45 protein-coding genes and 1 pseudogene (2 of these 46 cut by a window edge) are annotated in these 57,671 nt (G+C 71.1%); 28 read left to right on the top strand and 18 right to left on the bottom strand.

The window, feature by feature from the left end:
• On the top strand, positions 1-264 hold the final stretch of the coding sequence (locus ABZ078_RS00535) for a universal stress protein (RefSeq protein ID WP_356570236.1). 624 nt of this gene lie to the left of the window's left edge; the window shows 264 of its 888 coding nt (coding positions 625-888); its start codon lies off the left edge, out of view; its stop codon occupies positions 262-264.
• A 27-nt stretch (positions 265-291) separates the two neighbouring features.
• Here the strand turns inward: ABZ078_RS00535 and ppk2 are convergent, their stop codons facing one another.
• Complete coding sequence (gene ppk2 / locus ABZ078_RS00530) at positions 292-1,095, bottom strand: polyphosphate kinase 2 (RefSeq protein ID WP_356570235.1); 804 nt, start codon at positions 1,093-1,095, stop codon at positions 292-294.
• 62 nt (positions 1,096-1,157) lie between these two features.
• On the opposite strand from ppk2, the gene ABZ078_RS00525 reads away from it, so the two are divergent.
• The 3 genes from ABZ078_RS00525 to ABZ078_RS00515 all read left to right on the top strand — a co-directional run bounded on the left by ABZ078_RS00525 (position 1,158) and on the right by ABZ078_RS00515 (position 5,739).
• Positions 1,158-3,545: a phosphoketolase family protein gene (locus ABZ078_RS00525; protein ID WP_356570234.1), complete on the top strand. Its 2,388-nt coding sequence runs from the start codon at positions 1,158-1,160 to the stop codon at positions 3,543-3,545.
• An 89-nt stretch (positions 3,546-3,634) separates the two neighbouring features.
• Positions 3,635-5,305, top strand: coding sequence for a cytochrome c oxidase subunit I (ctaD, locus tag ABZ078_RS00520; RefSeq protein ID WP_356570233.1), 1,671 nt, complete (start codon positions 3,635-3,637; stop codon positions 5,303-5,305).
• Positions 5,302-5,739 carry a cytochrome c oxidase subunit 4 gene (locus tag ABZ078_RS00515; protein WP_356570232.1) on the top strand — a complete coding sequence of 146 codons (438 nt, stop codon included), beginning with the start codon at positions 5,302-5,304 and terminating at the stop codon, positions 5,737-5,739. Before ctaD ends, ABZ078_RS00515 begins: the two co-directional genes overlap by 4 nt.
• Here ABZ078_RS00515 and ABZ078_RS00510 read toward each other — a convergent pair.
• The 4 genes from ABZ078_RS00510 to ABZ078_RS00495 all read right to left on the bottom strand — a co-directional run bounded on the left by ABZ078_RS00510 (position 5,688) and on the right by ABZ078_RS00495 (position 8,493).
• The gene (locus tag ABZ078_RS00510) at positions 5,688-7,196 is read right to left on the bottom strand and encodes a ubiquinol-cytochrome c reductase cytochrome b subunit (RefSeq protein ID WP_356570231.1); all 1,509 of its coding nucleotides are present in this window, start codon (positions 7,194-7,196) and stop codon (positions 5,688-5,690) included. The genes ABZ078_RS00515 and ABZ078_RS00510 overlap by 52 nt on opposite strands.
• 41 nt (positions 7,197-7,237) lie before the next feature.
• Complete coding sequence (locus tag ABZ078_RS00505) at positions 7,238-7,588, bottom strand: hypothetical protein (protein ID WP_356570230.1); 351 nt, start codon at positions 7,586-7,588, stop codon at positions 7,238-7,240.
• 105 nt (positions 7,589-7,693) lie between these two features.
• On the bottom strand, positions 7,694-8,050 hold the full coding sequence (locus ABZ078_RS00500) for a DUF6479 family protein (protein ID WP_356570229.1): 357 nt from the start codon (positions 8,048-8,050) through the stop codon (positions 7,694-7,696).
• Between the two features lie 38 nt (positions 8,051-8,088).
• A complete protein-coding gene (locus ABZ078_RS00495) occupies positions 8,089-8,493 on the bottom strand; it encodes a ChaB family protein (RefSeq protein ID WP_356570228.1) in 405 nt (134 codons plus the stop codon).
• A 124-nt stretch (positions 8,494-8,617) separates the two neighbouring features.
• Here ABZ078_RS00495 and ABZ078_RS00490 point away from each other — a divergent pair, with 124 nt between their 5' ends.
• The 10 genes and pseudogenes from ABZ078_RS00490 (at position 8,618) to ABZ078_RS00445 (ending at position 20,028) form a co-directional block, all read left to right on the top strand.
• A complete protein-coding gene (locus ABZ078_RS00490; RefSeq protein WP_356570227.1) occupies positions 8,618-8,992 on the top strand; it encodes a ferredoxin in 375 nt (124 codons plus the stop codon).
• A 138-nt stretch (positions 8,993-9,130) separates the two neighbouring features.
• Positions 9,131-10,309, top strand: coding sequence for an acyl-CoA dehydrogenase family protein (locus ABZ078_RS00485; protein ID WP_356570226.1), 1,179 nt, complete (start codon positions 9,131-9,133; stop codon positions 10,307-10,309).
• Positions 10,310-10,627: 318 nt separating this feature from the next.
• Positions 10,628-11,899 carry an MFS transporter gene (locus tag ABZ078_RS00480; RefSeq protein ID WP_356570225.1) on the top strand — a complete coding sequence of 424 codons (1,272 nt, stop codon included), beginning with the start codon at positions 10,628-10,630 and terminating at the stop codon, positions 11,897-11,899.
• Positions 11,900-11,902: 3 nt separating this feature from the next.
• Positions 11,903-12,447 (top strand): annotated as a pseudogene (locus ABZ078_RS00475) (oxygenase MpaB family protein).
• 64 nt (positions 12,448-12,511) lie between these two features.
• Positions 12,512-14,752: a serine/threonine-protein kinase gene (locus tag ABZ078_RS00470; RefSeq protein WP_356570224.1), complete on the top strand. Its 2,241-nt coding sequence runs from the start codon at positions 12,512-12,514 to the stop codon at positions 14,750-14,752.
• 128 nt (positions 14,753-14,880) lie between these two features.
• Positions 14,881-16,458, top strand: a complete 1,578-nt coding sequence (locus ABZ078_RS00465) for an NAD(P)/FAD-dependent oxidoreductase (protein WP_356570223.1) — start codon at positions 14,881-14,883, stop codon at positions 16,456-16,458.
• A 70-nt stretch (positions 16,459-16,528) separates the two neighbouring features.
• A complete protein-coding gene (locus ABZ078_RS00460; RefSeq protein WP_356570222.1) occupies positions 16,529-16,720 on the top strand; it encodes a DUF2795 domain-containing protein in 192 nt (63 codons plus the stop codon).
• 221 nt (positions 16,721-16,941) lie between these two features.
• The gene (locus ABZ078_RS00455) at positions 16,942-17,298 is read left to right on the top strand and encodes a hypothetical protein (protein WP_356570221.1); all 357 of its coding nucleotides are present in this window, start codon (positions 16,942-16,944) and stop codon (positions 17,296-17,298) included.
• A gap of 70 nt (positions 17,299-17,368) precedes the next feature.
• Positions 17,369-18,478 carry a nitronate monooxygenase gene (locus ABZ078_RS00450; protein ID WP_356570220.1) on the top strand — a complete coding sequence of 370 codons (1,110 nt, stop codon included), beginning with the start codon at positions 17,369-17,371 and terminating at the stop codon, positions 18,476-18,478.
• Positions 18,475-20,028, top strand: coding sequence for an acyl-CoA synthetase (locus ABZ078_RS00445; protein ID WP_356570219.1), 1,554 nt, complete (start codon positions 18,475-18,477; stop codon positions 20,026-20,028). Before ABZ078_RS00450 ends, ABZ078_RS00445 begins: the two co-directional genes overlap by 4 nt.
• Before the next feature lie 35 nt (positions 20,029-20,063).
• On the opposite strand, the gene ABZ078_RS00440 is transcribed toward ABZ078_RS00445, so the two are convergent.
• From ABZ078_RS00440 to ABZ078_RS00425, 4 genes are all read right to left on the bottom strand, one after another.
• On the bottom strand, positions 20,064-22,973 hold the full coding sequence (locus tag ABZ078_RS00440) for an AAA family ATPase (protein ID WP_356570218.1): 2,910 nt from the start codon (positions 22,971-22,973) through the stop codon (positions 20,064-20,066).
• A 187-nt stretch (positions 22,974-23,160) separates the two neighbouring features.
• A complete protein-coding gene (locus ABZ078_RS00435; RefSeq protein ID WP_356570217.1) occupies positions 23,161-24,168 on the bottom strand; it encodes a (-)-alpha-amorphene synthase in 1,008 nt (335 codons plus the stop codon).
• Entirely contained in the window at positions 24,152-25,591 is a 1,440-nt protein-coding gene (locus ABZ078_RS00430; RefSeq protein WP_356570216.1) for a cytochrome P450, read from the bottom strand. Before ABZ078_RS00430 ends, ABZ078_RS00435 begins: the two co-directional genes overlap by 17 nt.
• Positions 25,592-25,912: 321 nt before the next feature.
• A complete protein-coding gene (locus ABZ078_RS00425; RefSeq protein WP_356570215.1) occupies positions 25,913-28,366 on the bottom strand; it encodes a penicillin acylase family protein in 2,454 nt (817 codons plus the stop codon).
• A 119-nt stretch (positions 28,367-28,485) separates the two neighbouring features.
• Between ABZ078_RS00425 and ABZ078_RS00420 the strand changes: the two genes are divergently transcribed.
• Positions 28,486-29,985, top strand: coding sequence for an acyl-CoA synthetase (locus ABZ078_RS00420; RefSeq protein WP_356570214.1), 1,500 nt, complete (start codon positions 28,486-28,488; stop codon positions 29,983-29,985).
• A 23-nt stretch (positions 29,986-30,008) separates the two neighbouring features.
• Here ABZ078_RS00420 and paaK read toward each other — a convergent pair whose 3' ends face one another.
• On the bottom strand, positions 30,009-31,304 hold the full coding sequence (gene paaK / locus ABZ078_RS00415; RefSeq protein WP_356570213.1) for a phenylacetate--CoA ligase PaaK: 1,296 nt from the start codon (positions 31,302-31,304) through the stop codon (positions 30,009-30,011).
• A 187-nt stretch (positions 31,305-31,491) separates the two neighbouring features.
• Here paaK and ABZ078_RS00410 point away from each other — a divergent pair, with 187 nt between their 5' ends.
• The 3 genes from ABZ078_RS00410 (at position 31,492) to ABZ078_RS00400 (ending at position 34,231) form a co-directional block, all read left to right on the top strand.
• A complete protein-coding gene (locus tag ABZ078_RS00410) occupies positions 31,492-32,355 on the top strand; it encodes an alpha/beta hydrolase (RefSeq protein ID WP_356570462.1) in 864 nt (287 codons plus the stop codon).
• A 109-nt stretch (positions 32,356-32,464) separates the two neighbouring features.
• Entirely contained in the window at positions 32,465-32,950 is a 486-nt protein-coding gene (locus ABZ078_RS00405; RefSeq protein WP_356570212.1) for a TrkA C-terminal domain-containing protein, read from the top strand.
• Positions 32,951-32,956: 6 nt separating this feature from the next.
• Entirely contained in the window at positions 32,957-34,231 is a 1,275-nt protein-coding gene (locus ABZ078_RS00400; RefSeq protein WP_356570211.1) for a cation:proton antiporter, read from the top strand.
• A gap of 63 nt (positions 34,232-34,294) precedes the next feature.
• Here the strand turns inward: ABZ078_RS00400 and ABZ078_RS00395 are convergent, their stop codons facing one another.
• Together ABZ078_RS00395 and ABZ078_RS00390 are read right to left on the bottom strand one after the other, a co-directional pair.
• Entirely contained in the window at positions 34,295-36,157 is a 1,863-nt protein-coding gene (locus ABZ078_RS00395) for a sulfatase (protein WP_356570210.1), read from the bottom strand.
• 116 nt (positions 36,158-36,273) lie between these two features.
• A complete protein-coding gene (locus ABZ078_RS00390) occupies positions 36,274-37,902 on the bottom strand; it encodes an acyl-CoA synthetase (RefSeq protein WP_356570209.1) in 1,629 nt (542 codons plus the stop codon).
• Between the two features lie 178 nt (positions 37,903-38,080).
• Here ABZ078_RS00390 and ABZ078_RS00385 point away from each other — a divergent pair, with 178 nt between their 5' ends.
• From ABZ078_RS00385 to ABZ078_RS00360, 6 genes are all read left to right on the top strand, one after another.
• Positions 38,081-38,881 (top strand): crotonase/enoyl-CoA hydratase family protein, encoded by an 801-nt coding sequence (locus tag ABZ078_RS00385; protein ID WP_356570208.1) that lies wholly within the window; start codon positions 38,081-38,083, stop codon positions 38,879-38,881.
• 143 nt (positions 38,882-39,024) lie between these two features.
• Entirely contained in the window at positions 39,025-39,996 is a 972-nt protein-coding gene (locus tag ABZ078_RS00380) for an OB-fold domain-containing protein (protein WP_356570207.1), read from the top strand.
• Complete coding sequence (locus ABZ078_RS00375) at positions 39,993-41,042, top strand: thiolase domain-containing protein (RefSeq protein ID WP_356570206.1); 1,050 nt, start codon at positions 39,993-39,995, stop codon at positions 41,040-41,042. Before ABZ078_RS00380 ends, ABZ078_RS00375 begins: the two co-directional genes overlap by 4 nt.
• Positions 41,039-42,205, top strand: coding sequence for a thiolase domain-containing protein (locus ABZ078_RS00370; protein WP_356570205.1), 1,167 nt, complete (start codon positions 41,039-41,041; stop codon positions 42,203-42,205). The genes ABZ078_RS00375 and ABZ078_RS00370 overlap by 4 nt, the downstream gene beginning before the upstream one ends.
• Before the next feature lie 117 nt (positions 42,206-42,322).
• Positions 42,323-42,565, top strand: a complete 243-nt coding sequence (locus ABZ078_RS00365; protein WP_150946472.1) for a DUF397 domain-containing protein — start codon at positions 42,323-42,325, stop codon at positions 42,563-42,565.
• 177 nt (positions 42,566-42,742) lie between these two features.
• Positions 42,743-43,648, top strand: a complete 906-nt coding sequence (locus ABZ078_RS00360; RefSeq protein ID WP_356570204.1) for a universal stress protein — start codon at positions 42,743-42,745, stop codon at positions 43,646-43,648.
• A 16-nt stretch (positions 43,649-43,664) separates the two neighbouring features.
• Here the strand turns inward: ABZ078_RS00360 and ABZ078_RS00355 are convergent, their stop codons facing one another.
• Positions 43,665-44,483: an aminoglycoside phosphotransferase family protein gene (locus ABZ078_RS00355; protein ID WP_356570203.1), complete on the bottom strand. Its 819-nt coding sequence runs from the start codon at positions 44,481-44,483 to the stop codon at positions 43,665-43,667.
• Between the two features lie 122 nt (positions 44,484-44,605).
• On the opposite strand from ABZ078_RS00355, the gene ABZ078_RS00350 reads away from it, so the two are divergent.
• On the top strand, positions 44,606-45,103 hold the full coding sequence (locus tag ABZ078_RS00350; RefSeq protein ID WP_250084667.1) for a hypothetical protein: 498 nt from the start codon (positions 44,606-44,608) through the stop codon (positions 45,101-45,103).
• 93 nt (positions 45,104-45,196) lie between these two features.
• Positions 45,197-47,575: a glycoside hydrolase family 95 protein gene (locus ABZ078_RS00345; protein ID WP_356570202.1), complete on the top strand. Its 2,379-nt coding sequence runs from the start codon at positions 45,197-45,199 to the stop codon at positions 47,573-47,575.
• A gap of 19 nt (positions 47,576-47,594) precedes the next feature.
• On the opposite strand, the gene ABZ078_RS00340 is transcribed toward ABZ078_RS00345, so the two are convergent.
• Both ABZ078_RS00340 and ABZ078_RS00335 read right to left on the bottom strand, forming a co-directional pair.
• Positions 47,595-49,562 carry an N-acetylmuramoyl-L-alanine amidase gene (locus ABZ078_RS00340; RefSeq protein ID WP_356570201.1) on the bottom strand — a complete coding sequence of 656 codons (1,968 nt, stop codon included), beginning with the start codon at positions 49,560-49,562 and terminating at the stop codon, positions 47,595-47,597.
• A gap of 259 nt (positions 49,563-49,821) precedes the next feature.
• Complete coding sequence (locus ABZ078_RS00335) at positions 49,822-50,964, bottom strand: aminoglycoside phosphotransferase family protein (protein ID WP_356570200.1); 1,143 nt, start codon at positions 50,962-50,964, stop codon at positions 49,822-49,824.
• A gap of 245 nt (positions 50,965-51,209) precedes the next feature.
• On the opposite strand from ABZ078_RS00335, the gene ABZ078_RS00330 reads away from it, so the two are divergent.
• Positions 51,210-52,706 (top strand): hypothetical protein, encoded by a 1,497-nt coding sequence (locus ABZ078_RS00330; protein ID WP_356570199.1) that lies wholly within the window; start codon positions 51,210-51,212, stop codon positions 52,704-52,706.
• Positions 52,707-52,756: 50 nt separating this feature from the next.
• Here the strand turns inward: ABZ078_RS00330 and ABZ078_RS00325 are convergent, their stop codons facing one another.
• Positions 52,757-54,178: a SpoIIE family protein phosphatase gene (locus tag ABZ078_RS00325; RefSeq protein WP_356570198.1), complete on the bottom strand. Its 1,422-nt coding sequence runs from the start codon at positions 54,176-54,178 to the stop codon at positions 52,757-52,759.
• 437 nt (positions 54,179-54,615) lie between these two features.
• Here ABZ078_RS00325 and ABZ078_RS00320 point away from each other — a divergent pair, with 437 nt between their 5' ends.
• Positions 54,616-55,029 carry an SsgA family sporulation/cell division regulator gene (locus ABZ078_RS00320; RefSeq protein ID WP_356570197.1) on the top strand — a complete coding sequence of 138 codons (414 nt, stop codon included), beginning with the start codon at positions 54,616-54,618 and terminating at the stop codon, positions 55,027-55,029.
• A gap of 62 nt (positions 55,030-55,091) precedes the next feature.
• On the opposite strand, the gene ABZ078_RS00315 is transcribed toward ABZ078_RS00320, so the two are convergent.
• Positions 55,092-56,189, bottom strand: coding sequence for a chemotaxis protein (locus tag ABZ078_RS00315; protein WP_356570196.1), 1,098 nt, complete (start codon positions 56,187-56,189; stop codon positions 55,092-55,094).
• Between the two features lie 64 nt (positions 56,190-56,253).
• A protein-coding gene (locus tag ABZ078_RS00310) for an alpha/beta hydrolase (RefSeq protein WP_356570195.1) crosses the window boundary here: on the bottom strand, positions 56,254-57,671 show its 3' portion. 166 nt of this gene lie beyond the right edge of the window; the window shows 1,418 of its 1,584 coding nt (coding positions 167-1,584); the start codon falls outside the window, past its right edge; it ends in the stop codon at positions 56,254-56,256.

The following is a 57,671-nucleotide window of genomic DNA, read 5'->3' as shown; positions in this document are numbered from 1 at the left end:
CGCGACGAGGAGCAGCGGGTGCTCGCCGAAGCGCTGAGCGGGATGGGGGAGAGGTACCCGGACGTCGAGGTGCACCGCAGGCTCGTGCGCGGCCGGATCCGTCACACCCTCATCGAGGCGAGCGCCGACGCCGGCCTCGTCGTGGTCGGCGCGCGCGGCCGGGGCGGTTTCGCCGGGCTGCTGCTGGGCTCGGTCAGCCAGGCGCTGCTGCACCATGCGCAGTGCCCGGTCGCCGTCGTCCGGACGAGGGAGGGGGCGCCGTGACGCGGTCGTTTCCACGGCGGACCCGGCTCACAGGTCGGCCGCGTGGTCCCGGACGAAGGTCTGCAGATCGCGCGGGGGACGCTGATAGCCGGTCGAATCCGGTCGATCGGGCAGTTCCAGCACCGGAGGAAGCACGTCCTTGTACGGCACGGAGTCCAACAGATGGGCGATCATGTTCAGCCGGGCCCGGCGCTTGTCGTCGCTCTCCACGACGAACCACGGCGCTTCGACGATGTCGGTGTGCACCATCATCTCGTCCTTGGCCCGGGAGTACTCCTCCCAACGGGTGATCGACTCCAGGTCCATCGGGGACAGCTTCCAGCGCCGCAGGGGATCCTCCAGCCGGCGCCGGAAGCGCTCCTGCTGCTCCTCGTCGCTCACCGAGAACCAGTACTTGCGCAGCAGGATCCCGTCCTCCACCAGCATCCGCTCGAAAATCGGGCATTGGCGCAGAAAGAGCTGGTACTCCTCCTTGGTGCAGAAGCCCATGACATGCTCGACGCCGGCCCGGTTGTACCAGCTCCGGTCGAACAGCACGATCTCCCCGGCGGCCGGCAGATGCCCGATGTAGCGCTGGAAGTACCACTGCGTGCGCTCGCGCTCGGTCGGCTTCGGCAGGGCCGCGATGCGCGCCACGCGCGGGTTGAGGTGCTCGGTGACCCGTTTGATGGTGCCGCCCTTGCCCGCCGCGTCCCGGCCTTCGAAGACGACGACGAGTCGGGCGCCCTCCGCGCGCACCCACTCCTGCAGCTTCGCCAACTCCGTCTGCAGGCGCAGCAGTTCCTTCTCGTACACCTTGCGCGGCAGCTTCTCAGCCTTGTTGCCGGCCATGCCGTCTCCCACCGCCCGTCGACCCCCGCCGACGACCCACGCGACGCCTTACGGAGTCACCGATGCCCGAGCTCGAACACCAGAACAGCACCGTACTGACCGACGACGAGCTGCGCACCCTGGACGCCCACTGGCGGGCCGCCAACTATCTGGCCGCCGGACAGATCTACCTGCTGGCCAACCCGCTGCTGCGCGAGCCCCTGCGGGCGGAGCACATCAAACCGCGGCTGCTCGGCCACTGGGGCACCTCGCCCGGACTGAACCTCGTGCACACCCACCTCAACCGCGTGATCAAGGCGCGCGGCCTGGACGCCCTGTGCGTGTGGGGCCCGGGCCACGGCGGCCCGTCCGTGCTCGCGGGCTCCTGGCTGGAGGGGTCGTACAGCCAGACGTACCCGGACGTCGGCCGGGACGCGGCCGGCATGGGACGCCTCTTCAGGCAGTTCTCCTTCCCCGGCGGCGTCCCGAGCCACGTGGCCCCGGAGACGCCGGGCTCGATCCACGAGGGCGGTGAGCTCGGGTACGCGCTCTCCCACGCGTACGGCGCCGCCTTCGACAACCCGGACCTGGTGGTCGCCTGTGTGATCGGCGACGGCGAGGCGGAGACCGGACCGCTGGCCGCCTCCTGGCACTCGAACAAGTTCCTCGACCCGGTGCACGACGGCGCCGTCCTGCCGATCCTGCACCTCAATGGCTACAAGATCGCCAACCCGACGGTGCTGTCCCGCCTTCCCGAGTCCGAACTCGACGCCTTGCTGCGCGGCTACGGGCACGAACCGATCCACGTCGCCGGCGACGACCCGGCCACCGTCCACCGCGCCATGGCCCGCGCCCTCGACGCGGCGCTCGACCGCATCGCGACGTTCCAGCGCACGGCCCGCGAGGAGGGCGGCGGGCACGCGCAGCGGCCGCACTGGCCCGTCATCGTCCTGCGCACCCCCAAGGGCTGGACCGGACCCGCCGAGGTCGACGGCGTGCCCGTCGAGGGCACCTGGCGCTCCCACCAGGTCCCGTTGGCCGGCGTCCGCGAGAACCCCGAGCATCTGCGGCAGTTGGAGGCGTGGCTGCGGTCGTACCGCCCCGAGGAACTGTTCGACGCCGACGGCCGGCCCGTCGCCGACGTCCTCGCCTGCGTCCCCGAGGGCGCGCGGCGGCTCGGCGCCACCCCGCACGCCAACGGCGGCCTGCTCGTGCGCGAGCTGCCGCTGCCCTCCCTCGACCGCTTCGCGGTGCCGGTCGACAAGCCCGGCACCACCCTGCACGAGCCGACCCGGGTCCTCGGCGACCTCCTCGAACAGGTCATGAAGGACACCTCCGCCCGCCGCGACTTCCGCGTCGTCGGCCCGGACGAGACCGCCTCCAACCGCCTCCAGGCCGTCCTCGACGCCGGCGGCAAGGCGTGGCAGGCGCGGACCCTCCCGGTCGACGAACACCTCGACCGGCACGGCCGGGTGCTGGAGATCCTCTCCGAGCACACCTGCCAGGGCTGGCTGGAGGGCTACCTCCTCACCGGGCGGCACGGGCTGTTCTCCAGCTACGAGGCGTTCGTGCACATCGTCGACTCGATGGTCAACCAGCACATCAAATGGCTGAAGACGTCCAGGGAGCTGTCCTGGCGCGCCCCCCTCGCCTCCCTCAACTACCTGCTCACCTCGCACGTGTGGCGGCAGGACCACAACGGCTTCTCCCACCAGGACCCCGGTTTCGTCGACCACGTCCTCAACAAGAGCCCCGAGGTGGTCCGGGTCTACCTGCCGCCGGACGCCAACACGCTGCTCTCGGTCGCCGACCACGCGCTGCGCAGCCGGGACCACGTGAACGTGATCGTCGCCGGCAAGCAGCCCTGCTTCGACTGGCTGTCCATGGACCAGGCCGTCACCCACTGCGCGCGCGGCGCCGGCGTCTGGGACTGGGCGGGCTCCGAGAACGGCGGCGAACCGGACGTGGTCCTCGCCTGCGCCGGTGACGTACCCACGCAGGAGACCCTGGCCGCCGCCCAGCTGCTCCGCCGCCACCTGCCCGATCTCGCCGTGCGGGTCGTCAACGTCGTCGACATCGCCCGGCTGATGCCGCGCGAGGAACACCCGCACGGCATGCCCGACTTCGAGTACGACGGCCTGTTCACCGCCGACAAGCCGGTGATCTTCGCCTACCACGGCTACCCGTGGCTGATCCACCGGCTCGCCTACCGGCGCAACGGCCACTCGAACCTGCACGTGCGCGGCTACAAGGAGTCGGGCACCACGACCACGCCGTTCGACATGGTCGTCCGCAACGACCTCGACCGCTACCGCCTGGTCATGGATGTCATCGACCGCGTCCCCGGCCTGGCGGTGCGCGCCGCGGCCGTACGGCAGCAGATGGCCGACGCCCGCACCCGCCACCACGCCTGGATCCGCGAGCACGGCACCGACCTGCCGGAGGTCGCGGAATGGTCCTGGAACGCCTGACACCCCGACCGGGGCCGGAGGTGAGGCGCACGGGTGAATGCCCCGGCGCGCAGGACTGACGCCCTCGCCGCCGGGGTACCCAGCGGCGCATGGCGGTGGACAGCAGGACCGGGCGGGTGCGTGCGACACCGGCCCGGCCGCGAGAAAGACTCGGCCGGGCGTTGGTGCGGTGGGCGACGACCACCGACCACAAGGTGATCGGCAACCTCTACCTGACGACCGCCTTCGGCTTCTTCCTCCTCGGTGGCGTCCTCGCCCTGCTGATGCGGGCCGAACTCGCCCGCCCGGGGCTCCAGTTGTTCGGCAACGACCAGTACAACCAGCTGTTCACCGTGCACGGCACCGTCATGATGCTGCTGTTCGCGACCCCCCTGTTCGCCGGGTTCGCCAACGCGGTCATGCCGCTGCAGATCGGCTCCCCGGACGTGGCGTTCCCGCGGCTGAACGCCCTGTCGTACTGGCTGTACCTGTTCGGCGGCCTGATGGTCGTGGCCGGCTTCGTCGTGCCCGGCGGAGCCGCGAGCTTCGGCTGGTTCGCCTACGCGCCCCTCAACAGCGCGGTCCGCAGCCCCGGCTCGGGCGGCGACCTGTGGACCATGGGCCTGGTGGTGACCGGGGTCTCCACCACCCTCGGCGCGGTCAACTTCATCACCACCATCCTGTGCCTGCGCGCCCCCGGCATGACCATGTTCCGGATGCCGCTGTTCACCTGGAACGTGCTGTTCACCTCGATCCTGGTCCTGCCCGCGTTCCCCGTCCTCACCGCCGCCCTGCTCGCCCTGGAGGCGGACCGCAAGTTCGGGGCGCACATCTACGACGCGGCGAGCGGCGGCGCACTGCTGTGGCAGCACCTGTTCTGGTTCTTCGGGCATCCCGAGGTGTACATCGTCGCGCTGCCGTTCTTCGGGATCATCTCCGAGATCATCCCGGTGTTCAGCCGTAAACCGATCTTCGGCTACCTCAGTCTCATCGGCGCCACCATAGCCATCACCATGCTGTCCGCCGTGGTGTGGGCCCACCACATGTTCGCCACCGGAGCCGTGCTGCTGCCGTTCTTCGCCCTGATGTCGTTCCTCATCGCGGTGCCGACCGGTGTGAAGTTCTTCAACTGGATCGGCACGATGATCAGGGGCTCCCTGTCCTTCGAGACGCCCATGCTGTGGGCCTTCGGCTTTCTGGTGACGTTCCTGCTCGGCGGGATGAGCGGCGTCATCATCGCCTCCCCGCCGCTGGACTTCCACCTCACCGACTCGTACTTCATCGTCGCCCACCTGCACTACGTGCTGTTCGGCACGGTCGTCTTCGCGATGTTCGGCGGCTTCTACTTCTGGTGGCCGAAGCTCACCGGCAAGCTGCTCGACGAACGCCTCGGCAAGATCCACTTCTGGACCCTCTTCGTCGGCTTCCAGACCACGTTCCTGGTCCAGCACTGGCTCGGTGAGCAGGGCATGCCGCGCCGCTACTCCGACTACCTGGCCGCGGACGGCTTCACGCTCCTGAACACCATCAGCTCGATCGGCGCGTTCCTGCTCGGCCTGTCCACCCTGCCGTTCCTCCACAACGTCTGGCGCACCGCCCAGTACGGCAGGCGGGTGGCCGAGAACGACCCCTGGGGATACGGCCGTTCCCTCGAATGGGCCACCTCCTGCCCGCCCCCGCGCCACAACTTCACGGCGCTGCCCCGGATCCGCTCCGAGTCCCCGGCGTTCGATCTGCACCATCCCGACATCAGCCGCCTCGACCAAAGGCATGTGCAGTGAAGACCGAGTCCCGGCTGTTCATCGGCGTGGCGGGGTTCTTCCTCGTCACCGCCGTCGGCTACGGCTGGCGGTCCAAGGAGCCCGCCGGCACCGCCGTCCTGGTCGTAGCCTTCCTGATGGCCGCCCTCGTCGCGTTCTTCCTGCACACGCAGTACCGCAGGCGCGGCCTCAGGGCCCAGGACCGTCCGGACGCCGAAGTCGTCGACGGCGCCGGGCCGCTCGCCTTCTTCCCGCCGAGCAGCCCCTGGCCGATCACCACGGCAGTGGGCTCCGCCCTGGCGGCGCTCGGCGTGGTCTATGGCCTGTGGCTGTTCCTGCTGGGCGTCGGCGTGCTCGGCCACGGAGTGTTCGGCATGGTGTTCCAGTACGCGGCCCGGGGCGCTCAGCGCTCCGACTCCTCCGCCGACAACTCCCGCCCCTCCTCGACGCGGTAGCCGTAGCTCCTCAGCACGTACCGCCGCTCCTCGTCGAGCGGCTCGTGGCTCTCCTCGTACCCGCCCGCGATGGTCTGCCGCACCTCGCCGGTCTCCTCGCCCTCCGTCAGCCGTTCCCGGTCCTTGTCCTGCAGCGCCAGGCAGATCCGCTTGGTGACCATGTACGCGATCGGCGGCAGCAGCACGAAGGCGATGCGGAACACCCAGGTCAGCGCGTTCACGGAGATTTCGAAGGCGTAGGCGATGATGTCGTTGCCGCCCGCCGCGAGCAGGACGCCGTAGCAGCAGACCGCCGCGACACCCAGTCCCGTGCGCACGGGCTTGTCGCGGGGCCGGTCGCACAGGTGGTGCTCCTCCCGGTCACCGGTCACCCACCGCTCCACGAACGGGTACGCGTACAGCACCGCGAAGAGGAGCCCCGGCAGCACGACCGCGGGCAGCAGCACGTTCCACATCACCGTGTGCCCGGCCACCGTCGTCTCCCAGGGCGGCACCAGTCGCAGCGAGCCCTCCAGGAAGCCCACGTACCAGTCCGGCTGCGAACCCGTCGACACGACGTCCGGGCGGTAGGGGCCGTACGCCCAGATCGGGTTGATCTGCGCGACCCCCGAGAGCACCGTCAGCACGCCGAAGACCATGAGGAACAGGCCGCCCGACGTCGCCGTGAAGTGCGGGAACATGGGCTTGCCCACCGCGTTGCGGCGCGTACGGCCGCGGCCCGCCCACTGGGTGTGCTTCAGGTGGAAGACCAGGATCAGGTGCACGGAGACCAGGGCGAGCAGCAGTCCGGGGAGCAGCAGGATGTGCAGCCCGTACAGCCGCGGGACGATGTCCTCGCCCGGGAACTCCCCGCCGAAGGCGAACATGCTCACATACGTGCCCACCACCGGGATCGACAGCATGATGCCCTGGGCGATTCTCAGGCCCGTCCCCGACAGCAGGTCGTCCGGCAGCGAGTAGCCGGCGAAGCCCTCGGCCAGCGCCAGCAGGAACAGGGTCACGCCGATCAGCCAGTTGACCTCGCGGGGCCGGCGGAACGCGCCCGTGAAGAAGATCCGCAGCAGGTGCAGCCCGATCGCGGCGAGGAACACCAGGGCCGCCCAGTGGTGGAGCTGACGGATCAGCAGGCCGCCGCGCACGTCGAAGCTGATGTCCAGCGTGGACTCGTACGCCGCCGACATGCGCACGCCGTCGAGCGGCCGGTACGAGCCGTGGTAGACGACCTCCATCATCGACGGGTGGAAGAACAGCGTCAGCCAGACGCCGCTCAGCAAGAGGACCAGGAAGCTGTAGAGGGCGATCTCCCCCAGCAGGAAGGACCAGTGGTCGGGGAAGGCCTTGCGCAGCAGACGGCCGCCCTCCAGGAGCGGCAGTCTGCTATCGACGTAGTCGGTGGCCCGTTCAGCGGCACGACGGGCCCGCGCCTCGGCGCGGGCCCTTTTCCTCCTCCACGGCACGGATCACGAGTGCCCTCGTGCCCGCGCCGGGAAACGGAGGGTCACGTACGATCACTCTTCGGCTTGCCGCGCTGGTCCGGCGTGCCGTGCGGCGGCGGCCCGAAGGGCTCGGCCGATGTCGAGGGGGACACCGGGGAGCCGCTCCGGCTCGCACTCTGCTCCGGACGCAGGGCGCCGGGGTCGCCGGACGTGGGCTCCGCGCCGGCCTGGAGTTGCTCCAGCCGCGCGGCCAGAAGCTCGGTCACCGGGAGCCGGTCGGCGTGCGACCGCTCGTAGGCCAGCAGCTCCTCCACCTCTTCGGTGGTCAGCGACCGCACGCGGCTCTCCAGTCCGCCGATCGGCAGGTGGTCGTAGTCGGGCAGCGGCAGCGTGTTGCGCGCGGGGTCGGCCATGGTTCTCACTTCCCTGTGTGCGACGGCATCGGACGGGGCCGGACAGGGCCGGACGGTGCGGGGCGGCGACGGCTCACGGCCGGTGCTGCCGGGCGGGCGTCGGGTTCAGCCCGGGCCCCCGCTGCCGAACGATCCGCTGCTGCCCTCGTCCCAGCGGGGCCGTTCCTTCGACGGGCCGGGGCGGGAGGGCATGTTGCCGTGGGCAGGCATCTCGTGCGGGGTCAGTCGGTGGTCGCTTCTGGGCACCTCGTCGGGCTCCCGGTTCTCCCGGATCTCGTGGACCGGGCCCTCCTCGGGCAGACGGGGCTGTTCCTCGGGGCGCGGCGGAGGCGGCTCCCGGCGCCTGACCCTGACGCCCAGTACGAAGGCGCCGATGAGCAGCGCCACGACGACCAGACCGGCGACGAGCAGTCCGATGCCGAGCGCACCTTCCGCGGCGATGTCCGTCCATGCGATGTTCATGGCTGCGCGAGTACCCCTGGCGTCCCACGTGAACCCGATCACCGCGATCGTGCCGCGCGGGTCCTCGAACGGTTCGCCTTGCGGATCGCGTCGAGCAGCTCCGCCTTCGACATCCGGGAGCGCCCGTCGATGTCCAGCCCGCGGGCCAGGTCGTAGAGGTGCTGCTTGGAGGCCTTCTCGTCGACGCCCTCACCGCTGCGGCCGCCGCGACCGCGGGGGCGGGCGGACTGCGGGTCCGAGGGGCCCTTGCGGCCGCCCTCCTTGCGCTGCCAGTGGTCGCCGACCTTCTCGTACTTGTGCTTCAGCGCACCGAACGCGACCCGGTGGGCCCGCTCGCCCTCGCCGTAGCTCTCGACGGCCGAGTCGTGCGCCTTGATCCAGGTCCGCTGCGCGTCCTTGGGGGAGCGCTCCAGGGTCGACGGCAGCTCCTGTCGTCCGGGCATGTCGCCCACCTCCGTCCGTCATCGTCCGACCGCCGCCCGAGTGCCCGGCGCGGGCCGCGAAAAACCGGCCCGAACCCTTGCGAGCACCGGGTTTGGAGCCACCCGGACCGGCTACCCGACCGGTGTGACATCGACAACGTCCCAGCAGCAGCTCGTCCAGTTCCTGGAGGACCGCTTCGCGTGCGCGCAGGCCTGCACCGACTGCGCCCGGGCCTGCGCCTTGCGTGCCAGCCTGGTGGATCCGGACGGGACCCAGGAGCAGGAAGTCGTGCGGCGCAAGGGCATCCTGTGCGCCGAGGTGTGCGACGCGACCTGTCGGGTGCTGGCCGAGCAGAACCAGCTCGACGAGGCGGCCCTGCGCGTCCAGTTGGAGTGGACCCGGGCGGTGTGCCTGGAGTGCGCCCAGGCATTCGACCGGTACCCGGGCGCCGAGGACGCCGCGAAGGCGTGCCGGGACTGCGCACGGGCCTGCACGGACTTCATGTCCACGCTCGACTGACGGTCGGCGTCCGGCCGACGTCCGGCCGCGTCCGCCGCAGCCCGCCCGTACGCCGTCGCGGCGTCGCCATTCCCAATTTCTGAAACACGTTCTACGGTGTGCGCCGTCAGGACCGCCCTTGGGGAGCCTGGAGGCGCCGTGCATCTCGAATACACGCCCGAGCAGCAGCGGCTGCGCAGCGAACTGCGCGACTACTTCGCCGAGCTGGTGCCGGACCTCGCCCGGACCCGCTTCATCGACCCGGCCGCCCAGAAGCGCCACTACCGCAGGACGATCCGCCGGCTCGGCGCGGACGGCTGGCTCGGCGTCGGCTGGCCCGAGGAGTACGGCGGGCGCGGCCTGAGCGCGATGGAGCAGTTCATCTTCTTCGACGAGGCGGCCCAGGCGGGCGTACCGCTGCCCCTGATGGCGCTCAACACCGTCGGCCCGACGATCATGCGGTACGGCACGGACGAGCAGAGGGCGTACTTCCTGCCGAAGATCCTCTCCGGCGAGATCGACTTCGCGATCGGCTACAGCGAACCCGAGGCGGGCACCGACCTCGCGTCCCTGAGGACGCGCGCCGTGCGGGACGGCGACGCCTACGTCGTCAACGGGCAGAAGATCTGGACGACCAACGGCGACACCGCCGACTGGGTGTGGCTGGCCGCGCGCACGGACCCCGAGGCTCCGCCCCACAAGGGCATCACCATGCTCCTCGTCCCGACCACCGAGCCCGGCTACTCCTGCACCCGCATCAACACCCTCGCCTCGCACGACACCACGGCCAGCTACTACGAGAACATCCGCGTCCCCGTCTCCCGCCGTGTCGGCGAGGAGAACCAGGGTTGGCGCCTGATCACCAACCAGCTCAACCACGAGCGCGTCACCCTCGCCGCCCACGGCACCATGGCCATCCGCGCCCTGCACGACGTCCAGCGCTGGGCGAGGGAGACCAAGCTCGCCGACGGCCGCCGGGTGATCGATCTGCCCTGGGTACGCCGCCGCCTCGCCCGGACCCACACCAGGCTCGACGCCCTCAAGCTCCTCAACTGGCGGATGGTCAGCGCCGTCCAGGAGGGCACCCTGACCCCGCAGGACGCCTCCGCCGTCAAGGTCTACGGCTCCGAGGCGCGCCGCGACGCGTACGCCTGGCTGATGGAGATCGTCGCCGCACCAGCGGCGCTGAAGGAGGGCTCGGCGGGGGCGGTGCTGCACGGAGAGCTGGAGCGCGGCTACCGCTCGGCCGTCATCTTCACCTTCGGCGGCGGCAACAACGAGATCCAGCGGGAGATCATCTCGTGGATCGGCCTGGGGATGCCTAGGGTCCGGCGTTAGCCTGCGTGTGACGAGGATCTTCGGTTGGCACAGAAGCGGGATGGTTGGCACCAGCTGAAGTCGCGGCAAGGGGGGAGGCGGGTCTGGCGTGCCGGCTAGGGGTGTTGCGGGGGCTCAGGGACGTGTGTCCGTACCGAGGCGCGCATTCCCGTCCCGCCCATCAATGAGATCGCGGCCCATTGTCGCGCCCACCAGCGTATTGACCGGGCCGAACGAGGCCGCCATCAATATCCTGCGCGAGGTATGGACTGGAGGTTCCGGTCGGCGGCGGAGGCCCAACACCGATGAGCACCGGAGTCACCAGGGGGAGCCCGCAGCATGACCGGCACCACAAAGGCCCATGGCGGGTCGGCCGCAGTCGACGACGCAGCACGAAGCGTCACGCGCCCGTTCTACGTATACGCGGTGCTCGCCAACTCGCTGTTCCAGCGTGGCGTATTCGTCCTCTTCCTGTATGAGCGAGGCTTCTCCGCCGGGCAAGTGGCCCTCCTTCAGACACTGATCTACCTGGTCAGCGGACTTGCGGAGTTGCCGACGGGAGTCATCGCCGACCGAATCGGCAGGCGTGCCGGCATCGTGATCGGCCAGATGCTGATAGCTGGATGTCTGCTCGGTCAGGTGGCGTTCTCCAACTACCGGGTGTTCCTGGCGCTGTTCATCGTGCAGGGCGTGGGCATGGCCTGCGTGTCCGGTTCGGACACCGCCCTGCTGTACGACCTGCTCGTGCGTCGTGGTGCAACGGCCGGCTACGTCAAGATCAAGTCCCGGTTCACCATGCTCGGGACGGTCACCTCGGGAGCCGCCATCGTCCTCGGCGGCCAACTGCAGCGGATCTCCTGGGGAGTCGTCTACGTCGGTTCGGCGGCGTGCCTCGTCCTGGCCGTGGTGGTGCTGATGTCACGGGTGCCCGAGATCCGCGGCGCGGACGCGGTGGACGAGCAGGACGGAGCCGAGGAGAAGCACGGCGACGCCACAGCATGGCGGGCGATGCTTCGGGTCGCCACGCCGGCGCTCGTGACGCTTGTCGTGGTGTCCGGATTGATGCATGCGACTTTGACGCCGTACATCATTTTTACGCAGAAGACCCTCTCCGATCAGGGAGCGGGCACCGCATTGGTCAGCGTGGTCATATCGGCGGGATTCTTCGCCGGCGGGCTCACCCCATTGCTGTCGGACCGCGCGGACCGGCGCATCGGGTATCGGGTCATCGTCCCGGTGTCTCTCCTGACGCTCGCCGTGGCGCTCGGCCTGAGCGGCCTCGGCCTTGTCTGGGTCACCATCGCCGCGTTCCTGGTCCTGGTCGGAATTCCCGAGATCACCGCGGTGCTCGTGGACAACGTGTTCAACGAGGCGGTGCCGTCGCGCCACCGGGCGAGCCTGCTGTCGATGATCACATTCGTGGAGTCGGCGCTCATCGGCATCGGCTATCTCGTCCTCGGCGCGCTCATGGACGGGTTGGGCTCCAGTATGGGCATGGCCACCTACGCCGCGGTCCCCCTGCTGGCATGTCTCCTGTGGCTCCCGGTGATCTTCCGAGGAGCACGGGTGACCACCGAGGCTGAGAGGCCCACCGACCAAAAGGCGTCCTGAAACATCGCGTTCACCAGCAAGAAGAAGGCGCTTCACGTCACGGCCCTGCACCCACGAGCCGTGCGCGGCGTCCTGCGGAACTCCGACTTCCGGCAGGACGCGTGGGTCCGGCTGCTGCGCACCGCGAACTTCGTCGGGACGACGACGTACGGCACCACCGAGCCGCCGGGAAGGCGGGCGCCCGGGTGCGGAAGATCCACGGCAAGCTGCGGGCCACCGACCCGGACACGGGCGGGCCCGAGGCGCGCACGGTGGACGGCTTCCTGCTCCGCCCGCCGACGCACCCCCTTCGCGTCCCGGCGCGCGAGGTGCCGTGGCGGCGCGTGGCGCAACTGGCGTACGCCGCCCTGCCGCCGTACGCCCACGAGCTGTACGGCAGACCGGCACCCGAACCCTCCACCGTCACCCGTCAGTTGCGTGCCACGGGCACCCTGCTGCGCTGCGTTCCCGCACGTCTGCGCCGGCAACTCCCGCCCGAACACATTCTGCGCGCCATGGCCCGACTCGGCCCGGGCTCGCGCCCGGCACCGTACAAACTCGGGCGATAGCTCGCCATACTGGACGGGCCGGGGGAGGGTGGGGCGGACCGTGACGGGGGGGCGATCGCGGGCTATGGGGGACAGCAGGCTGATCCAGGGCCGGTACCGGCTGCTGGATCCGATCGGGCGCGGCGGTATGGGCGAGGTGTGGCGGGCCCGCGACGAGTCGCTGGGCCGGCATGTCGCCGTGAAGTGCCTCAAGCCGCTGGGGCCGCACCACGACCAGTCCTTCACCCGTGTCCTGCGGGAGCGGTTCCGCCGCGAGGCCCGGGTGGCCGCCGCGCTCCAGCACCGCGGGGTGACCGTCGTCCACGACTTCGGCGAGTCCGACGGTGTCCTGTTCCTGGTCATGGAGCTGCTTCAGGGCCGCAACCTCAGCCAGCTCCTGGAGGACAACAAGCACCATCCGCTGCCCGTCCCCGATGTCGTCGACATCGCCGACCAGGTCGCCGCCGCCCTCGCCTACACCCACCAACAGGGCATCGTGCACCGCGACCTGAAGCCCGCGAACATCATGCGGCTCGCCGACGGCACGGTGAAGATCTGCGACTTCGGCATAGCGCGCCTCGGCCACGACATCGGCTTCACCTCCCGGCTGACCGGCACCGGCATCGCGATGGGCACCCCGCACTACATGTCGCCGGAGCAGATCGGCGGGGAGGAGGTGGACCAGCGCAGCGACCTGTACTCGTTGGGCTGTGTGCTGTACGAGATCGCCACCGGCGTGCCGCCGTTCGACCTCGACGACCCCTGGGCGATCCTCGTCGGCCACCGTGACACCCCGCCCCGGCCGCCGCGCAGACACCGCGCCGAGCTGCCCGAGTACTTCGAGCGGATCATCCTCGACCTGCTGGCCAAACGCCCCGAGGAACGCCCGCACGACGGACGCGAGTTGGGCCGGCGGATCGATCTGGGCCGTACCACACCGGCGTACGTGCCGACCGTGGTGACCCCGCAGCCGGACCTCCGGCCCTCGGTGCCCGTGGCCCGCGAGCCCCGCCTGCCGTCCTGGACCCGCGGCATGACCACCGGCCACAAGGCCACCGGCGCCGGACTGCGCACCACACCCCCCGATGCCGGGGTCGGCCTCACCGGCGAGTGGATCCCGCGGCCGGCCACCGGAAGACGCGAGGAGACCGCCGTCCCCGACGAGCCGCCCGCCCCGTCGGCGGCGGCACTCGCCGCGCTGGCCGGACGGCACAACGCCGGGCTCAGCCTCGGCCGGCTGGGCCGCTGGACGGAAGCCGGCGAGGTGCACCGGGCCGTCGCCGCCGAGCGCGAGCACCTGCTCGGTCCCGACCACCCGGACACCCTCGCCAGCCGCTACGAGCTGGCCTTCACCCTCAGTCGCACCGGCCGCGCCGCCGACGCCCTGCGCGAGTACAAGCACGTCGCCCGCGCCCGCAGCCTCGCCTTCGGCCCCGACCACCCCGACACGCTCGCCGCCCGCCAGGAAATGGCGTACGTGCTCGGTCGGTTGGGCCGTCACTTCGACGCACACCAGGTCTACGTGTCCGTACTCACCGCCCGCGAGCGCGCCATGGGCGCCGATCACCCCGACACCCTGCGCTGCCGCCACAACCTCGCCTTCAACCTCAGCCGGCTCGGCCGTCTGGAGGACTCGTACCGCATGGCCGCCGACGTCGCCGCGGCCCGCGCCCGCGTCCTCGGACAGCACCACCCCGACACCCTGGTCACCCGCTACGAAGTGGCCTACGCGCTCGGCCAGCTGGGCCGCTGGGCGGAAGCCCTGCAGACCTACCGCGAGGTCGCCGAGGTCCGCGCGCAGGCCCTCGGCCCCGACCACCCCGACACGCTCGCCGCCCGCTACGAGGTCGGTATCAGCCTGGGCCGCCTCGGCCGCAGCGCCGAGGCCCTCCGGCTCTACCGGGACCTCGTCGACGACCGCACCCGCGTCCACGGCCCCGCCCACCCCGAGACCCTGCGGGCCCGCCACGGACTCGGCGTCAACCTCGGCCGCCTCGGCCGCTGGGAGGAGGCCCTCGCCGAGTCCCGCGACGTCTGCGCGATCCGCGAGCGCGTGCTGGGTCCCGATCACCCGGACACCCTGGTCAGCCGGCGCGAGGTCGCCGTCGGCCTCGGCTGGCTGGCCCGCTGGCCGGAAGCGCTCGCCGAGTACCGCACCGTGGCCGCCGCCCGCGAGCGCGTCCTCGGCCCCGCCCACCCCGACACCCTCGCCAGCCGCAACGACGAGGCGCACTGCCTCCAGCAGCTCGGACGGGACGCGGAGGCGGTCGAGCTGTACCGGAGGGTCGAGGCGCTGCGGCAGCAGGGTGTGTCCGGGGGCCGGTGAGACCCGGTGAGACGGCGAGAGGTCGAGACGGCGAGAGGTCGAGACGGTGAGGCGGTGCCGCGCGCGGCCCGTGACTCCCGCGCGCCCCATCTATGGCCGACCTAGATCATCACGTGTTACGAAGAACCATGCCTGCACACGAGGGACGCCCGGGACACCGTTCGTACGACGCCGTCATCGTCGGCGGAGGCCACAACGGCCTGGTCGCCGCCGCCTACCTGGCCCGGGCCGGACGATCCGTGCTGGTGCTGGAGCGGCTGGACCACACCGGGGGCGCCGCCGTGTCCACGCGGCCGTTCGCCGGTGTCGACGCGCGGCTCTCCCGCTACTCGTACCTGGTCAGCCTGCTGCCCAAGAAGATCGTCCGCGATCTCGGCCTGGACTTCCGGGTCCGCACCCGCAACGTCTCCTCGTACACGCCCGTGGAACGCGACGGACGGCCGACCGGACTGCTCGTGGCCGGCGGCGAGCGACGCAACCGGGAGGCGTTCGCCCGGCTGACCGGCGGCGATCGCGAGTACGCGGCCTGGCGGCGCTTCTACGGCATGACCGGCGAGGTCGCCAAGCGGGTGTTCCCGACGCTCACCGAGCCCCTGCCGAGCCGCGAGGAGCTGCGCCGACGCATCGACGACGAGGACGCCTGGCGGACGCTGTTCGAGGAGCCGATCGGCGTGGCGATCGAGGACCGGTTCAGCGACGACCTGGTCCGGGGCGTGGTCCTCACCGACGCCCTCATCGGGACCTTCGCCGACGCCCACGATCCGTCGCTGAAGCAGAACCGCTGCTTCCTCTACCACGTGATCGGCGGCGGCACCGGCGCCTGGGACGTCCCCGTCGGCGGCATGGGCGCCCTCACCGACGCCCTGGCCGCGGCGGCGCGCGGGGCCGGCGCGGTCATCGCCACCGGGCACGAGGCGGTGCGCATCGACACGGACGGCCGTACGGCGCAGATCACGTATCGGACGGCGGACAGCGAGGGCGTCGCCACCGCCCGGCACGCCCTGGTGAACGCCTCCCCGCAGGAGCTGGCCGCCCTCACCGGCGACCCGCCGCCGCCCCCGGCCGAGGGCGCCCAGCTCAAGGTGAACATGCTGCTCAAGCGCCTGCCCCGGCTGCGTGACAGTTCCGTCGACCCCCGGGAGGCGTTCTCCGGCACCTTCCACATCGCCGAGGGCTACGACCAGCTGGCCACCGCCCATGCCCAGGCCGCCGCGGGCGAGCTGCCCGCCGCGCCGCCTTCCGAGATCTACTGTCACTCGCTGACGGACCCGTCGATCCTCGGCCCCGACCTCGTCGCACAGGGTTACCAGACCCTCACCCTCTTCGGCCTGCACACCCCGGCCCGGCTTTTCGCGCGCGACAACGACGCCGTACGCGAGGAACTGCTGAAGTCGACACTCGCCCAGCTGGACGCCCATCTCGCCGAGCCGCTCGCCGACTGTGTGGCGACCGACGCGGGCGGACGTCCCTGCATCGAGGCGAAGACCCCGCTGGACCTGGAGCGCGACCTGCGCCTGCCCGGCGGCAACATCTTCCACCGCGAGCTGGCCTGGCCGTATGCCCAGCAGGACACCGGCCGCTGGGGTGTGGAGACCCGGCATGCGAACGTGCTGCTGTGCGGGGCGGGCGCGGTGCGTGGGGGAGGGGTGAGCGGGGTCCCGGGGCACAACGCGGCGATGGCTGTCCTGCAAGCGGGTGAGGAATGACGTACATGCCCTCGGCGTGGAGGGGTACTGGACAGAACGGACAAATCGCACATCTCGCGGGGAGGCTCTCATGGCCGATCTCAGCCCCATCGAACTGCAGAAGGCCCTCAGTGGCGCCGACTACCCCACCGACAAGCAGCACCTGGTGGAGCGCGCCCGCAAGAACAAGGCGGACGAGAAGGTCGTCAGCCGCATCGACAGCCTGAAGCAGGACCGCTTCGACGGGCCGAACGAGGTCCAGAAGGCTGTCTTCAACGAGTAGCGAGCGGCGAAGTCGGCTCGGATGAAGCCGGGGCCGCGATCCCGCGCGTCGACGTGAACTCCTCGTCGCTGTGCGGGGTTCGGCCCCGGCGGAAGAACGTCTCTTGAACCTGCCTGAACGGGCAGTAATGCATCACTCATCTTTCTGAGCACGTCATCCGTCGATGAGGTGAAAAGCCGGGCGAGAGGCGCGAGTTGGCGCCCCGGTCCTACCGTGATCAGGTGCGCTTCGCTGCACGTGCTCAGTTGGGTGACCGCCGCCGTCCATCTGCCCCCGCGTACCGCCGCCTGCCAGACATCCAGGCCCTCACCCGCCCTTTGCCGCGCCGCGCGGGCGGCCGGCAGTGTCCTTCCCCGTGCCGCCGTACGGCTCGGGGTCGCATCGAACGCGTCAGCGAGACCGCCGACCCCGCCACCAGCCCGTGCGTCGCCTTCACCCTGCCCGACGGCTCCGGCCGCGAGCGCATCGTCCTGGTCCTGGAGGTCCGCCCGCTGCACCTCGGCGGCCGCACCCCCGCGACCCTCGCCGACCTCATCAGAAGACGCCTCGCCCACGAACTGCGGCTGGCACCGGCTTGAGGGCCAGCCTATCTGACGGTGTATCAGAAAAGGTCTTCCGTCGTCCGGAGGACTGCGGCATCCTGCGCCCATGCAGACGGAGCTGAGCAAGAAACTGGGAGTCGAGCACGCCGTCTTCGGCTTCACGCCGTTCCCCGCCGTCGCCGCGGCCATCAGCCGGGCCGGCGGCTTCGGCGTGCTCGGCGCGGTCCGCTACACCGCCCCCGACGACCTCAAACGCGACCTCGACTGGATCGAGGCCCACGTCGGCGGCAGGCCCTACGGCCTGGACGTGGTCATGCCGGCGAAGAAGGTGGAGGGCGTCACCGAGGCCGACGTCGAGGCGATGATCCCCGAGACGCACCGGCAGTTCGTCAAGGACACCCTCGCCAAGTACGGCGTGCCCGAACTCGCCGAGGGCGAGGCGTCCGGCTGGCGCATCACCGGGTGGATGGAGCAGGTCGCCCGCACCCAGCTCGACGTCGCCTTCGACTACCCGATCAGGCTGCTCGCCAACGCCCTCGGCTCACCGCCCGCGGACGTGGTGGACCGCGCCCATCACCGAGACGTCCTCGTCGCCGCCCTCGCGGGCAGCGCCCGGCACGCCGAGAAACACAAGGCGGCGGGCATCGACGTCGTCGTCGCCCAGGGCTACGAGGCGGGCGGTCACACCGGCGAGATCGCCTCCATGGTGCTGACGCCGGAAGTCGTGGAAGCGGTAGACCCGCTGCCCGTGCTGGCGGCCGGCGGCATCGGAAGCGGCCAACAGGTGGCTGCCGCACTCACCCTCGGCGCCCAGGGTGTGTGGCTGGGATCCATATGGCTGACCACCACAGAGGCCGATCTGCACTCACCCGCGCTGACCCGCAAACTGCTCGCCGCCGGCTCCGGCGACACGGTGCGCTCCCGCGCCCTCACCGGCAAGCCCGCACGCCAGCTGCGCACCGAGTGGACCGACGCCTGGGACGACGCGCACGGTCCCGGCACCCTCCCCATGCCCCTGCAGGGACTGCTCGTCGCCGACGCCGTCTCGCGCATCCAGAAGTACGAGGTCGAGCCCCTGCTGGGCACCCCCGTCGGCCAGATCGTCGGCCGGATGAACAGCGAACGCAGCGTCCAGTGCGTCTTCGACGACCTCACCCGCGGCTTCGAGCGAGCCGTCGATCGCATCAACCGCATAGCCGGAAGGAGCGGCCAGTGACGAGCACACCTCCCGCGGGGTTCTGGGCCCAGGCGGCCGCCGACCCCGACCGCACCGTCCTCGTCGCCCCCGACGGCGAGGAGTGGACCGCGGGCCGGCTGCACGCCGACGCCAACCGCCTTGTCCACGGCCTGCGCGCGGCCGGCATGGAACGCGGCGACGCCTTCGCGGTCGTCCTGCCCAACAGTGCCGAGTTCTTCACCGCCTACCTCGCCGCGAGCCAGGCCGGCTTCTACCTCGTCCCGATCAACCACCACTTCGTCGGCCCCGAGATCGCCTGGATCGTGGCCGACTCCGGCGCCAAGGTGCTCCTCGCCCACGCACGCTTCGCCGCCCCCGCCCGCCACGCCGCCGACGAGGCCGGCCTGCCCGCCACCCACCGGTACGCGGTCGGCGCGGTCGAGGGCTTCCGGCCGTACGCCGAACTCCTCGACGGGCAACCGGAGTCGGCGCCCGGCGACCGCACCCTCGGCTGGGTCATGAACTACACCTCCGGCACCACCGGCCGCCCGCGCGGCATCCGCCGCCCGCTGCCCGGCAAGCCTCCCGAGGAGGCGTACCTCGGCGGCTTCCTCGGCATCTTCGGCATCCGCCCCTTCGACGACAACGTGCACCTTGTCTGCTCGCCGCTCTACCACACGGCCGTCCTCCAGTTCGCGGGCGCGTCCCTGCACATCGGCCACCGTCTGGTCCTCATGGACAAGTGGACGCCGCAGGAGATGCTGCGTCTCATCGACACCCACAAGTGCACCCACACCCATATGGTCCCGACCCAGTTCCACCGGCTGCTGGCGCTTCCGCAGGAGGTCCGGGCCCGCTACGACGTCTCCTCCATGCGGCACGCCATCCACGGCGCCGCGCCCTGCCCCGACCACGTGAAGCGGGCGATGCTCGACTGGTGGGGGCCGTGCGTGGAGGAGTACTACGCGGCCAGCGAGGGCGGCGGCGCGTTCGCCACCGCCGAGGACTGGCTGAAGAAACCCGGCACGGTCGGCAAGGCGTGGCCCATCAGCGAACTCGCCGTCTTCGACGACGACGGCAACCGGCTCCCGCCCGGCGAACTCGGCACCGTCTACCTGAAGATGAACACCGGCGGCTTCGCCTACCACAAGGACGAGGCCAAGACGCGGAAGAACCGCATCGGTGACTTCTTCACCGTCGGCGACCTCGGCCACCTGGACGAGGACGGCTATCTCTTCCTCCGCGACCGCAAGATCGACATGATCATCTCGGGTGGGGTCAACATCTATCCGGCCGAGATCGAGTCGGTCCTGCTGGCCCACCCGGCCGTCGCGGACGCCGCGGTCTTCGGCATCCCGCACGACGACTGGGGCGAGGAGGTCAAGGCCGTCGTCGAACCGGCCCCCGGCCATGAGCCCGGACCCGCACTCGCCGCCTCGATCCTCGACCACTGCGCCGGGCAACTCGCCGGATACAAGCGGCCGAGGAGCGTCGACTTCACCGCCGAGATGCCGCGCGACCCCAACGGCAAGCTGTACAAGCGGCGGCTGCGGGACCCCTACTGGGAGGGACACGCCCGACCCGTGTGACCCCCCGCCCGGTACGGGGTGGTGGACCGGTGGCGTCAAGGACGCGGGCGGGTGAGAGCCTCCAGCGCACCGGCGAGCCCGGCGGCGTCGGTGCCGATCTTGCGGTACACGCTGGACAGCAGCAGCCGTACGCCCTGCTCGGTGAGGCGCAGCTCCTTGGCGATCACCGCCACCGGGTGCCCCTGGACGGTCAGTTCGGCGGTACGGCGCTCCTGGGCGGTCAGCGTGTCCGCCTGGGCGTAGCGCAGGGGCAGCGGGCGCAGCCCGGCCGCCGACAGTTCTTCCCTGGCCCTGGCGGTGAGCGCCTCGGCCCCGCAGTGCACGGCGCCTTCCAGGCCCTGGTAGAGCCGGTCGGCGGCCTCCTGGAGCCGCCCGTTGCGGGACAGCGCGGCACCATGGCCGACCAGGGCGCGGGCGAGCTCGTACGACGAGGGCGACTGCTCGAGCTGGTCGACGGCCTGCGCGTACAGGTCGAGCGCCGCCGGCCCGCCGGTCACCTCGGCGAGGGTGTGCAGGGCCTGGCCGAGGGTGGAGGCGGCGCCGAAGTCCCGGGCGCGTTTGACGGCGTCCTGGGCCTGGCGAACCGCCTCCTTGGGAGCGGTCGGGGCGAGCGCGGACGCGAGCCGCAACTGCCACGGGCACCACGCCGGATTGCGCCAGCCCCGATCGTCCAGCCAGTCACCGACCGAGGACGACAGCACCGCCGCCTCGGCGTGCCGTCCCTCCGCCAGGAGCAGCTCCGCGTACACCGTGCGCGGGTCGGGATAGACGACCGCGCTCGGCTTCGTCTCACCGAAGTGGTGCTCGTCGGCGAGTGCGCGCGCCTCGGTGACCCGCCCACGGGCCAGCAGGGTCTTGATGAGGATGCCGACACCGAACCACTGGGCGGCCACCACCCCCTCCACCTGGTCGGCGATGCGCAGACCTTCCCGTACCAAGTCCTCGGCCTCGGCCAGACAGCCGCGGCGGTAGCGGATGTAGCCGGCGATGGTCTGGCCGAAGGCCAGGTGCGAGCCTCGCCAGCCCTTGGCCACGCATTCGGCCATCCCCTGGTGGAACAACTCCTCGGCCCGCCGCGGCTGGTCGCCGTACATGAACACCAGGGCGACCGACAGCGGTACCTCGAAACCCCGGTTCTCGTCGGTCCAGCTCATGCCACCGCGCAGGGCCTTCTCGGCATAGGCCAGGGCGGTCTCCCGCGGCTCGCCGCGCTTCACGGCGTCCCAGGCGCGCAGCCCCAGGATGTAGCGCTCCTCCAGGCTGCGCCCGGGTAACTGCTCGGCCAGACGCGCCAGCGTCCGGGAGCGGGCGGCCGAGTCGGGGTCCTCGGCGCGGACCATGCTCCAGACGAACTTGTCGGCCTGCATACGCAACTTGACGCGCGGATTCTTGGCCTGCCGTACCTCCTCGGCGGCCACGGCCACGGCCTCGGCCAGCTGATCGGTGTGGGCCAGAGCCGTCGTCAGCCGATAGACGACGCAGGCGCGCAGATCGGGGTCGACGTCGGGCTCGGCCAGCGCCTGACGCAGATACCGCACCGTGGCCGTGGGCTCGATCAGGAACGTCGAGCAGGCGAGTTCGTGCAGGACCGCGGCGCGGTCCTCGGGCAGGGGCGGCTCCTTGAGGGCGCGGGTCAGCAGACGCCGGGCGGCCTCCGTCGCCCCGGCCCGGAGGTACTCGCGGGCGGCCTCACGCAGACACGCGACCGTCTCGGCGCTGCCCTCGCAGGGGACCTCCAGCAGATGCCGGGCCGCGGCGGTGGCGCCGTACCCCGCGTCCAGGAGCGCCACCGCGGCGGCGTTGTGCAGACCGGCCCGGAACGCCGGGCGGACGGAACGGTAGATCGTCGTGGCGATCAGCGGGTGGACGAACTCGAGCTCGCCCCCGGGGCCGTGGCCCTCGGCCAGGATCCGGGCCGCGCGCAACTCCTGGGTCGCCTCCGTGGCGGCCTCGTCGCCGAGCACCGCGATCGTCGCGGCGAGCTGCGGTGAGAAGGGCGAGCCCAGTACGGCCGCGGTGTGCGCGAAGCGGACGGTCGCCGGGCCGAGTCGTTCCAGGCGCTCGATCAGCCCCGGTCCCTTGACCGCCGCCGCGAGCTCACGCATCGCAGGCAGGTCCTCCTCGGTGCCCCTCAGCTTCCGCTCGCCCAGTCCGATGGCGAGTTCCACCGCCTCGAACGGACTCCCGCCCGTGGCCGCCCAGCATTCCTTGCAGAAGCGCTCCTCGGCGTCCTCTCCGATCTCGTCCCTGACGATCTGCGTCACAGCGTCGGAGGAGAGGCGTGCCAGGTCGTGGGGGCGGCTTCCGTGGCGTGCGGCGAGTGCGCCGAGTTCGCCCGCTTCGGACGGCAGCTCGTCGGGCCGGTAGGCGACCACGATCAGCAGCGGGAGGTCGTCGACCCGGGGCGCGAAGGAGACGAGCCAGTTCAAGGACTCGGCGTCGGCCCAGTGCAGGTCGTCCAGGAGCAGGACGACCGGCGCCTTCTTCACCGTCAGGCGTGTCATGACCCAGTCGAGACCGGCACGGACACCGGCCGGGTCCGGGGCCGGAGCGGGGCCGCTCGCCTCCAGACCGAGCACGGCGGCCACGATGTCGTACCAACTGCCCAGTAAGGCGCGGAGTTCCCCCTCGTCCATCCTCGCCAGCGAGGGCTGCGCCAACTGACGCACCACGCGGAACGCCAACCCCTGTTCCTTCTCCCCGCCCCTCCCGGACAACACCGTGAACCCGTGCGCCGCGGCCCGCACACGCGCCTCCGTGATGAGCGCGGTCTTGCCCAGTCCGGCCGACCCCGTGAAGGCGAGCAGCCCCCTGCGCCGCGCCCGCGGCACACCGTCCGCGGTGCGTCGCAGCTCCTTGAACGCGGCGTCGAGGGCCTGGAGTTCCCGACGGCGCTCGATCAACGTCCGCTGCTCGGTGATCGGGTGCCGCGGCTCCATCGCCATGCGCCGTACCGCCTTCCGTCGTTCGGCCTCGGGAGGGCCGAGCGTACGCCCCGTGGACACGCGGCAGGCCGGATTGGGCACCAAAGGGTGAATCATCAACTGCGGATGGGAGAAGGCCCGTCCCTCGGGTATGAGGTCCGGATGGACACCTTCCGGAGGTCCCGTCGCGGAAGGACACCGGGTACCACTACGGCACCACCGCCACGGAGGTCACGTCCGCATACCGAGGCACGGTACGGGACCACTCGTAACACCCGCGGATCCAGCCGATCACGCCGTCCACGTAGCCGACGCCCGCGGGACTCAGCTCCCGTTCGATCTCCGCGTGGAGCTTCAGGACCTCCTTGACCGTGTCGTTGATCTCCTGGATGGCCAGGACCATGGCGCTCTGGAGCGAGCATCGTCGCTCGCGTTGATGGGCGAGGGCCAGGTTGATCATTTCGCCCGCGCGCTGCTCCTTCACCGCGGAGAACAGGTCCGCCGTCCACACCGCCGCGTCCGACGACAGCCGGCTCAGCCGCCGTACGACGGGATGGTGCAGTTCGGCATGGCTCAACTCGCGAGGCTGGGCGGCCTCGTACAGCGGGTGGAAGGGCTCGACTCCCGCGGTCAGCGACCGTATGGAGGTGCAGTCCCCGGTCCGCAACCCCAAGGGATCGGCCTGGGCCACCGCTTCGTACAGCAGGCCGTGCACGTACTCACGGCTTTTCCACGCCCAACGCGCGGCCTGCGCGGGCGTGCACCGCTCCCGGACCTGGCGGTAGAGGTCGGCCAGAGCCGCTCCGAGGGGAGTGCTGGGCGGCTCGCCGTCCCGCAGGATCGAAACGCTCTCGCACAGCATGGGCAGCAACCCACCCGGAGAGTACCGACCGATGTCCTCCGCCCGGTCGTCGAAGACGAACTGATAGGCGATCTGATTGGCGACGATCTGGAGGAGACCGGAGTCCACCGCGGGGCTGGTGCAGGACGCGAGCTCGGCGGGGCGGGTACGGGCGATCATCGCGGCCACCCCCGGTTCGTCGGTCAGCCCCCACGCGCTCAGCCATGCGTCGACGCCGGCCCTGGCTTCCGGTTCGTGACGATTGCGCCGACAAGGGAAGGGCATGTGGAGGTGGGTGTCGATCAGTTCCTTGAGACTGGACACCTGGTTTTCGCCCGGTACACCGGCCGGGATGTCCTCATGCGGTGTCGACACCGTTGCCACCTGCCGTCCGGGAATCCGTTGCGGGAACTGCGGCTGCCGGCATGGACGAACGCGGTTCGCAGCCCATGACCAGGGAACGCGGCCCGAGGGTGATCGCGGGACGCGGTGTGCGCTCGACGTGCCCGGGAAGATGACGCAGCCGCCAGCGGCCGGCGATGGTCGCGAGCGCCAGGGTGGCCTCCACCATGGAGAACTCGTCGCCGAGGCATTTGCGGCTGCCCGCGGAGAACGGCATCATCGCGCGCCGCTGGCCGGCGGTGACCCGGCCCGGCAACCAGCGGTCGGGGAGAAAACGCTCGGGGTCGGGGAACGACGACGGGTCGTGGTGCAGGAGATAGGGGCTGTACAGCACGGTGGCCCCTCGCGGCAGGCGACACCCGGCGAGTTCCGTCTCCTTCGTGGCGACGCGCGTGAAGATCCAGCCGGGCGACGTGTGGCGCAGCGTCTCGGAGACGACGCACCGGGTGTAGACGAGGTGCGGCAGATCCTCGGGGCCGGGCCGTCGGCCGCCGGCGAGAACGGCGTCGAGCTCGGCGTGCAGGCGGCGCTCGGCCTCCGGGTGGCGGGCCAGCAGGCTGAGGGCGTCGGCCAGACACAGCGCCGGGGCCTCGACGCCCGTGAGCAGCAGCGTGATCAGGTGGTCGTGGACGTCCTGGTCGGTGAGGGCCGCTCCCGCCACCTCGCCGCGCGCGGCCGCGAGCAAGGTCTCCAGCACGTCGTCGTGGCAGGAGGCACCCCGGCGCCGCTCCGCGATCGCCGCGTCGATGACGGCGTGCAGGCGGGTGACCGCGCGCCGATAGCGACGGTTCGCCGGTGTGGGGAGGCGGAACGGGGCGTCGACCGGTACGACCGTCCGGACGAACAGGCCCCGGACGATGACGGTGAGACAGTCCCGCACCTCGGCGGACGTCGCGTCGTCGAGCGAGTCGGACAGGAGGACACGGCTGATCACCCGTGTCGTCAGCGCCATCATCGCCTCGCTGACGGGCACCTCCTGCCCGGGCGCCCAGGCGCGGCACACCGACTCGACCTCGTCGGTGATCAGCTCTGTGTAAGCGGCGACGTGGGAGGGACGGAATGCCGGCTGCACCAGCCTGCGCTTGTTCCGGTGCGTCTGGTGCCGGCAGGTGACGAGACCGTCGCCCATCAGCGTCCCGAGCCGGTCGAACAGCGGGCCCCCTTTGTCGAAGGTGCGCGAATCCTTGAGCACCTCGTGGGTCAACTCCGGATGGCAGACCAGCCAGGCACGCTGGGGCCCCAGTCGTAACTCGACCAGATCGCCGTGCGCGGGCAAAGAATTCAGAAACGCCAGCGGTTGACGGAACAGCGCGATACCGTGACCGAGGAATGGGAATATGCCTGGAGCAGTACCTGTCCTCCACACTCGCTCTTGTTCAGGCACAGCACGACTCATGGAAACCTCCTGCCCAACGCGACACGCGAAATGGGTGAACGTGCCAAGGACTTGACGCTTGAAACAGTCCTGCCCAGTTCATGCGGTACTCGGTTTCGCGGATCGCTTCTTCGCAGGGGCGCACAGGAGCACGGTGAAGCGGATTCGGCAGACGGAGGCAGGAAGAAGCATTCGGTGAACAGCCGTAGATGCACCCTGCATTGAGTGCGACAGCCGCTTGTCACTCACACATGGTCCCGCCCTATGTGGTCCCGCCCTATGTGGTCCCGTCCTATGTGGGACGGGAGCATGAGGGACGGGACCACATGTGCTGAGCGTCGCTCAGCGCTCTCCCACGTGCACGATCTTCAGGGTGGGCGAGGCCAGGATGTCCTTCTCACAGAACCGCGAGGTCACCCACTTCTCACCGGAGAACAACCGGCTCTGGTCGCGGAAGTGGGGCGAGTTCGGGTTCGAGGACTGCGAGTACGTCAGCAGCGTACGAGCCACCGGGCAGCGGCTGCCGTCCCAGCCCACCGCCTGGATGTGGCTGGAGCCGGTCGTCACCTCCGTGTAGCCGCCGCGCGCCCGGTCCCACACCGGCTCGATCTTGTTCCACACGCCCAGTCCCTCCGTGCCGCCCGGAACGGGGATGCGCTGACCGTTCCGTACGACGAACTGGTGCTCACCCAGGCGCGAGTCGAGCGCGATGCCCGCTGTCCGGAGCTCGGCGACCGCGTCCGCGAGGGCCGTGGCGAAGCCCGGGGCTTCGGTGTTGAGCGTGTTCGGGGTGCGCACCGGGTCCGAGGCCGAGAAGGGCACCTTCCACCGCTGGGCGGCCGGCACCTTCGCCGACAGCTTCCGCCAGAACCGGTCGAAGATCAGGGCGCCCCGGCTGCCGGTGTCCATGGTGCGGCCCCAGGAGGCGAGCACCGGGCAGGCCTCCGCGACGTCGACTGCCTTGCCGTCACTGCCCGCCGCCGTCCCGCCCGGCAGCGCGGCACACGCCTTCGCCGCGTCGGCCGCGGCCAGGTCGCCCGCGGGCACCCGGTTCGCGAACTGCTGGCGCTCCAGATCCCGGACGGTCAGACCGCCGCGCTCCGCCATCGCCGCCACGTCCTCGATCGCGCCACGGGTGCGCAGCGAGCGCTGTGTGCCGATGGTGCCGAAGACCCGCTCGTAACCGGTCAGCGGGCGGTCGGCGTTCGACAGCCACGCGCTGTCGTTGGAGTTCTCCACATACGGCGCGTCCTTCAACGTCGGCATACGCGCGGGCCCGAAGATCCCGGCCCGGACGGCGTCGGAGTCCGTGCCGAGCGCACAGTCGCCGCGAGAACCGTCGAGGACGGCGAGGCCCGCCGCCGGGTAGGTGGCCCTGCCGAGGTCCGTGGAGCACCGCGCGGCGATGTCGTCGGTGATCCGGGGCAGCACCTGCGCCTGGGTGTAGAGGGAGTGCCCCGAGGAGTCCGCGGCGACGGTGTTCACCCACGGAAGCCCCTGGTGCCGGGCGAGGGACCTCAGGACATCGGCCGTGCCGCGCGCCTTGCCGAAGCCGAGCGAGGTGTCGCCGAACCGCAGGTTGGCCGCGTTGGGGTCGTTGAGCGCGTACGCCGTCGTCGCGGTCCAGGGCAGCGGGAGTTCCCCGTCGCCGGCGACGACCGGGCCGTACCGGGTCCACCACTGGGTGCGGGTCACCGGTGCGCCGTCCTCGACCGCGACGGTCACGGTCCGCTTCGTCATCCGCTCGCGTTCGCCGTCCACGAGGTACACAGTGGGGTCCGCCGGATCCAGCGTCAGGCGGTGCAGGTTGAACGGGACACCGGTCGAGACGGTGTGGCTCCACGCCACATGGGCGTTGTAACCGATGGAGATCGTCGGTGAGCCGAGCAGCGACGCGCCCGCGACATCGAGTTCGCCGGGGATCGTCTGCTGCGCCTGCCAGAAGCGGCGCCCGCCGTGCCACGGATAGTGCGGATTGCCCAGCAGCAGACCGCGGCCGCTCGCCGTCGTGTCCCCCCGGAAGGCGACCGCGTTCGAGCCCATGTCCGCGTCGGCGGTCCGCTCGCGCACGGCCCGTATCAGGCTCTCGGCGTCCGGACTCGTTCCGGTGCCTGTGGCGCCGGCAGCCGACCCGGTGGGCGGCTGGGCCGACGTGATGTCGTCCACGGCGCCGCCCTGGCCGCCCAGGACGGCGACGGCGTAGAAGCGGGCGGCCACGTCCAGGGTGGTCACGGGCCGCACCCAGGCGGCCCCCCTGCACGCGGGGTCGGTGATCCGGTTCTGCCTCAGCCAGGCGTTGTACCCGGCCGCGAAGCCCCGCATGAGGTCCTCGACCTGACGGCTCGGACCGCGCGGTGCCGGTTCGGCGAGGAGCCGCTCCACCGTGCGCGTCTGGCGTACGCCGCGGAAGTACAGGTCGCTGGAGAGGTTCTTGGTGGCCGACGAGAGGGAGAAGTCGGTCGCCGCGTCCGGCCCGAAGAACCTGGAGCGTTCGCCGCGCACGGTCACGAACCCGTCGGCGAGCGTGCACACCTGGTCGGCGGCCTGCGCCCAACCCGTGCCGAAGCCAAGGGACTTGTAGTCCTTGGCGGCGATGTGCGGAATGCCGTACTCGGTGTAGCGGATGACGGCGGACAGACCGCCGTGCGAGAGCTGTCCGTGCCGATCTTGCCGATCTTGCCGAACTTGCCGGTCTTCTCGGTCCTGCCGCTCGGCCGCGGTCGCGGGCAGGCCGGCGGCCGTGGCGGCGAGCAGGGCGACGGCCGCGACGGCGAGCCGTCTGGGGCGGGTGCGCATCGTGCCTCCCAACTTCATCGAGGGAAGGAGCCGTTGGGCGTACCAACGGGTATGTGTCCCGGCGAGGTGTCCTGCGTCGTGCTTGACCTGGCAGTGCGCCGCACCGAGGATCATGTGTCATGACGCCTGGAAACGGCAGCACGGTTGACGGGGTGCTGCGACGCAGTGCCCGGCGCACCCCGGCGCGCGTCGCACTCGAGTACCGCGACCGTTCGTGGACGTACGGGGAACTCGACGAAGCCGTGTCCCGCGCGGCGAGCGTCCTGCTCGAGCAGGGCCTCACCGCCGGCGACCGGGTCGGCGCCTACGGCCACAACTCGGACGCCTATCTGATCGCCTTCCTCGCCTGCGCCCGCGCTGGCCTCGTCCACGTCCCCGTCAACCAGAACCTCACCGGCGACGACCTCACCTACCTCATCGACCAGTCCGGCAGCTCCCTGGTCCTCGCCGACCCCGCCCTGACCGGGCGACTCCCCGACGGGGTCCGTACGTTGCCGCTGCGCGACGCCGACGGCTCGCTGCTGGCGCGGCAGGCCACGGCACCCGCACACGACGGCCCGGAGCCGCGCAGCGAGGACCTGGTGCAACTGCTTTACACCTCCGGTACGACGGCCCTGCCCAAGGGCGCGATGATGACCCACCGGGCTCTGGTGCACGAGTACCTGAGCGCGATCACCGCCCTCGACCTGAGCGCCGGCGACCGCCCCGTCCACGCACTGCCGCTGTACCACTCGGCGCAGACGCACGTGTTCCTGATGCCGTACCTCGCGGTCGGGGCCACGAACATCGTCCTGGACTCGCCCGACGGCGACCAGTTGTTCGACCTGATCGAAGCGGGCCGCGTGGACAGCCTGTTCGCCCCGCCCACGGTGTGGATCGGCCTCGCCAACCGGCCCGACTTCGCCACCCGCGACCTCGACGGGCTGCGCAAGGCGTACTACGGCGCCTCGATCATGCCGGTGCCGGTACTGGAGCGGCTGTGCGAGCGATGGCCGAAGCTGGCCTTCTACAACTGTTTCGGCCAGAGCGAGATCGGCCCGCTCGCCACGGTGCTGGCCCCCGACGAGCACAAGGGCCGGATGGACTCCTGCGGCCGTACCGTCCTCTTCGTCGACGCCCGGGTGGTCGACGAGGACGGCCAGGAGGTGCCCGACGGCACGCCCGGTGAAATCGTCTACCGCTCCCCGCAGTTGTGCGAGGGCTACTGGGACAAGCCCGAGGAGACCGCCGACGCCTTCCGGGACGGCTGGTTCCACTCCGGCGATCTGGCGGTGCGCGACCCGCACGGCTACTTCACCATCGTCGACCGGGTGAAGGACGTCATCAACTCCGGTGGTGTACTGGTCGCCTCCCGTCAGGTCGAGGACGCGCTGTACACGCACGAAGGTGTCGCCGAGGTCGCCGTGATCGCGCTGCCCGACGCGCGCTGGATCGAGGCCGTCACGGCGGTCGTCGTCCCGCGCGGTGAGGTGACCGAGGCCGAACTGATCGACCACGCCCGCGAGAAGCTCGCCCACTTCAAGGCGCCGAAGCGGGTGGTGTTCGTGGAGGAGCTCCCGCGCAACGCGAGCGGGAAGATCCTCAAGAGGGAGCTCAGGGACCGGCTTTCGGGCAGTTAGGTCATCGTGTGCCTGTCGTGTGCCTAGCGCGGCCGCAGGTCCTCGATCCGCCGGATCTTGCCGACGGAGCGTTCCAGCGACTCCGGTTCGACGATCTCCACGCCGACCGACACGCCGATGCCGTCCTTCACCGCCGCCGCGATCGCCTGCGCGGCGGCGTCCCGGGTCTCGGGTGACGCGTCGGGGCGGGCTTCGGCCCGCACGGTGAGGGCGTCGAGCCGGCCCTCCCGGGTCAGGCGCAGCTGGAAGTGGGGCGCCACTCCCGGTGTACGCAGCACGATCTCCTCGATCTGGGTGGGGAAGAGGTTCACGCCACGCAGGATCACCATGTCGTCACTGCGGCCGGTCACCTTCTCCATCCGCCGGAACACCCGCGCCGTGCCCGGCAACAGCCGCGTCAGGTCCCGTGTCCGGTACCGGACGATCGGCATCGCCTCCTTGGTGAGCGAGGTGAAGACCAGCTCCCCCTCCTCGCCCTCCGGCAGCACCTCACCACTGATCGGGTCGACGATCTCGGGAAAGAAGTGGTCCTCCCACACATGGAGTCCGTCCTTGGTCTCCACACACTCCTGCGCCACCCCCGGACCGATCACCTCGGACAGCCCGTACATGTCGACGGCGTCGATCGCGAACCGCTCCTCGATCTCCTGACGCATCCGCTCGGTCCAGGGCTCGGCACCGAAGACACCGACGCGCAGGGAGGTGCTCCGCGGATCGACGCCCTGCCGCTCGAACTCGTCGAGAAGGGTGAGCATGTACGACGGCGTCACCATGATGATCTCGGGCCTGAGGTCCTGGATCAGCTGGACCTGGCGGGCGGTCATGCCGCCGGACGCGGGGATGACCGTACAGCCCAGCCGCTCGGCCCCATAGTGTGCGCCGAGCCCACCGGTGAACAGCCCATAGCCGTACGCCACATGAACCTTGTCGCCGGGCCGCCCGCCGGCCGCCCGGATGGAGCGGGCCACCATGTCCGACCACAGGGAAAGGTCGGCGTCCGTGTAGCCGACGACCGTGGGACGTCCGGTGGTGCCACTGGAGGCATGGATGCGGCGGATGCGGTCCTGGGGCACGGCGAACATCCCGTACGGGTAGTTCTCGCGCAGGTCGGCCTTGGTAGTGAACGGAAAGTGGGCCAGGTCGTCGAGCGAACGGCAGTCGTCGGGCCGTACGCCGGCCTTGTCGAAGGACTCCCGGTAGAACGGCACGTTGTCGTACGCGTGCCGCAGCGACTTGCGCAGCCGCTCCCACTGCAACGCCCGCAGCGCCTCCGGGCCGAGCCGTTCCCCCGGGTCCAGCAGGTCCGTCGCATCCGCCATGGGGACTTCTCCCTCTCCTTCACCGACCATGCCAATCCGGACGACCGATCATTCGGTCCAGGTGTTCGGGATCAGTAATCCAGGCGGCGAATGATCAGGCAAGAGGGCGGCCCGTACTTTCTGCGGGTGTCGTTCCGTGGCACAACTGCGTTGCCGTGCGAGCGCCTCGGGGACCAAGATCGGCGCCATGCCGTTCTTCACCGCCTCCGACGGGACCCGGATCGCCTACCACCTGCGGGGTTCGGGTGAACCGCTCGTCGTGCTGCCCGGCGGGCCGATGCGGGCCTCCGCGTACCTCGGTGAGCTGGGCGGACTCGCCGCGCACCGAGAGCTGGTGCTGCTCGACCTGCGGGGCACCGGGGACTCGGCCGTGCCGGCCGATCCGGCGACCTACCGCTGCGACCACATGGTGGATGACGTGGAGGTGTTGCGGGACCACATGGGTCTGGCCCACATGGATGTGCTCGCGCACTCGGCGGGCGGGAGCCTGGCCATGCTGTACGCCGCCCGGTATCCGCAGCGGGTGTCGCGGCTGGCCCTGGTGACCGCGACGCCCTGGGCACTGGGGATGCCGGCCACCGCCGAGGACCGGCTGGCCGCTGCCCGGTTGCGGGAGGGCGAGCCGTGGTTCGAGGAGGCGTTCGCGGCGTTGGAGGACTGGCTGGAGGGGACGGGGGACTTCGACCCCGCGCTCGCACCCTTCCTCTACGGGCGCTGGAACGACGTGGCCAGGGAGCACGACGCGCGCGGCGACGACGAGTACAACGACGAGGCCTCCGCCGTCTACGGCTCCGACGGCGCCTACGACCCGCCCGCCACCCGCGACGCACTCGCGCGGCTCGCCGCCCCGGTCCTCGTCCTGGCCGGCGAACTCGACGGAGGCCCGAATCCCGAACTCGCCCGCCGCACCGCCGACGTCTTCCCGAACGCCGAGCTCGCCGTGCAACCCGGCGCCGGGCACCATCCCTGGCTGGACGACGCGGAGTGGTTCGTACGGCGTGTCGTCGCGTTCCTGACCGGAGGGGGAGCGCCCCCGGAGTCGGCGCAGTGAACGCCTGGCGGCGTTTTCCGATCTTCGAGGCGCCCGCCTTCGTCGAGGGACCTGGCGGTGGTTAGGGTTCGGTGCAGAACCGGACGCCTGAAGCAGACAGGGGACGACCGTGAGCGCGCCACGCCTGAGCAGTACGCCATTGCCCGGCATCGGAGTCCGCTACGACCTCACCACGCGCGAACAGCGCCGCCTTTCGGTCGTCGCCCACCGGGACGGATCGCGGACACTGAGCGCCTACCGCAAGGACGATCCGGACGCGTGCGCGCTGTCGGTCCGGCTCAGCTCGGGCGAAGCGGCCACCCTCATCGACGCGCTGATGCCGGCGCACCACAGTCCGAACCTGCTGTCCACCACCGAACTGGGCCTCGTCGCCGAGCGGATCGAGCTGTCCGCCACGTCGCACTGGAACGGACGGCTGCTGGGCGAGACCCGGATGCGCACCGAGACCGGCGTGTCCATCGTCGCCGTGCTGCGCCGCGCCGAGGCGATCCCCTCGCCGACGCCCGACTTCCGGCTGGCCGGCGGTGACACCCTGATCGTGATCGGCACGCGCGAGGGCGTGGAGTCGGCCGCCGTGATACTCGGGCGGGAGTGAGCCGCGATGCACTCCTCCGCGGTCTTCCTCATAGAGTTCGGCGCCATCATCCTCGGCCTGGGCCTGCTGGGCCGGTTCGCCGGTCGCTTCCAGTTCTCGCCGATCCCCCTGTACCTGCTGGCCGGGCTCGCCTTCGGCGAGGGAGGGCTGCTTCCCTTGGGCGCCAGCGAGGGGTTCGTCGCCATCGGCGCCGAGATCGGGGTCATCCTGCTGTTGCTGATGCTCGGCCTCGAGTACACGGCCAGCGACCTCGTCTCCAACCTCAAGTCCCAGTACCCGGCCGGACTCGTCGACGCCGCGCTGAACGCGCTGCCGGGTGCCGCCATGGCCCTGCTGCTCGGCTGGGGGCCGGTCGCCGCCGTCGTCCTGGCCGGCGTCACCTGGATCTCGTCCTCCGGCGTCATCGCGAAGGTCCTCGGCGACCTCGGCCGGCTCGGCAATCGCGAGACCCCGGTCGTGCTGAGCATCCTGGTCCTCGAAGACCTCTCCATGGCCGTCTACCTGCCGATCGTCACCGCCCTGCTCGCCGGTGCCGGTCTCGCCGCGGGCAGCCTCACCCTCGCCATCGCGCTCGGCGTCGCCGGACTCGTCCTCCTGCTCGCGGTGCGCTACGGCCGCCACATCTCCCGCTTCGTCTCCAGCGACGACCCGGAGAAGCTGCTCCTGGTCGTGCTCGGCCTGACCCTGGTCGTGGCCGGGCTGGCGCAGCAGCTCCAGGTCTCCGCCGCCGTCGGCGCGTTCCTGGTCGGCATCGCCCTGTCCGGTGAGGTGGCCGAGGGCGCGCACAACCTGCTGGCGCCGCTGCGGGATCTGTTCGCCGCGGTGTTCTTCGTCTTCTTCGGTCTGCACACCGACCCCGCGAGCATCCCGCCGGTGCTGCTGCCCGCGCTCGCCCTGGCCGTCGTCACCGCGCTCACGAAGATCGCCACCGGCTACTGGGCGGCCAAGCGCGCCGGAGTCTCGGTGAAGGGCCGCTGGCGTGCGGGTGGAACGCTGGTCGCGCGCGGCGAGTTCTCCATCGTCATCGCCGGGCTCGCCGTCACCGCCGGCATCGAGCCGTCGCTGGGCCCGCTGGCCACGGCCTACGTACTGATCCTGGTGATCCTCGGCCCGCTCACCGCCCGCTACACCGAGCCCCTCGCGACACGTCTGACACAGCGCCTGCGCGGGCCCGCGCAGGTGGGCGGGGCGGCCGTGGAGGGCGGCGAGGCCGAGGCCGTCCTCTCGGCGGACGCACCGCACGATGCGGTGGAGGGCCAGGACGTGGTCGGCCGGCCCTGAGCGGGCTGCCGACCCCCACCGCATGGAACGATAAGGGGACGTCGGCAGCGCGCCCACCGCCGCTCAGCCCGTCCGCGGTCCGTACGCCGTCATGAACCGGTCGCGGAAGCGGTCCATGCCCCAGGTCGGTGCGTTCTCGGCAGGCTTGAGACCGTCGGTCCAGTGCCAGTCGGCGATCCTGTCCAGGACCTTCTGGTCGCGGGCGACGATGGTGACGGGAACGTCCTTGCCGGTGTCGCCGGCGGTGACGGTCGGGACGGGCTGGTGGTCGCCGAGGAAGACGAGGACCGTGTCGTCGGTGCCGTAGCGCTCGACCCATTCGGTGAGGCTGCGCAGTGAGTACTCGATGGCGCGGCGGTACTCCGTGCGGACACGCTCGGGGTCCTTCCAGACCTCCGCGGGGTCCGTGCCCTCCTTCTTGATCCGGTGGAAGACCGAGCCGTCACCGAGGTCGTCCCAGTCGACCATGCGGGCGATGGGGGACCAGGGGTTGTGGCTGGACGCCAGGATGATCTCCGCCATGATCGGCTCACGGTCCTTCTTGCCGTGCTCCAGCCGCTGGAACGCCTCCAGGCTGAACTGGTCGGGTACGGGCGTCCAGCTGAAGTACGGGCCGTGGTAGCCGAGGTGCCGGGAGTCGTAGATGTGGTCGAGGGCGAAGTACTCGCCCTCCGGCCAGGCCCGCCGCACGCCCGGCACGATGCCCACCGTGCGCCAGGCGCCGGTCTTGCGGAAGTAGCTGTTCAGGGTGGCGCGGTCGCTGGTGGTCAGACTCCGGTAGCGCTGCTGGTTCTTGATCCACAGGCCGGACAGGAAGGTGGAGTGGGCGAGCCAGCTGCCGGCCCCCGTCACCGGCGACTTCAGCCAGGCGCTGCGCGACTGGAATCCGGCCGCCTGAAGGTTGCTCGTCCCCTCCTTGAGCACCGTGTCGATCTGCGGCGCCATCGCCGGGTCGTCGATGGCGACACGGCCGTAGCTCTCGATGAACGTGAACAGCACGTCCTTGCCGCGCAGCCCCGTCAGCAACTGGTCCGGCGGCGTCTTCGCGAAGGCGTCCACGGCCGCCTGCTTCTGGAAGACGCGTCCGTCCCTGAGGCCCGCCCGTACCTGCTCGATACGGTTGTTGACGAGGTCGGCGTTGCCCTTGGTGGCGAGCGGGACGCCGGTGATCTGGATGCTCAGCGTCATGCAGGTGATCCACGCGGTGCCGAGGATCAGCGTCGTGCGGGCGGCGACGGCGCGGTGGCGGACCATGAGGTTCGTCACCCGCACCATCGCGAGTGTCATGAGGGCGAGTACGGCGACGACCAGGACGATCACCCCGACCACCGCGAGCACCTGACCCGTACGTCCGAAGGACTCCCGGACGAACTCCGCCGCGTCGTCGAGCAGGATCCAGTCCAGGACCAGGTCGAAGGGGCGGGCCAGTACCTGGTAGAAGCCCATGTCGACGAACTTCAGGACGGTGAGCAGACCGAGGAGCGCGCCGGAGACCACCGCCATCAGCCGCCGCGACCGCGACGGCAGCACCAGCAGCAGGCCCGCGAGCAGGATCCCCTCGGCCGGGAGGCGGAAGAACGCCTCGGGGCCGAGTCGTTCGAGGCGGTTGGGCACGAGGAGCGCGAACAGCAGGAGTACGCCGGCCACGACCGTCGTCCCCACGGTGACGCCACGGGCGGTACGGGGGTGACGGCGCCGCCAGCCGAACCAGCCGGGCGCGGAGGCGGACGACTCCGGGGGGTCGGACGGCTGCGGGGGGTCGGACGGCTCCGCGGGGTCGGCTGCCTCGGTCTCGTCGCGTGCCTCGACCGGCTCGGCCGTTCGTGCCGCCCCTGTCTCCGCCGGCCCCGTCTTCGCCGCTCGCGCTCCTTGCGTCCCCGTTCCTTCCGTCTCCCGAGTTGCGTCCTTTGTTGCCTCCTGCGACACCCGGAGGTCCTCCCGTGCGGTCTTGCGATGGCATGGCGAACAGCGCCCGATGACCGGGCCTGCCACCACCAGTACGTCCGCACGTCACCTTAGGTTCAAACGGACCTGACCGGAATTCACCGGTCCGCCGACACCGCCACCTCCCGCGCCCACCGGTAGTCCGCCTTGCCGCTGGGCGAGCGCCGGATCGAGTCCGTGATCACCAGCTGGCGTGGGATCTTGTACCCCGCGAGGTGGGAGCGGCAGTGCGACTGGATGTCCTCCAGCGACGGCCGTACCGCGCCCGCCCGCAACTGCACCACGGCCGCCACATGGTGCCCCCACTTGGCGTCCGGCACTCCGGCCACCAACGCGTCGTACACGTCGGGATGGGACTTGAGCGCCTGCTCGACCTCCTCCGGGTACACCTTCTCGCCCCCGGTGTTGATGCACTGCGAGCCGCGGCCCAGCACGGTGACGACGCCCTGCTCGTCGACCGTGGCCATGTCACCGAGCAGCACCCACCGCTCGCCGTCCTTCTCGAAGAAGGTCTCGGCGGTTTTCCGTGGGTCGTTGTAGTAGCCGAGCGGTACGTGACCGCACTGCGCGACCCGGCCCACCTCACCCACCGCGGCCGGTTCGTGCGTGGCCGGGTCGACCACCTGCGTACGGGAGTTGACGCGGATGCGGAAGCCGCGCTCGGGGCCGGAGTCCTCGGTGGCGGTGCCGTTGAAGCCGGACTCCGAGGAGCCGAAGTTGTTCAGCAGCAGCACGTTCGGGACCAGTTCCTGGAACTGCCGGCGCACCGTGTCCGACATGATCGCCCCGGACGACGACACGCTGAACATCGACGAGCAGTCCGTGCCCTTCATGGGCCCGCCCAGCGCGTCGACCAGCGGCCGCAGCATCGCGTCGCCGACCAGTGACACGCTGGTGACCTTCTCCTTCTCGATCGTCCGCAGGACCTCCTCCGGCACGTACTTGCGGTGGATCACCACGCGCTGGCCGAAGTTGAAGCCGATGAAGGCCGTCAGCGTGGACGTTCCGTGCATCAGCGGAGCGGTGGGGAAGAAGGTGATCCCGTCGCCGCCCGCCGCCACCCGCTCGGCGAGTTCCTCCGGCTTCTTCACCGGCTCCCCGGTCGGCGCGCCCCCGCCCAGCCCGGCGAAGAACAGGTCCTCCTGACGCCACATCACACCCTTGGGCATCCCCGTGGTGCCGCCGGTGTAGATGATGAACTGGTCGTCACCCGACCGTGCCGGGAATCCGCGCCCGGGCGACCCGGCGCCCTCGGCGTCCGCGAACGCGACGGCGGGCACGCCCGGTGCGTCCGCCGCACCCGGCGCGGCCGTGCCGACCCGCACCAGATGCCGTAGCCCGTCCGCCCGAGGCAGCGCCGCCGCCACCCGGCCCGTGAACTCCGCGTCGAAGACCAGGGCCACCAGATCGGCGTCCCGGTAGAGATACACCAACTCCTCTTCCACATATCGGTAGTTGACGTTGACCGGAACGATCCGCGCCTTCAGGCAGCCCAACACCGTCTGCAGGTACTCGACTCCGTTGTAGAGGTGGAGCCCGAGGTGCTCGCCGGGGCGTATCCCGCTGTCGATCAGATGGTGGCCGATCCGGTTGGCGGCCGCGTCCAGCTCCGCGTACGTCAGACGGCGCTCCGCGCCGGTGCCCGGGTGGTCGACGTACACGAGCGCCTCACGGTCGGGAACCGCGTCGACGACCGACTCGAACAGGTCGGCAAGGTTGTACTCCACCGCTCCTCCTGACCTCGGCAGGGGCCTGGCTCTGTGACGGTTCGCCGGTCATCAGAGCAAAGGGCGGCAGAACTGTGAAGCCTCCGCGCAAAAGAATCTGACTGTCTGTCAGAAAACCCTTGAAGTGCTCTGCCGCCTACTGCAACCTGTTCTCGTTCTGTCAGAGGGGAGACGGGTCATGGCTGGGACGGAACACCTCACCGTGCGGCGCGAAGGCGCCACACTGGTGCTCACGCTCAACAGGCCTCAGGCGAAGAACGCCCTCTCGCTGCCGATGTTGGTCGGCCTCCACGACGGCTGGATCGAGGCCGACGCCGACGACTCGGTCCGCTCGATCGTGTTCACGGGCGCGGGCGGCTGCTTCTGCGCCGGAATGGACCTCAAGGCCCTCGCCGGCGACGGCATGGAAGGAGAGCACTACCGCGACCGGCTGAAGGCCGATCCCGACCTGCACTGGAAGGCGATGCTGCGCCACCACCGCCCGCGCAAGCCGGTGATCGCCGCCGTCGAGGGGTACTGCGTCGCGGGCGGCACCGAGATGCTCCAGGGCACCGACATCCGCGTCGCCGGCGAGTCCGCCACCTTCGGCCTGTTCGAGGTCAGACGCGGCCTGTTCCCGATCGGCGGCTCCACGGTCCGCCTGCAACGCCAGATCCCGCGCACCCACGCCCTGGAGATGCTGCTCACCGGCCGCCCCTACAGCGCACAGGAGGCCGCCGACATCGGTCTGATCGGCCACGTCGTGCCCGACGGAACGGCACTGGCCAAGGCCCTGGAGATCGCCGAACAGATCAACGCCTGCGGTCCGCTGGCCGTCGAGGCCGTCAAGGCGTCCGTGTACGAGACCGCCGAGATGACCGAGACCGACGGTCTCACCGCCGAACTCAAGCGCGGCTGGCCGATCTTCGAGACCGCCGACGCCAAGGAGGGCGCCCGTGCCTTCGCGGAGAAGCGGCCACCCGTCTACAAGCGTGCGTAGGCGCCGCGCCGGCCAGGCCGGTTCGGAAGCTGCGGGCCGTTCGTGGCTGGTCGCGCCCACGCGGCGGAGCCGCATATGTCACAGCCCCGCGCCCCTTTCGGGGCGCCCCACGCACCCGACCTCCGAAGGAGGCCCGCCCCCCGATGCCCGAAGTCCTCAAGGCCCCGCTGATCGTCGAGTTCCCCTTCACCCGCTCCCTCGGCCCCGTCCAGAGCGCCTTCCTCACCGGCCTGCGTGAACGCGTCGTCCTCGGGGTGCGCACCAGCGACGGCCGCACGCTGGTCCCACCCGTCGAGTACGACCCCGTCACCGCCGAGGAGATCCGCGACCTGGTCGAGGTCGCCCCCGCCGGCACGGTCACCACCTGGGCCTGGAACCACGCCCCCCGCCGCGACCAGCCCCTTGACACCCCCTTCGCCTGGGTCCTGGTCCGCCTCGACGGCGCCGACACCGCCCTCCTGCACGTCCTCGACGCCCCCGGTCCCGACGCCGTGCACACCGGCATGCGCGTCCGCGTCCGCTGGGCGCAGGAACGTACCGGAGCCATCACGGACATCGCCTGCTTCGAGCCGTACGAAGGCGGGCCGTACGAAGGCGGGCCACATGACGGCGATTCGGCCGAACCGACCGGTCACACCGGCGAGTTCGAGAACCCGGTCACCGGCATCGTCGCCCCCGCCCGCCTCGACTACACCTACTCACCCGGCCGCGCCCAGTCCGCCTACATCAACGCCCTGGCCGACCGTCGCAACGTCGGCGAACGCTGCCCGTCCTGCCGCAAGGTGTACGTCCCGCCGAGGGGTGCGTGCCCCACATGTGGGGTGGCCACATCGGAACAGGTCGAAGTAGGTCCCCGCGGCACAGTCACCACCTTCTGCATCGTCAACATCAAGGCGAAGAACCTCGACATCGACGTGCCGTACGTCTACGCCCACATCGCGCTCGACGGCGCCGACCTCGCCCTGCACGGCCGGATCGGCGGCATCCCCTACGACCAGGTGCGCATGGGCCTGCGGGTCGAACCGGTATGGACGCAGGGCGCCCGCTACCCCGACCACTACCGGCCCACGGGCGAGCCCGACGCGGACTACGACACCTACAGGGAGCTGCTGTGAACCGCGAGATCGCCGTCGTCGCCTTCGCACAGACCGACCACCGGCGCACCAGCGCGGAGCTCTCCGAGGTCGAGATGCTCATGCCCGTCCTGCACGACGTGCTCGCGCAGACCGGACTCAAGACCGCCGACATCGGCTTCACCTGCTCCGGCTCCAGCGACTACCTCGCCGGCCGCGCCTTCTCCTTCACCCTCGCCCTCGACGGCGTCGGCGCCTGGCCCCCGATCTCCGAGTCGCACGTCGAGATGGACGGCGCCTGGGCGCTGTACGAGGCATGGACCAAGCTGCTGACGGGCGACGCCGACACCGCGCTCGTCTACTCCTACGGCAAGTCCTCACCTGGCCCCCTCCGCGACGTCCTGACCCGCCAGCTCGACCCCTACTACGTCGCCCCCCTCTGGCCCGACTCCGTCGCCCTCGCCGCCCTCCAGGCGCAGGCCCTCATCGACGCCGGCGACACGGACGAACCCGCGCTCGCCGCCGTCGCCGCCCGCGGCCGCAACGACGCCGCCGCCAATTCCCATGCGCAGCTTCGCGGTTCGCTGCCCCAGGGGGGGTACGTCGTACGACCGCTGCGTACCGGCGACTGCCCGCCCATCGGTGACGGGGCCGCCGCCGTGGTCCTCGCGGCGGGGGAGCGGGCCCGCGAGCTGTGCGCGCGGCCCGCCTGGATCCGCGGGATCGACCACCGCATCGAGGCACACAGCCTCGGCGTGCGCGACCTGACCGAATCGCCCTCGACCCGCCTCGCCGCCGAGAAGGCCGGAGCGTTCGACCGGCCCGTCGACACCGCCGAGTTGCACGCGCCCTTCACCTCCCAGGAGGTCGTGCTGCGCAAGGCGCTGAAGCTCGACGACACCGTGCGTGTCAATCCCTCCGGCGGGGCGCCGGCCGCCAACCCCGTCATGGCCGCCGGACTCATCCGCATCGGAGAAGCCGCCGCCCGTGTCCACCGGGGCGAGTCCGACCGGGCGCTGGCGCACGCCACGTCCGGCCCCTGTCTGCAACAGAACCTGGTCGCCGTACTCGAAGGGGATCCGCGATGAGCAAGGAGCCCGTGGCCGTCGTAGGCATCGGCCAGACCAAGCACGTCGCGGCACGCCGGGACGTGTCGATCGCCGGGCTCGTCCGGGAGGCGGCTCGACGGGCGCTGGACGACGCCGAGTTGACGTGGGAGGACGTCGACGCCGTCGTCATCGGCAAGGCGCCCGACTTCTTCGAGGGCGTGATGATGCCGGAGCTGTACCTCGCCGACGCGCTCGGCGCCGTGGGCAAACCCATGCTCCGGGTGCACACGGCCGGGTCGGTCGGCGGATCCACCGCCCTCGTCGCCGCCAACCTGGTCGCGGCCCGCGTGCACGGCACCGTGCTCACGCTCGCCTTCGAAAAACAGTCCGAGTCCAACGCCATGTGGGGACTGTCCCTGCCCATCCCCTTCCAGCAGCCCCTGCTCGCCGGGGCGGGCGGCTTCTTCGCCCCGCACGTGCGCGCGTACATGCGGCGCAGCGGCGCGCCCGACACGATCGGCTCGCTGGTGGCGTACAAGGACCGGCGCAACGCGCTGAAGAACCCCTGCGCGCACCTCCACGAGCACGACATCACCCTGGAGAAGGTCCAGACCTCGCCCATGCTCTGGGACCCGATCCGCTACTCGGAGACCTGCCCGTCCTCCGACGGCGCCTGCGCCATGATCCTGACCGACCGTGCCGGCGCCGCCCGCGCGCCCCGCCCGCCCGCCTGGATGCTCGGCGGCGCGATGCGCAGCGAACCCACCCTCTTCGCCGGCAAGGACTTCGTCTCGCCCCAGGCAGGCAAGGACTGTGCGGCCGACGTGTACCGGCAGGCCGGGATCGCCGACCCGCGCCGCGAGATCGACGCCGCCGAGATCTATGTGCCGTTCTCCTGGTACGAGCCGATGTGGCTGGAGAACCTCGGATTCGCCGCCGAGGGCGAGGGCTGGAAGCTCACCGAGTCCGGCGTGACCGAACTGGACGGGGACCTGCCCGTCAACATGTCGGGCGGCGTCCTGTCCACCAACCCCATCGGGGCCTCCGGCATGATCCGGTTCGCGGAGGCGGCGCTCCAGGTGCGGGGACAGGCCGGGGAACACCAGGTGGAGCGGGCGCGCAAGGTGCTCGGGCACGCCTACGGCGGCGGGTCGCAGTTCTTCTCCATGTGGCTCATGGGCTCCGATCCCCCGGACGTGTGAGCGGACTGCCGTACGGCGGTGGAGACCGCTTTGCAAAGGTCCTCCTCACGTGGCCTGTCGGCACCCGGAAGCGATCGCTAGGCTGGCCGCGGACGACGAACCGGGAGGAGCACGGACGTGGCCGAGAGCACCATCCAGCAGCAGCCGCTGGCGGGCTGGGACAAGCCGGAGCTGGACCTCAGCAACGCCGATTGGCACTCGAGCAGCCGTGGCCTGGGCGATGTCCAGATCGCCTTTGTCGAGGGATTCATCGCGATGCGCAACAGCGGCCGCCCGGAGAGCCCTTCCCTGATCTTCACTCCCGCCGAGTGGGGTGCCTTCGTGTCGGGCGCGAGGGAGGGCGAGTTCGATCTGACGTGACGCGAGGCCACGGGTGAGCCGGCGGGCGGGGTCCCGCGCGTCGGCCGCCGTCGAGCCGATCCGGGTGTGTTCCGCCCGTTTTTCCGGACACGCGACCCCGAGAACGTCCCTGGGGCCGATGCCTGAGCCAGGCTGGCCCCGGGAGGGGGAAGGTCGTACTCCGGAGGTGAGGAACCCATGAGCACCCTGCCGGTCATCGCGGCGGTCGACGGCTCCGACGACAGCCTGGTCGCCCTGGACTGGGCCTTCGAGGCAGCCCTGGTGCGCGAGGCGCCGCTGCGCGTGGTCCATGTGCAGCAGTACCCCGCCTGGGCCAGGCCCGACGTGCTGCCCGTCGGACGGCCGGACCCGGAGGACGATCCGGTGCTCGACCAGGTACGCCGGTATCTGGCCGCGCGGGTCGAGCGGCCGCGGACGGAATACCTCGCCCTGGAGGGCACGCCCAGCGCGACGCTGCCCGAACTGGGTTCCGACGCCCGGCTGTTGGTGCTCGGCTCCCGAGGCCGCGGCGGCTTCGCCAGCCTCCTGCTCGGCTCCAACGGCCTGGCCGCCGCGCGCGACGCCGAGTGCCCGGTCGTCGTGGTGCCCAAGCCCGGACGCGAGGTGCACGAAGGGCCGCCGATCGAGCCGGGGCCGAGAGTCGTCGTCGGCCTTCAGGTCGACAGCCCCGACGAGGCCACGCTGTCCTTCGCCTTCACCGAGGCCGCCCTGCGCGGGGCCCGGCTCCAGGTCGTCGCCGCCTACTCATGGCCGGCGCACATCTGGACGGCGGCCCCCGGCCTGGTCCTGCCCCCGGCCGTCGACCAGGACGCCGTGGAGAACGAGACCCGCGCCCTCGCCGAGGGCTTCCTCGCCCCGCACCGCGAACGCCACCCGGACATCCACGCCGAGCCGTACGTGGCACCGGGCGACGCCGCCGGTCTCCTCGTCGCGGCCTCCCGGGACGCACAGCTGGTCGTCGTGGGCCGCCACCGACGCCGCCTCCTGGCGCCCGCCCGCATGATGGGCTCGGTGGCCCAGGCGGTCCTGCTGCACGCCGCGAGCCCCGTCGCGGTGGTGCCGCCTGCCCCGCCGGAGGAGTGACGCGGTCGCGGGCGTGTCATGCCGTACCGAACCATGCATCGGCCGGCGACGGCAGCGTGCCGTCGGCCGGCGCGCCCAACTCCCGCAGGTACCGAGCGAGATCGCTGAATTCGTGCAGCAGCGTGTACGCGAGCAGCACCGCCGGGGCGAAGGCGGTGCCGTACGACTGGCTGAGCCGGGCCGGCAGCCGCGGATCGCCACGGGTGACGAAAGGCCCCACTCCGACGAAGTCGTACGCGCGGTCGCCGATCATGGCCGGCTCGAAGTCGACCAGGCCGGTCAGCCGCCGGCCGTCGGGATCGACCAGGAAGCGCCGCCGCATGACCTCGGTGTGCGGCAGGGAGCGCTGCTCGGTGCGCGGCAGCGGGACGGAGGCGAGGAACGCAGGGATCTGCTCCAGCCAGTCGGCGGACAGCCCGCGCCCCCGCTGCCCCTCCACGGCCCCGTCGCGCCGCCGGTCCACGAACGCGCCCCAGACCCCGGGCCCGAGGACGTCCCCGAGCGGCGCGGCATCGAGACCGTGGAGCACGCCGAGGGCCTCGCCGATCTCGCAGACGAGTCGCTCACGGTCGGCCTGCGGGACGCGGTCCCGGACACCGGCCAGGTTCTCGCCGCGCAGCCGGGACGTCAGCACATACCGCCGGCCCTTCTCGTACGGGCCGGCCTCGTGCACGCGCGGCGTGGGGACGGGCAGGCGCCCCTCGACATGGGACAGGACAGGGCCCTCGGCGATGCCGTCCCCGGCGGTGGCGAGATCCTCCGCTCCCGGCCGCATGACTGTTGCGTCCGGGACGACGGTGTCCCATTCCTCGTCCGTCTCCACCGGCGGCAGCATGATCGGGACCGTAGGGCGGCCCCGAGCCGGGTGCGCGCGACCCCTGGCTCACGCGCCACGGAGCAGTGCTCGAACCGATGCCCGCACGTCACGGAACAGGCCCGGCCACGTACCATGGCGACATGTCGTTCCTCCGCCGCCGCAGTGCCACGCCCGCCGGGCCCGACTTCGACGTACTGGCCATGGACCCGGGCGACTGGCCCGGCAATCTGGGTGCCGGGCTGCTGCCCGCCCCCGACGGCAGCTGCCAGGGCGTCTTCCTGCGCTACGACCTCTTCGGCGGCCGCGGCCCCGCGATGATCATCGGCAATCTTCCCGAGGGCTCACCGGCCCGCGAGGTCGCCGAGGGCGAGATCCCGTTCGAGGTCGCGCAGCTGCTGCTGGCCTTGGAGAACGACGAGGAGGTCACCGTCGTCGGCAGCGAGGACGTGCCCGTGATGCAGGGCGACAACCTCCTGATCGTGCGCCGGCTGAAGCTCTCCGAGAGCCGGATCTCCTGCGTGCAGTTCGACCGCAGCGACAACGTCCTGGTGACCATCGCCGCCTGGGACCGCCCCATCACCGACGACCTGTACGCCCTTCTGAAGCCGCTTCCGGCGGAACTCTTCCAGCAGGGCTGAACCGTCCCCGCAGGACCCCGACCCAACGGGGTCGCTGCTTTGTGTTGTCATGACCCTTGCCGCAGAGTCATCGGATCTCTAGCGTCAGGGGTCATGTCGTATGAGCCGCATGGGATCACCCGAAGAACGACGTTAAAAGTCGCGGCCGGAGGGGCCGGAGGGCTCGCTCTGGGTGGAGGGGCTGCGGAGACAGCCGCCGCTGATTCATCCGATGTGTCGAGGGCGAGGGAGTCGTCCGTCCTCTGGTACGCAGCCCCCGCCGCCGACTGGGAGCGCGAGGCGCTGCCCATCGGCAACGGCGCACTCGGTGCCACGGTGTTCGGCACCCTCGCCTCCGAACGGCTTCAGTTCAACGAGAAGACCCTCTGGACCGGCGGCCCCGGCTCCGTCCAGGGCTACGACCACGGCAACTGGCGCGCACCCCGTCCCGGCGTGATCTCCGCCGTACAGGACGACCTCGACGCCCGGACCACCCTCACGCCCGGCTCGGTGGCCGCCCGGCTCGGCCAGCGCCGGATCGGCTACGGCGCGCACCAGACCTTCGGCGACCTCCGCCTCGACCTGCCCGACGCGCCGACGACGACCCCGCGGGACTACCGCCGGGAACTCGACCTCGACAACGCCGTCGCCTCGGTCTCCTACACCCACCAAGGCGTCCGCCACCAAAGGGACTTCTTCGCCTCCCACCCCGACGGTGCGATCGTGGGCCGGCTCGACGCCGACCGGCCCGGCAGCGTCACCTTCACCCTCCGCTACACCTCGCCCCGCGCCGACTTCACCGCCACCGCGGCCGACGGAACCCTGACCGTGCGGGGCGCACTGACCGACAACGGACTGCGCTTCGAGGCGCAGGTCCGGGTGCGCAGCCGGGGCGGCACCGTGACGTCCGGAGCCGACGGCACGATCACCGTGACCGGGGCCGACAGCGCCTGGTTCGTGCTGGCCGCGGGCACCGACTACGCCGACACCTACCCCGACTACCGTGGCCCGGACCCGCACACCGCCGTCAGCCGTGCCGTGCAGCGGGCGGGCGACCGCTACGAAGCCCTGCTCGTCCGGCACGTCCGCGACCATCGCGCCCTGTTCCGCCGAGTCCACCTCGACATCGGCCAGTCACTGCCGGCCGACGTTCCCACCGACGCGCTCCTGGCCGCGTACACCGGCGGGACGAGCGCGGCGGACCGCGCCCTGGAAGCCCTCTACTTCCAGTACGGCCGCTATCTGCTCATAGCCTCCTCGCGCCCCGGCTCCCTGCCCGCCAACCTCCAGGGCGTCTGGAACAACAGCACCACGCCCCCGTGGTCCGCCGACTACCACGTCAACATCAACCTGCAGATGAACTACTGGCCCGCCGAGGCCGCGAACCTCGCCGAGACGACGCAGCCGTACGACCGCTTCGTCGAGGCCCTGCGCGCCCCCGGCCGCCGAACGGCGCAGGAGATGTTCGGCTCGCGCGGCTGGGTCGTGCACAACGAGACCAACCCCTACGGCTTCACCGGCGTGCACGACTGGCCGACCGCGTTCTGGTTCCCCGAGGCGGCCGCCTGGCTCACCCAACAGCTCTACGAGCACTACCGGTTCGGCGGTTCCACGCACTACCTGCGCACCACCGCCTACCCGGTGATGAAGGAGGCCGCCGAGTTCTGGCTCGACAACCTGCGCACCGACCCGCGCGACGGAACCCTCGTCGTCACCCCCAGCTACTCGCCCGAACACGGCGACTTCACCGCGGGCGCGGCCATGTCGCAGCAGATCGTCCACGACCTGCTCACCAACACCCTCGAAGCGGCCCGGATCCTGGGCGACGCCCCCGCGTTCCGCCGCCGCGTCGAGGAGGCGCTGAACCGGCTCGACCCCGGCCTGCGCATCGGCTCCTGGGGCCAACTCCAGGAGTGGAAGGAGGACCTGGACGACCCCACCGACACCCATCGGCACGTCTCGCACCTGTTCGCGCTCCATCCGGGACGGCAGATCGAACCCGGAAGCGAGTGGGCGAAGGCCGCCGAGGTGTCCCTGAGCGCACGCGGTGACGGCGGCACCGGCTGGTCCAAGGCCTGGAAGATCAACTTCTGGGCCCGGCTGCGCGACGGCGACCACGCCCACAAGATGCTCGGCGAGCAGCTCAAGTTCTCCACCCTGCCCAACCTCTGGGACACCCACCCGCCGTTCCAGATCGACGGCAACTTCGGGGCCACCTCCGGTGTCGTGGAGATGCTGCTGCAGAGCCAGCACGACGTGATCGAGGTGCTGCCCGCCCTGCCCGCCGTCTGGCCGACCGGTTCGGTACGCGGCCTTCGCGCCCGCGGCGGCGCCACCCTCGACATCCGGTGGGCGGAGGGCCGGGCGACCCGCATCGCCCTGACGGCGTCCCGGACCCGCGAACTCACCGTCCGCAGCGACCTGTTCGAGGACGGCGCGCTGACCTTCAAGGCCGTCGCCGGGCGACGCTACATCTGGGAGCGGGAAGACTGAAGCCGCACGGGTGGTGCCGTCAGGAACCCGACGGCACCACCCGCACATCGGCCGCCCGCACGAACCCCACCCGATGACCGAACTGGATCTGGTAGTACGCGTCCTTGCCGGTCACGACCCGGTGCGAGGACGCGTCGAAGCCCACGGCGTAGTAGTACTCGCCGGGCATCCTGTCACCCACCGCGTACCTCTGGCCCGCGGGCACGGTGTACGGCAGCGGCGACACCGACTGGACGGGGACGTCGGCCGGATAGGCGGCGGCCTCGGGGTAGGCGCGTCCGTACACCGGGATGGATGTGAGCCCGTCCTTGGGCGTCACCACGAGGCCGGTCGCGTTGACCGCGGTCGGGTTCTTCACCGGGTTCCTGAACCACGCCTTCTGGCCCAGGTACCAGATCGCCGTCCAGTCGCCGTCCCGGCCGGCGACCGCGTACCGCTGACCCGTCGAGACCCGCGAGGACAGGTCGTTCACCCCGGTGCCCGGGGTCGTGCCCAGACCGATGTCCTTGATCAGGGGGTAGGACTCGCCGGGCCCGGAGTACAGCCGCACCGCGCTCGAACCGTGCACGGCGCAGGGCTCGCCGGCGGTGACGCAGCCCGTGTACTCGGGCCGGTTGGTGGCGTAGTCGGGGCGGATCGTCACCAGACCGCCGTTCGGGCCCGCCGTGGGCACGAGGGGGCGGCCGAGCAGCTCGAAGTAGTGGCGCCAGTCCCAGTACGGGCCCGGGTCGGTGTGCATGCCCCTGATCGTCGACGTGGTCGGGCCGGGCACGGTGTCGTGGCCGAGGATGTGCTGCCGGTCCAGCGGGATGCCGTACTTCTTGGCGAGGTAGGTCACCAGGCGGGCCGAGGACCGGTACATCGCCTCCGTGTACCAGGCGTCCGGCTGCGCCAGGAAGCCCTCGTGCTCCAGGCCGATGGACTTGGCGTTGACGTACCAGTTCCCCGCGTGCCAGGCGACGTCCTTGGCCTTCACATGCTGGGCGATGTGGCCGTCGGTGGAGCGCAGGGAGTACTGCCACGACACATAGGTCGGGTCCTGGACCATCTTGAGGACGCCCTCCCAGGCGCCCTCCGTGTCATGGATGACGATGTACTCGATGCTCTGGGAGGCGGGGCGGTCGGCGAGGTCGTGATTGCCGTAGTCACCGTCCCCGAACTGCTCGTACGGCGCCGGGATCCACTCGCAGGACACCGTCGGCGGGCACTCCGTACCGGCGGTGCTCGCCGTCCGCAGCCCCGCCCGCCGGAGCTGCCCGGTGTCGGGGGCGAGACCCGGCCGGGCGGCCAGCGCGACCAGTTGACCCGCGTCCGTCCGGCGCTTCTGACCGGTGCGCAGCACGTCGTAGACGTCGTTCGCGTACGCCGCCGCCGTCGCGGTGTCGTCGGCGCCGGAGAAGCGGGCCACCGCGCCGTACCAGTCCGCCGGATCGGAACTCAGCGGCCGGCCCAGCTCCTTCTGCGCGGCGGCGAGCAGGGCGGCACCGCCGGCCACGTTGGCGGCGGGGTCCGTACGCAGCTGTTGCGGGCTCAGTCCGGTCAGTTCGGCCGCCCTCGGCAGCGTCCTGAGACGGGCCGGGAGCCGGGAGGGCTCCGGCAGTCGCGCCTCGGGGAGCAGGGGCGGGCGGGCGCTGTCGCCGCGCGGGTCCTCCGAGCCCTCGCTGTGGTGCGGCGCGGCCTGCGCGAGAGCCGTGCGGGCGTCGGTGAGATGCATGGGGCCGTAACCACCGGTCACGCTGGGCGCCCCGTCGTGCGCGTCCCAGCGCGACTGCAGATAGGAGACGCCGAGCAGGACGCTCTGCGGCACGTGGTACGCGGCGGAGGCGGAGGCGAAGGCGGACTGCAGACTGTCCGGCGAGGTACCGGCGTCGGACGGGGCCGCACCCAGCAGTGGCACCAGCAGCGCCGCGGAGGCCACCGCGCGGACGGTGGTCCGCCCGCGGGTGCGCCCGGCCGCTCTGCCGGGGTCGGTGACGGATCCTCGCATGGCAGCCTCCTGGGACGGTCGGTAGCGATGAGCCGTGCGGTGGCCGGGCGTGCGTCAGTGGTACCGGCTGTCCGACGATCCGTCAATCATGCCAATAGGCTCACGAATTCCCTCGTCAATCGGGGTTCCCGGGAGTTTCGCGGTGGTGGCGGCCGGGCCTGCGGGGCGTCAGTGGCGTACACCAATGGGCGTGTGCGGGCAGACATACGAAGGTCCGCGGTGCGCCGTCGTCCCAGCGCACCGCGGACCACCATCCCCGTCAGCGAGTGCCGACCGCCGCTCGTACGGCCCGTCGGGCCAGCTGGCAGTCGTCGTGCAGCCGCCTCAGCAGCAACCGCTGTTCCTCGCCGGACGGCACAGCACCCGGGTGGGCCGGTCCCGGTGCCGCCGGGGGCGTGTCGTGCATCGAACGCTGCACGGCCGTCTCGTAGGTGCGGATCTCGCGGGTGAGCACGAGCATCAGGTTCACCAGGAAGGCGTCCCGTGCGGCGGGGCCCGCCGACTGGGCGATCTGGCTGATCTGCCGGCGCGCGACCGGTGCGTCCCCGAGCACCGACCACAGCGTCGCCAGGTCGTAGCCCGGCAGGTACCAGCCCGCGTGCTCCCAGTCCACCAGTACTGGACCGGCCGGTGAGAGCAGGATGTTCGAGAGCAGCGCGTCGCCGTGGCAGAACTGGCCCATGCCCTGGCGGCCCGCGGTCGCCGCGATGCCGTGCAGCAGCTTCTGGAGATCGCCCATGTCCCGGTCGGTGAGCAGCCCCAGCTCGTGGTATCGGGAGATCCGGGCGGCGTAGTCCAGCGGCGCGTCGAACGTGCCGGCCGGGGGCCGCCAGGCGTTGAGACGGCAGATCGCGCCGAGTGCCGCCCTGATGTCCGCACGCGGCGGAGTCTCCACCGGGTGCCGCTGCAGTGCCGCCATCCGGCCGGGCATCCGCTCGATGACCAGTGTGCAGTTGTCCGGATCCGCTGCGATCAGCCTCGGCACGCGCACCGGAGGGCGGTGCCGGACGAACGAGCGGTATGCCGCTATCTCGTGCCGGACGCGCTCGGCCCACACGGGGGAGTGGTCGAGTAAACACTTGGCGACGGCCGTGCTGCGCCCGGTCGTGCCGACCAGGAGCACGGACCGCCCGCTGCGGCGCAGTACCTGCACCGGGGCGAACTCCGGGCAGATCCGGTGCACCGACGCGATCGCCGTACGCAGCTGGGCGCCCTGGGGGCCGGACAAGTCGAGTCTCCCGCTGAGCGGTTGGGTGCCGAGCCCCGCGGGGCGCAGCGTCCGGCCCGCACCGAGCACGGGCGCGGCCGCCGGCCGCGCGGGGTCGAGGTAGGGGCCGCTGCCCGCCGGGCGGGGGCGCAGCGACCGGGGCGGGGCGGACACGGAGGACGATGCTGCGTACATGGGAGAGACAGATCCCTTCGTGTGCCTGCGACGTCAAAGCGCTGCCCGATCCGGCCGCCCAGGTGCACCCTGGGGAATGCACCGGTCGTATCTGGAAGGCGACCGGGTCGGGATGGCGCGTTCCTACCTGACACCCGATGCCCAGTGGCACACCATCTGGCGCACCCTGGCGAACCCTGGCGAATAGTCCCGGGGCAACTCTCACCGGGCTACTGTCAACTCAGCCGAGAACCTGGGGGCTTGACGTGAGCGGAGAACCCAACACCCGCCTGGCGGACCTGTTCGGCCTGGCCGGCTGGTCCAAGGGCGAACTCGCGAGGCTGGTCAACCGGCAGGCGGCGGCCATGGGCCACCCCCAGCTGGCGACCGACACCTCGCGGGTGCGGCGGTGGATCGACATGGGAGAGATCCCGCGCGATCCGGTGCCGAGGGTGCTGGCGGCCCTGTTCACCGAGCGTCTCGGCCGTGTCGTGACCATCGAGGACCTCGGTCTGGTCCGGCACGGGCGTGCGGGGAAACGGCAGGACGGCGGGAGTGTGGAGCATCCCGACGGTGTGCCGTGGGCGCCCGAACGGACTGCTGCGGTCCTCACCGAATTCACGGGAATGGACCTCATGCTCAACCGACGCGGCTTGGTGGGCGCGGGTGCCGCGCTCGCCGCGGGATCCGCACTCAGCAGCGCCATGCACGACTGGCTGCACACCGACCCGGCCCTCAAGGCCGACGCCCCCCAGTTCGACGACCCCCTGCACGCCGACCCCGCCGGGTTCGACCGCTACGAGGCCGCCCCCATCGGGTCGCAGGAGATCGAGGAACTGGAGCGCTCGGTCGAGGTGTTCCGGGCCTGGGACGCGGCCCGCGGCGGCGGGCTCCAGCGCAAGGCAGTCGTAGGACAACTCAACGAGGTGGGCGGCATGCTCGCCTACCGTCACCCCGATCATCTCCAGCGGCGCCTGTGGGGCGTCGCCGCCAACCTCGCCGTCCTCGCGGGCTGGATGTCGCACGACGTCGGCCTCGAACCCACGGCCCAGAAGTACTTCGTCATCGCCGCCCACGCGGCCCGGGAGGGCGGCGACCGGCCTCGCGCCGGGGAGGCGCTCTCCCGAGCGGCTCGCCAGATGGTGCACCTCGGCCGGCCCGACGACGCACTCGACCTGATGAAACTCGCCCAGTCCGGCTCCGGCGACCAGTTGCTGCCGCGCACCAAGGCCATGTTCCACACCATCGAGGCCTGGGCGCAGGCGTCGATGGGCAAGGGCCAGGCCATGCGCCGCACCCTCGGCCAGGCGGAGGACCTCTTCGTCGCCGACAAGAGCGACGTACCGCCGCCGAGCTGGATGCAGACCTTCAAGGACGAGGATCTGTACGGCATGCAGGCCCTGGCCTACCGCACGCTGGCCGAGTTCGAGCCGGGCGCGGCGGCGCACGCCCAGCACTTCGCGGAGAAGGCCCTGGCCCTGCGCAACGACGGCCGGGAGCGGTCGAAGATCTTCGACCATCTGTCCATGGCGTCCGCCTGCTTCATCGCGGACGACCCCGAACAGGCGGACCGGTACGCACGACTGGCCCTGATGTCGATGGGCTCGAACTCGTCCGGCCGCACCTGGGACCGGCTGCGCCAGATGTACCGGCTCACCGCCGAGTACTCCAGCTACCCGAAGATCCACGAACTACGGGAGGAGATCGAGTCGGCGCTGCCCAAGGCGAGGAAGCCGGGCGGCGGCAACAGCGCACGGGCATAGGGAGGTTGTACGCCTGCCTGACCCTTGTGGGTAACTGGTTCCCGTACGTACTAGGACGTCACCCTGGCCACGAGCACGCAGGCGTCGTCCTCGCGCTCACTCTCACCGCACGCCTCGACGACCAGCCGTAAGCAGTCCTGTGCGGTGCCTGCCGCGCCGAAGCGGGGCGCGAGGTCCAGGAGGCGGTTCACGGAGTCCGCTCCGCTGTGCCCCGGCACCAGTCCGTCGGTGTGCAGCAGAAGCAGGTCGCCCGACTCCAGGGTCTCTTCGGCCTGTGCGTAGACGGCACCCGAGGTGGCGCCGAGCAGGGCGCCGTCCGGCGCGCTCAGCCTGCGCCCCGTCCCGCCGCGGAACAGCAGTGGGGCGGGGTGTCCGGCCTGCGCCCAGGCCAGGGTGCGCGTCCCGGGCCGGTAGCGGCAGCAGACGGCGCTGCCGAGGGCGGCCTGGACGGTGGCGTCGAGCAACTGGTTGAGCCAGGACATCAGTTGGCCCGGCTGGGTGCCGGCCATCGCCATGCCCCGTACGGCACCCAGCAGGGTCGCCATGCCCGAGGCCACGGCGACCCCGTGCCCGGTGAGGGCACCCACGCTCAACAGCGTGTCGCCGTCGGCCAGTTCGAGGGCGTCGTACCAGTCACCGCCGATCAGCGCGCTCGTCGACGACGGCAGACAGCGGGCGGCGAGGTCCAGTGTCTCGGGACCCTGGTGCGGGAGCCGCAGGGAGCCGCGCCACGGCGGCAGCACGGCCTCCTGCAGCTCGACCGCGAGCCGGTGCTCGGTCTGCTCCTCGTGCCGGTGGCGCTGGAGCGAGTCACGGGTCTCGCTCACCGCGCGCCGGCATCGGCGCAGTTCGCTGACGTCCCGCAGCACAGCCCACATCGAGGCGGTGCTGCCGTCAGTGTCGAGCACGGGCTCGCCCATCATGTGCACGGTCCGGACCTCCCCGTCCGGCCGTACGATCCGGAACTCCCCGTCGATGGGCTTGGCGTCGATCAGACAGCCGGTGACCATCGCGGTCAGTTTCGGGCGGTCCTCGTCGAGCACCAGGGACGGCAGCTCGTCGAGGGTGAGCGGCGCGGCCGCGGGGTCACGCCCGAGGATCTGGTACAGCTCGCCGGACCAACTGGCCTCGTCCGTCAGCAGGTTCCACTCCGCGCTGCCGACCCGGCTGAGCAGCGAGCCGCGCCGGGGAACGGGCGGTACCGCCGGTCCCGCCGACGTGGCCGGGGGCGTGGGGACGGGGCCGTCCCGTAGCTGGGCCAGGTGCTCGTCGAGGTCGTCGAGCTGGTGCAGCGCGAGGTCGTACAGCGCCCGCTGCCACCGCTCCTGCGGGTCCGCGCCGTCGCTCTGTGCCTCCCGCCGTACGGCGTCGACATCGCCCTTGAGCCGTCGCGTCTGCGATATGAGCGCGTCGACCGAGCCGCGTCCGGGCGGCTGCGCGGCGGGGCGGTCCGCAGAGAGATGGGACGGCATGACGCACTCCGATGCGAGGACGGTACGACCAAGGCTGACGGAAGGACCGTTACGACTCTCGCACAGCCCGCGACAGCCTGTAAGGGATTTGGCAACACCCGATACGGTGGTGCGCCTGGCATATGCCAGAGTCTCCATGGAGGGCTTGCCCCTTGCCGGTGCCGTACATCATCGGGTGGTCCAAGTCGTAGGCAGCGTACGTGAATTGACGGCCCGTCGAGAGTATTGCCCCAGGCTCATTCGTGTGTTCGACGACCGGATGTTCTAGGGGTGAGGCGGCGATCGCCGCGGACTGCGCGCCGACCGGTCGACCGCACCCCTGCGGAGTGACGCACCTCACACAAATGGAGGGGCCTCGGGTGTAATGCAAACGGCTTTTGCGGGCTCGTAAAAGGCACAGCGGCAAAACCGTCCGACGAACCGCAGGGGAGACGCCCATGGACATCGCCCTCGAGCAGCCCGCCCGCGCCCGTCTGATCACCGGCGGGGAACGCGAACTCCCCGTTCCGGCCCGGCTGCGGTACGCCTCCACGGACCCGCTGGCGGTGCACATCGACTTCCCGGGCGAGGTCTCCCTCGACGGCCGAGGTGCCACCTGGACCTTCGCGCGCAGCCTGCTGGAGACGGGGCTGCGGGGGCCCGCCGGGGACGGGGACGTGCACATCTGGCCGTGCGGGACGGAACGTACGGTCATGGAGCTGCACTCGCCCCACGGCATGGCCCTGCTCCAGTTCGACACCCCCGCCCTCGACCGCTTCCTGCTGCGGACGTACACCGTGGTCGAGGCCGGCGAGGAGGATCTCGGGGCGGTCGTGGAGCGGGGTCTGAGCGCGCTTTTCGGCAGCGTGTGAGGAGGCGCCCGGGTCTCCTCACACGCCGGGCGCGCGCCGCGCGCCTCCTCGTCGCTCCGGCGTCAGTACCGCAGCACGCCCGCGATCCCTTGGGCGTCGCCCAGCGTGCCGTCCGGTACGAAGCGGACCTCGGCGCCGGTCTCCAGGCACTGCTCGACGATCTCGTCCACGATGTCCTCGCGGGCGTCGAGGTCGCCGCTCTCGGCCGGGATCAGGTGATCGCCCTCCTCGCCGCGCACCGTCACCCGGTAGTTCTCCTCGACGGCCAGCAGTCGGATCCGGCCCTCGCGAGCGCTGCGCCAGACCTCGTCGACACCGGCGGCGAACGCCTTGCGGCCACGGGCGGATTCGAGTTCCCGCGCCACCGCGTCGGTGTTCCTGCGGTCCTGGTCGATGACCTGTGGCAGCACCGCCTGCCACACCGACACCGCCGCCCCGTGCGCGAGCCCGCCGTGCGGGACGCGCGGCGCCTCCTTGGTGACGCTGCCGATCTCGTCCAGCACGGACAGCGCCTCCGGCGCGCCGGTCAGGTACACCGGCCGGGGATCGTCGCGCATCACCTCACGCAGCGCGAGGTCGGCGTCGCGCAGGAAGTGGCGGGTGTCCTCGTCGTTGAACGTGCTCGGGACGTTGCCGACCCGCTCCCGGCGCTCGGCGTCGAAGTTCTCGACGCGCCTGGTCAGCGGGAAGCCGGCGATCCGCGCCTCGGTGACACGGTCCGGGCTGCCGTTCCACAGGGTGACGCGGTCGGCGGAGACCGAGAGCACCCAGAACGGCCGCTCGGCGGCATGTGCGGAGACGAGGTTGCGGGTCAGGAAGGTGTCCGAGAGCACCACGCGCTCGGGCACCGTGCGGGTGAGCGACCACACCTGGTGCTCACCCGGAGCGGCGAAGATCGCCAGGCCGTCCTCGGCGTGCGTCAGGTCCACCTCGGCGAGGGCCTGGTCGAGCTGCCGCTCGACCTCCGCCCGTCGCTCGCGGGTGACCGAGGGATCGGCCTCCAGCTGTCGCTTGGCCTCGGCCACCACATTGCGCAGCCGGACCTGGTCCTGGGCCCGGTAGGGCTCTTTGCGATGCGTGGGCGTCAGCACGGACACGGCCGGGTAGGGGCGCGGGCGCCGCAGCTCGGTGAGGGTCGTGGGACTGAGTGCGTGCTCCATAACAGCACGATAGGACCGATTCGCCGATCGGGCATTAGGGGCAATCCGCCACCTCGCCCCGGCCCTACTCACGGCCGTCCTCCGGCCCGCAGGAGCTGCCGTCGGCCGGCAACGTGCCGTACAGCAGGAAGGTGTCGACCTTGCGGTGCACGCACTTGGAGGAGGCGTATCCCGTGTGGCCGCTGCCCCTGTTGTCCAGGACGACGGCCGAGGAGCCGAGTCGCTCCGCCGTCTCCACGGTCCAGCGGTACGGCGTCGCCGGGTCGCCGCGGGTGCCCACGAGGAGCATCTTCGGCGTGTCCACGTCCTTCACCTCCTCGCGGATGAAGTCCGTGCCCTTGGGACGGCCGTAGCACATCAGCACCCCGGTCAGCCGGTACGCGCCGAAGACCGGCGACGCCTGCTCGTACTCGGCGCGCAGCCGGTCCAGATCGTCGATGATCCGCGCGGCGGTGGGGCGGTCGGGATCGTCCGCGCAGTTGATCGCCATCAGCGCCGCGGGAAGGTTGTCGAGAGGGATGTCCTCCTCGTCGACGAGGCCGCCGTCGGGATCCTCGGTCTCCTCCCGGCGGCCGGTCGCGGCCCCGCCGGAGGCGAAGGTCTCGATGGCGTGCGTGTCACCGTCCTCCACCAAAGAGGCGAGGGCCCGCTCCAGGGAGGGCCACAACTCCTCGCTGTAGAGCGCCTGTCCGATGGCGCCCACCAGGTCCTGCCCGCTGAACGGCTCGCCGAAGGCCGACGGCACCGGGTCCTCGTCGAGCGAGTCGACCAGCCGTACGACCTGCTTCCTGGCCTCGCGCGCGTCCTGCCCGAACGGACAGGCGATGTCCTTCACGCACCAGTTGATGAACTCCTCCAGCGCCTTCTGCTGCCCCTTGGCGCCCGCGACCCCCTGCTCGGTGAGCGGTTCGGTCAGCGTGTCCACGCCGTCGAGCACGAACCGGCCCACCTTGTCCGGGAACTGGGCGGCGTACACCGCGCCGAGTCGCGTGCCGTAGGAGAAACCCAGGTAGTTGAGCTTCTTGTCGCCGAGGGCCTGGCGCATCACGTCCATGTCGCGGGAGGCGTTGACCGTGCCGATGTGGCGGAGCACGGGCCCCGAATGCCGGGCGCACGCCTCGGCCGCCTTCTTCAACTGCTCCAGGACGGACCGCGGATCGCGGCCGAGTTCCGTGCCGTCGTCCGCCACGTCGACGTTCTCCTCGATGTCGCCGCAGCTCACCGGCGAGGACCTGCCGACGCCACGCGGATCGAACGTCACGATGTCGTAGCCGTCCGTCAGCTCCATGAACTCCTTGCCGCCGGTGGTGAACTCGGGGATGCCGGCGCCGCCCGGCCCGCCGAAGTTCAGCAGTACCGAGCCCCGCTTCTTGCCCGTGGCCCGGTAGCGGGCGAGCGCCAGATCGAGGGTCCCCGCCCGGGGGTGGGCGTAGTCGAGGGGGACGGTGACCTTGCCGCACTGCAGATCCCTGGGCAGGCCCT

This window comes from Streptomyces sp. NPDC006385, assembly GCF_040612485.1.
Classification (GTDB): Bacteria; Actinomycetota; Actinomycetes; order Streptomycetales; family Streptomycetaceae; genus Streptomyces.
Note: the sequence above shows the minus strand (reverse complement) of the source record. Positions and strands in the feature narration are given on the sequence as shown.

Coding starts and splice junctions, on each gene's coding strand:
- ABZ078_RS00345 (WP_356570202.1), top strand. CDS start 45,197: ATGTCGTATGAGCCGCATGGGATCACCCGAAGAACGACGTTAAAAGTC.
- ABZ078_RS00350 (WP_250084667.1), top strand. CDS start 44,606: ATGTCGTTCCTCCGCCGCCGCAGTGCCACGCCCGCCGGGCCCGACTTC.
- ABZ078_RS00370 (WP_356570205.1), top strand. CDS start 41,039: ATGAGCAAGGAGCCCGTGGCCGTCGTAGGCATCGGCCAGACCAAGCAC.
- ABZ078_RS00505 (WP_356570230.1), bottom strand. CDS start 7,588: ATGGCCGACCCCGCGCGCAACACGCTGCCGCTGCCCGACTACGACCAC.
- ABZ078_RS00340 (WP_356570201.1), bottom strand. CDS start 49,562: ATGCGAGGATCCGTCACCGACCCCGGCAGAGCGGCCGGGCGCACCCGC.
- ABZ078_RS00495 (WP_356570228.1), bottom strand. CDS start 8,493: ATGCCCGGACGACAGGAGCTGCCGTCGACCCTGGAGCGCTCCCCCAAG.
- ctaD (WP_356570233.1), top strand. CDS start 3,635: ATGGCGGTGGACAGCAGGACCGGGCGGGTGCGTGCGACACCGGCCCGG.
- ABZ078_RS00380 (WP_356570207.1), top strand. CDS start 39,025: ATGCCCGAAGTCCTCAAGGCCCCGCTGATCGTCGAGTTCCCCTTCACC.
- ABZ078_RS00360 (WP_356570204.1), top strand. CDS start 42,743: ATGAGCACCCTGCCGGTCATCGCGGCGGTCGACGGCTCCGACGACAGC.
- ABZ078_RS00480 (WP_356570225.1), top strand. CDS start 10,628: ATGACCGGCACCACAAAGGCCCATGGCGGGTCGGCCGCAGTCGACGAC.
- ABZ078_RS00400 (WP_356570211.1), top strand. CDS start 32,957: ATGCACTCCTCCGCGGTCTTCCTCATAGAGTTCGGCGCCATCATCCTC.
- ABZ078_RS00430 (WP_356570216.1), bottom strand. CDS start 25,591: ATGAGTCGTGCTGTGCCTGAACAAGAGCGAGTGTGGAGGACAGGTACT.
- ABZ078_RS00465 (WP_356570223.1), top strand. CDS start 14,881: ATGCCTGCACACGAGGGACGCCCGGGACACCGTTCGTACGACGCCGTC.
- ABZ078_RS00420 (WP_356570214.1), top strand. CDS start 28,486: ATGACGCCTGGAAACGGCAGCACGGTTGACGGGGTGCTGCGACGCAGT.
- ABZ078_RS00325 (WP_356570198.1), bottom strand. CDS start 54,178: ATGCCGTCCCATCTCTCTGCGGACCGCCCCGCCGCGCAGCCGCCCGGA.
- ABZ078_RS00320 (WP_356570197.1), top strand. CDS start 54,616: ATGGACATCGCCCTCGAGCAGCCCGCCCGCGCCCGTCTGATCACCGGC.
- ABZ078_RS00440 (WP_356570218.1), bottom strand. CDS start 22,973: ATGGCGATGGAGCCGCGGCACCCGATCACCGAGCAGCGGACGTTGATC.
- ABZ078_RS00355 (WP_356570203.1), bottom strand. CDS start 44,483: ATGCTGCCGCCGGTGGAGACGGACGAGGAATGGGACACCGTCGTCCCG.
- ABZ078_RS00470 (WP_356570224.1), top strand. CDS start 12,512: ATGGGGGACAGCAGGCTGATCCAGGGCCGGTACCGGCTGCTGGATCCG.
- ABZ078_RS00335 (WP_356570200.1), bottom strand. CDS start 50,964: ATGTACGCAGCATCGTCCTCCGTGTCCGCCCCGCCCCGGTCGCTGCGC.
- ABZ078_RS00315 (WP_356570196.1), bottom strand. CDS start 56,189: ATGGAGCACGCACTCAGTCCCACGACCCTCACCGAGCTGCGGCGCCCG.
- ppk2 (WP_356570235.1), bottom strand. CDS start 1,095: ATGGCCGGCAACAAGGCTGAGAAGCTGCCGCGCAAGGTGTACGAGAAG.
- ABZ078_RS00460 (WP_356570222.1), top strand. CDS start 16,529: ATGGCCGATCTCAGCCCCATCGAACTGCAGAAGGCCCTCAGTGGCGCC.
- ABZ078_RS00410 (WP_356570462.1), top strand. CDS start 31,492: ATGCCGTTCTTCACCGCCTCCGACGGGACCCGGATCGCCTACCACCTG.
- ABZ078_RS00385 (WP_356570208.1), top strand. CDS start 38,081: ATGGCTGGGACGGAACACCTCACCGTGCGGCGCGAAGGCGCCACACTG.
- ABZ078_RS00525 (WP_356570234.1), top strand. CDS start 1,158: ATGCCCGAGCTCGAACACCAGAACAGCACCGTACTGACCGACGACGAG.
- ABZ078_RS00450 (WP_356570220.1), top strand. CDS start 17,369: ATGCAGACGGAGCTGAGCAAGAAACTGGGAGTCGAGCACGCCGTCTTC.
- paaK (WP_356570213.1), bottom strand. CDS start 31,304: ATGGCGGATGCGACGGACCTGCTGGACCCGGGGGAACGGCTCGGCCCG.
- ABZ078_RS00500 (WP_356570229.1), bottom strand. CDS start 8,050: ATGAACATCGCATGGACGGACATCGCCGCGGAAGGTGCGCTCGGCATC.
- ABZ078_RS00425 (WP_356570215.1), bottom strand. CDS start 28,366: ATGCGCACCCGCCCCAGACGGCTCGCCGTCGCGGCCGTCGCCCTGCTC.